This is a genomic window from Pseudoduganella sp. GW821-FHT11H04 (genome assembly GCF_058807935.1).
Window position 1 is genome coordinate 499,325 of record NZ_JBXARE010000002.1, and the last position, 57,671, is coordinate 556,995.

Genomic DNA, 57,671 nt, shown 5'->3' on the forward strand with positions numbered 1-57,671 from the left:
ACCAGACATTTTGTAAGAGCGAGAAAGGCACACCGGTTATGACACCGCGAACTACCATCAAGGTTGGTGAGTGACGCTAGTCGATCGGCTTTCTTTTGCTTGTTCAATTGAAGAAAACGCGGCTAGCCCGCGTTTTTTTTCGTCCATATTTTTCAGCATTACCTTTTTCTCCGGAGATCCATAATGGTTTCAGTCCGACTGCCCGACGGTTCCGTCCGTCAATTCGATGCCCCGCTGACCGTCGCTCAAGTGGCGTCCAACATCAGCACCAGCCTGGGTAAAGCAGCCCTTGCCGGTAAGGTTGACGGCAAGGTCGTTGATACTTCCTTCCTGATCGAGAAGGATTCCGATGTCGCTATCGTGACCGACAAGGACCCGGAAGGCCTGGACGTGATCCGTCACTCGACCGCCCACTTGCTGGCTTACGCCGTCAAGGAGCTTTTCCCTGACGCGCAAGTAACCATCGGCCCGGTCATCGAAAACGGCTTCTACTACGACTTCTCCTACAAGCGCCCGTTCACCCCGGATGACCTGGTGGCAATCGAGAAGAAGATGGCCGAGCTGGCGAAGAAAGACGAGCAGGTAACCCGCAAGGTCCTGCCGCGCGACGAAGCCGTGGCCTACTTCAAGTCCATCAACGAACACTACAAGGCCGAGATCATCGCTTCGATTCCGTCGAACGAAGACGTGTCCCTGTACACCGAAGGCAGCTTCACCGACCTGTGCCGGGGCCCGCACGTGCCATCGACCGGCAAGCTGAAGGTCTTCAAGTTGATGAAGCTGGCCGGCGCTTACTGGCGCGGCGACAGCAAAAACGAAATGCTGCAACGCGTGTACGGCACCGCCTGGACCAAGAAGGAAGACCAGGAGCAGTACCTGTTCCAGCTGGAAGAGGCTGAGAAGCGCGACCACCGCAAACTGGGTAAGCAGCTGGACTTCTTCCATTTCCAGGACGAGGCGCCGGGCCTGGTGTTCTGGCATCCGAAAGGCTGGACCATCTGGCAGCAAGTGGAGCAGTACATGCGCCGCAAGTACCAGGACAACGGCTACCAGGAAGTGAAGGCGCCGCAGATCCTGGACGCGAGCCTGTGGGGCAAGACCGGCCACTGGGAAAACTACCGCGAGAACATGTTCGTGACCGAGTCCGAAAACCGTTCCTATGCGCTGAAGCCAATGAACTGCCCAGGCCACGTACAGATCTTCAACAGCGACCTGCGTTCCTACCGCGACCTGCCGCTGCGCTACGGTGAGTTCGGCCAGTGCCACCGCAACGAGCCTTCCGGCGCGCTGCACGGCATCATGCGCGTGCGCGGCTTCACCCAGGACGATGGCCACATTTTCTGCACCAACGAGCAGATCGAGCCGGAAGTGGTTGCATTCCACCAGCAGGCGATGGAAGTCTACAAAGATTTTCATTTCGAGAACATCGACGTCAAGCTGGCTCTGCGCCCTGACAATCGCATCGGCGACGATGACGTGTGGGATAAGGCTGAGGAAGCGCTGCGCTCCGGCTTGCGTGCTTGCGGCGTCACCTGGACCGAACTGCCGGGTGAGGGTGCTTTCTACGGTCCGAAGATCGAATACCACCTGAAGGACTCGCTGGGCCGCCCATGGCAGGTCGGCACCATGCAGGTCGACTTCTTCATGCCTGGCCGCTTGGGTGCCGAGTATGTGGCGGATGACAACACCCGTAAGACCCCGGTCATGCTGCACCGTGCAATCGTGGGTTCGCTGGAGCGCTTCATCGGCATCCTGATTGAGAACTATGCTGGTGCGCTGCCGATGTGGCTTGCTCCTCAGCAAGTATCGATTCTCAACATCAGCGATGCACAGGCGGATTACTGCAAGGCGCTTGAAACCAGGCTGCGCAAGCTGGGCTTCCGCGTTGCTGCTGATTTGCGCAACGAGAAGATTACGTATAAAATCCGCGAACATTCCGTCCAAAAAGTGCCTTACATCCTCGTGGTGGGCGACAAAGAGCGGGATGCCCATACCGTGGCCGTGCGTGCCCGGGGCAATGTCGATCTGGGCGTCATGTCGATCGAGGCCCTGGTGGAGCGACTGCAGCAAGACGTCGCTACCAAAGCCTGATGCGTGAAACTCCGCAACCGGCCAACTAACCAATATTGAAGGAAACACCATAGCTACTGACAAGTCTTCCCATCGCATCAATGGCGAGATCACCCACCCTGAAATGCGTCTGTCGGGTGTGGAAAATGAACCGCTGGGCATCGTAAGCCTGGCCGAAGCCTTCCGCCTGGCGGAAGAGGCCGATGTCGACCTGGTCGAGATCGCGCCGAACGCGAATCCACCAGTCTGCCGACTGATGGACTACGGTAAGTTCAAGTATTCGGAACAGAAGAAGGCGCACGAAGCCAAGTTGAAGCAGAAGGTGATTTCGGTCAAGGAAGTCAAATTCCGTCCGGGCACCGATGATGGCGACTACAACATCAAGCTGCGTAATCTGATCAAGTTCCTGGAAGAGGGCGACAAGACCAAGATCACCCTGCGTTTCCGTGGCCGTGAAATGGCTCACCAGGACATCGGCATGCGCATGCTGGAGCGTCTGAAGGCTGACCTGGAGGCTGTAGGCCAGGTCGAACAGTTCCCGAAAATGGAAGGCCGCCAGATGATCATGATCCTGGCGCCTAAGAAAAAGAAGTAAGCGCATCTGTGATGCGAAAAGCCAGCCCTCGGGCTGGCTTTTTTATTGTCGAAAAGCATATTGTTGAACTAAAATGCGCGTTTCCTTTTTTGAAACTCTTCGAACGTGCGTCAACTTACCCGTATTCTTGCCTCTTCACTGATCGTCGTGCTTACCGCTTGTGGCGGCGGATCTGGCTCCTCCGATGGCCCGCAAACTCCATCAACACCTCCCACTAAGCCGCCTGTCCTGCAAGCTGCTCAAATTATTGTGGCGGAGCAGAATGAGGCATCGGTGCCCGTCAAATTCTCAGCCGTAATTAGCAATCCATCGGGCCTGGTGCTCCAATACGCCTGGAATTTTGGTGATGGGCAGACGAGTACGAGTGAGCGCCCTGAGCACCTCTACGCAAGTTCCGGGAATTATCAGGTTACGCTGACGGTAACGAGTCCTGCGGGAGTCGCGAACAGTTCGGCATCAATTCGTACCAGTCATTCCGCTGGGGTGGTCGGCATGGACTGTGCCGGTCTTGGCGATGGTCAGGGCTGGTGTCGGCAAAGCTATTTGCCCACCAGCCAGTTCTTAATCTCTGTGAAGATGATTGGGAAGACTGTCATTTGGGCGCTGGGCACGAACAATACAATCGTTCGCAGTACAGATGGCGGCGCAACTTGGTTCTCTAGGCGTATCGTGACAACGTCAATACTGAAGGCGATAACGGCGGCCGATGCAAATAATGCGTGGGTGGTGGGTACTGGTGGCTTCGAATCGCATACGAGGGATGGTGGCCTGTCTTGGTTCAGTGGCGAACTGTCAGCTGGAGTAACGGATCTGTTGGCAGTTGGTTTGGCAAAAGATGGTCGGACTGTCTGGCTGGCAGGCAATGGTGGCGCAGCTTACCGATCTGACGACGGCGGAGCCCATTGGAGTAATCGTTCGATAGGAGGGGATTCTCAAACTTGTTCATCCTCATCGATTTCAGTCGTGGACCCGGATACGGTCTGGATGACTGGTGCCTCATGTATGGCACGTACTACGAATGGTGGCTTGAATTGGTCCTTTTCAAAAGATTTTTACTTTGCACGTTCGATGAGCGCAATTGATGCAAACATCGCTTGGGTTTCCAAAGTGCACGCCATTGAGAAAACAACCGATGGTGGCAAGACATGGGTCGTTCAACTCAATACCCTTCCAAATAATTCGGGCACTGGGCCTCAATACACCTCAGTTCTCGCGCTGGACGCGAATACAGTGATTGCGGTCGATTATTCGGGTTACATCGTGAAAAGCGCAAATGGCGGACAAAGCTGGAAGGACATCTCGCCTTCGAGGGTGGTTGGCTGCTGCGATAACCCCAGTTTTGAAGCTTTGTCGGCATCTGATGCAGAAAATATGACTGCGGTCGGGCTTAATGGAAATGTGTTTGTCACTCAGGATGGCGTGAATTGGGCCTCGAAAAATAAGGGAGCCTTTATCTCTGGGAGTGCGGACATCACTTCTATTGCGGTGTTCGACGCAAATCATGCGGCAGTCATCCCACAGGGGTACGGCATCGTTTTCCGTACTGAGGATGGTGGCCGGACCTGGTTGCGCCAGGATAGTTCCACAGCATTGTATTGCGTTTCGAGTTTGACGCGAGTGAGCGAGATGTCGGCAGTGGCAGTCGGCTGCGGTAATGTCCATACGACCAATGATCAGGGCAAGACCTGGCAAAGCACGTACGTCGGCAATTGGTACTTTAAATCGATCTCATCAGTCGGTGGGGATATGGTCTGGGCCGCAGGTGAGTCCGGCACTGTCGCCTATAGCAAGAACGGGGGCGGTTGGAATGTGGTCGCGGGCGATTCAAATGGGGAAACATTGCGTGTGATTTCGGCAGTTAACGAAAATGTCGTGTGGGCTGCGGGCGACAAGGAAACACTGATGCGCACAGTGGATGGTGGAAAATCGTGGATTAAGCAAAGCGGTGATTGGATGAGTGGATTTGCATCGCTTGCCCCGCTCGATGCCGACACTGCCTGGGCGATCCATTACCCTAAGGGGCTGATGAAAACGCAGGATGGAGGCAAGACCTGGATCAAGGTGGAGATCGGCTCGCCTGAGCGAATGTACTCGGTCGCAACTTTGGATGGGAGAGTTTTGTGGGTGGTTGGTGAAAAAGGCAAGATTTTCCGCAGTGAGGACAAAGGCAAATCCTGGAGTGTGCAGGAGTCCGGCATGCTGGGCGACTTGTATACCGTGCGCCTGATTGATAATAATACGGCGTGGGTCACTGGGGTGGGCGGCACCATTTTGAAGACCGCAACTGCTGGCAAGTAGAGGTCTTCCATTTGCGTACGTTTGTGTTACAATCTGAGGTTCCCGTGAGAGTAGGCACTAAAAGTGTAGCAAAGTTGCTGCCACCTACAATCCGGTCATTATTGGAGCATTCACATGCCAAAAATGAAAACTAAGAGCTCCGCGAAAAAGCGTTTTCGCGTGCGCCCAGGTGGCACCGTTAAGTCGGGCATGGCTTTCAAACGCCACATCCTGACCAAGAAGACCACCAAAAACAAGCGTCAGCTGCGTGGTACCCGTAACATCAATGCGTCGGACGTGACTAGCGTTCTGCGTATGATGCCATCCGCTTAATCTCACATTATTTAAGGAGCTACTATGCCTCGAGTAAAACGTGGGGTTACCGCGCGTGCCCGTCATAAGAAAGTACTGAACCTGGCCAAGGGTTACCGCGGTCGTCGCAGCAAAGTATTCCGTATTGCCAAGCAAGCAGTTATGCGCGCTGGCCAGTACGCATACCGCGACCGTCGTAACAAGAAGCGCGTCTTCCGCGCCCTGTGGATCACCCGTATCAACGCGGCTGCCCGCGAACACGGCGTTACCTACAGCGTGTTCATGAACGGTCTGAAGAAGGCCGCTATTGAACTGGACCGTAAGGTCCTGGCTGATATGGCTGTGATGGACAAGCCTGCATTTGCAGCGATTGTCAACGTCGTCAAAGCCAAGATCGCTGCTTAATTGCCAGTGATGTGCGTTGTCTTCGGGCAGCGCTCATAAGAAGCGGGACATGGCTTTAGCTATGTCCCGTTTTTAATTTCCCAAACAGGAAAAAAGTCGGATGAACTCGCTCGAACAACTCGTCGTCTCCGCGCAGGCTGACTTCCTCGCCGCCGTAGACGCTGCAGCACTTGAAAACGCCAAAGCCAAGTACCTTGGCAAGACTGGCCAGATCACCGAAATGATGAAGGGCCTGGGCAAACTGGACCCTGAAGAGAAAAAGGCGCAAGGCGCACTGATTAACGTCGCCAAGGTGCAGATCGAAGCCGCGCTGACCGCGCGCCGTGATGCGCTGGCGGAAGCGCAGCTGCAACTGCGCTTGAACGCAGAAGCGATCGACGTGTCGCTGCCGGGCCGTGGCCGCGCAAAAGGCGGTATCCATCCTGTGATGCGCACTTGGGAGCGCGTGGAAGAGATCTTCCGCTCGATCGGCTTCGATGTCGCCGCCGGCCCGGAAATCGAAACCGACTGGACCAACTTCACTGCACTGAATTCGCCTGAGAACCATCCGGCGCGTTCGATGCAGGATACCTTCTACGTTGAAGGCAACGACAGCACCGGCAAGCCGCTGCTGCTGCGTACCCACACCTCGCCGATGCAGGTGCGCTACGCCCGCAACAACAAGCCGCCGATCAAGGTGATCGCGCCGGGCCGTACTTATCGCGTCGACTCCGATGCGACCCACTCGCCGATGTTCCACCAGGTTGAAGGCCTGTGGATCGCGGAGGATATTTCCTTCGCGGACCTGAAGGGCGTCTACCTGAATTTCGTTAAGGCTTTCTTTGAGACGGACGACCTGCAAGTGCGTTTCCGTCCTTCGTATTTCCCGTTCACCGAACCGTCGGCGGAAATCGATATCGCCTTCGGCAGCGGCCCGCTGAAAGGCCGTTGGCTGGAAGTGTCGGGCTCGGGCCAGGTGCATCCGAATGTGGTGCGCAACTTCGGCCTGGATCCAGAGAAGTACATTGGCTTTGCGTTCGGCTCCGGCCTTGAGCGTCTGACCATGCTGCGCTATGGCGTGAATGACCTGCGACTGTTCTATGAAGGCGACCTGCGCTTCCTGAAGCAGTTCAATTAAAAGAATACGAAAGCTGACTATGCAATTCTCTGAAAACTGGCTGCGCACGATGGTCGATCCGAAGATGACTTCGGATGAACTGGCACATATGCTGACCATGTCCGGCCTTGAAGTTGAAGACATCGATCCAGTCGCGCCTCCATTCACCAACGTGGTCGTTGGCCATGTGCGCGAAACCGCCAAGCACCCGAACGCAGACCGCCTGAACGTCTGCCAGGTCGACGTGGGTACCGGCACGCTGCTGAACATCGTCTGCGGCGCGCCAAACGTGCGTCCTGGCCTGAAGGTCGCGTGTGCAATGGCCGGCGCCGTGCTGCCGCCTGGCGCCGATGGCAAGCCGTTCGAAATCAAGGTTGGCCAGCTGCGCGGCGTCGAGTCGCAAGGCATGCTGTGCTCCGCGCGCGAACTGAAGCTGTCGGAAGACCACGGCGGCCTGATCGAGCTGCCGGACGACGCGCCGATCGGCCAGAACATCCGAGACTACTTCGCGCTGAACGACCTGAAATTCACCATCAAGCTGACCCCGAATAAGGCGGACTGCTTGTCCGTGCTCGGCGTGGCGCGTGAAGTGGCCGCGCTGACCGGTTCGCAACTGAACTTGCCGCAGAACGCCATCGTGCCTGTCACCCTGGACGAAAAGCTGGCGGTGAAAGTGTCCGCTCCGGAGCTGTGCGGCCGCTTTGCTGGCCGTGTGATCCGCGGCCTGAACGCCAAGGCGCAAACCCCGGCCTGGATGAAGCAGCGCCTGGAGCGAAGCGGCCAGCGTCCTGTGTCGGCGCTGGTGGACATTTCCAACTTCGTGATGCTGGAGCTGGGCCGTCCTTCGCACGTGTTCGACCTCGACAAGATCCACGGTTCGCTGGACGTCCGTTGGGGCAAGAAGGGCGAGCAGATCAAGCTCCTGAACGGCAACACCATCGAAGTCGATGAGTGGGTTGGCGTGATCGCCGACGACAAGGAACTGGAATCGCTGGCCGGCATCATGGGCGGCGACGCCACCGCCGTGTCGGACGACACCACCAACATCTACCTGGAAGCTGCATTCTGGTGGCCAAACGCCATCCAGGGCCGCGCCCGTAAGTACAACTTCTCGACCGACGCAGCGCACCGCTTCGAGCGCGGCGTGGATTACGCTTCGATCCCTGAGCACCTGGAGCGCATCACTGCGCTGCTGGTGGAGATCTGCGGCACGCCTGACACCAAAGTCGGCCCGATCGACGACCAGATCGTCAACATCCCGCAGCGCGCGCCAGTACAAATGCGTACCGCCCGTGCAGCGAAGGTGATCGGCGTGGCACTGAACGACGATATGGTTGCCGACATCTTCAAGCGCCTGGGCCTCGAGTTCTCGCTGGCTGACGGCGTATTCAGCGTGACCGCACCGAGCTTCCGCTTCGACATCGAAATCGAAGAAGACCTGATCGAAGAAGTGGCCCGCGTGTACGGCTTCGAAAACATCCCGACCCTGCCGCCGGTGGCCGCAGCCGAGATGATCATCGCGCCGGAAAACACCCGCTCGATCTTCGCCGTGCGCCACCAGCTGGCCGACCTGGGCTTCCAGGAAGTGGTCAACATGAGCTTCGTCGAAGCGCAGTGGGAGCTGGACTTCAACGGCAACGACAGCCCGATCAAGCTGCAAAACCCGATCGCGTCGCAAATGTCGGTCATGCGTTCGAGCCTGATCGGCAGCCTGGTGGCCAATGTGCGCTACAACGTCAACCGCAAGCAGTCGCGCGTGCGCCTGTTCGAAGTCGGCGCCATCTTCCAGCGCGACGCTTCCGTGCAAGACGGCCCGCTGACCGTGGCCGGCTACGCCCAACCGCAGCGCGTTGCCGCCATGGCCTACGGCCCGGTAGCTGACGAGCAGTGGGGCCAGCAAACCCGCGATGCCGACTTCTTCGACGTCAAGGCCGACCTGGAAAACCTGTTCGCCCCGCGCCAGCTGCGTTTCGCCAAACTGGCGCACCCAGCCCTGCACCCAGGCCGCGCGGCTTCGGTGGAACTGGACGGCAAGGTGATCGGCTTCATCGGCGAACTGCACCCGCGCTGGCTGCAGAAGTACGACCTGCCGAAAGCGCCGATCGTTTTCGAAGTTGACGCTGTTGCGCTACAGCAACGCGACGTGCCAGTCTATGAAGAGATTTCGAAGTTCCCTGGCGCCACTCGCGACCAGTCGTACGTGGTCAAGCGCGGCGTAGCAGCGCAGGAGATGGTCGATGCCTTCAACGGCGTAGCCGCCGCCCATGCGCAAGGGCACATCGTGCAAGCCATTGTTTTGGTTGACGAATATCGCGGCGAGCGGGTTGAAAGCGACGAAAAATCGCTTGCTTTCCGCTTTAGCTTGCAAGATACTCAAAACACCCTGCAGGACGATGTCGTCGAGGAATTGATGAAGTCTTTCGAAGCTCACGTCAGTCTGGCATTGGGCGCAAAACTGCGGGCTTGATTTAACATTTAAGTCTATTCAGGAGTCCGGCAATGCCGGACTCATGTACTTTTGGAAGGCAGGGCAGCAAAATTAACAACAACGACGTCGATTCCGCCGTACTTGAATCTGCATTGGACGCTGAACTGCACAGCGCGATGCAGAGCGCCAAGGTACGCCAGGAAGCTGAAAAGGATTTGCCGACGCTGACCAAGGCAGAACTGGCCGAACTTCTGTTCGAACAGGTGGGCCTGAACAAGCGTGAGGCCAAGGACATGGTCGAAACCTTCTTTGACGAGATCCGCAACGCGCTTGAGCGCGGCGAAGCGGTGAAACTGTCCGGTTTCGGCAATTTCCAGCTGCGCGACAAGCCGCAGCGCCCGGGACGCAACCCGAAAACCGGCGAGGAAATTCCGATCACTGCACGCCGTGTGGTGACTTTCCACGCCAGCCAGAAGCTGAAAGGCATGGTCGAAGACAGCGCCGGCACGGCGCGCGCATCCTGATCGATAAGGTGCGTGAATGAACGACCGTCCTGGCAAGGCTGAACTGGTAGTGTTGCCGCCGATTCCGGCGAAGCGCTATTTCACCATTGGCGAGGTCAGTGAACTGTGCGGCGTCAAGCCGCACGTGCTGCGCTATTGGGAGCAAGAATTCACCCAGCTGAAACCGGTCAAGCGGCGCGGTAACCGCCGCTATTACCAGCACCATGAAGTGCTGCTGATCCGTCGTATTCGCGAACTGCTGTACGAACAGGGCTTCACCATCAGTGGCGCCCGCAACAAGCTGGATAGCCGCGGTGCCGATTCGGCCCAAGGCGAGTATGATGAATCAATTGGCGCGGAAGCACCGCCGCTGGACCGTGAGATGCTGCGCAGCGAGCTGCAAAGCATACTCGAGCTACTAAAGTTGTAAGCAGCTGTAGCAAGGGCGCTTAGGCGTCCTTTTTTTCGGTTAGACTCAGCTAATTGTTAAACCGTTGGTGCTACAATATTAACGTTATGATTTTGCTAGTGATAATGCAGACGCTGGCTCCGTTCCCAGGTTAAGAGTTCAAGAGGGAAGATCAATGATTCGCGTAGCCATCTGTGACGACCACCAGATTGTAAGGGCTGGTTTCAAGCAAATCTTTTCGTCGTCGGACGAGTTCAGCGTGGTGGCTGAAGGAAGTACCGGGCGCGAAGCGCTCGAAATCGCACGCAAGGAAGTTTGCGACGTGCTGCTGCTGGACATCGCCATGCCTGATCAGAGCGGCATCGACACGCTGCGTACCATCCGCCAGGGCCAGCCGGACCTGCCGGTGCTGATTCTGTCCGGCTATCCGGCGCAGCAGTACGCGCTCAACCTGTTCAAGATGGGCGCCAACGGCTACCTGAACAAGGAGTGCGAAGCGGAAGAGCTCATCAACGCCGTGCGTACCGTTCACCAGGGCCGCCGTTACGTCAGCTCGCAAGTTGGCGAACTGCTGGCGCAAAGTTTTGACCGCGATTCGAATGCCGCCCTGCATACCGAGTTGTCGGACCGCGAGTTCCAGGTGTTCCTGCGCCTGGCGCGCGGCGCTACCGTGTCCGATATTGGCACGGCTTTGTCGCTTAGTATCAAGACTGTCAGTACCTATCGCACGCGCATCATGGAAAAGATGGGCTTGCAATCGAATAGCGACCTGACGTACTACGCAATGAAGAATAATCTGCTCGACTAAAGCGCCTGGGCTGCTGCACGATAGGCTTTCCGTGTGGCAGCATTTTGCCGCCGGTCTATAATGGGCATAATGTACTTCACCATCGAACCAGCGCCGCGGCACCGGCTGCCGCTTTACAAAACGCTTTTGTGCGTAACGTGCGCGCTGATCCTGATCGTCAACGGCTTCAGCCTGTTCCACAACCTGCAATCGCTGCGCGGCGCCAACGAACAACTGGCACTCAGCTCGCGTGTCGCCGAACGCCTGCAGTACCTGAACGTGCTGGTGCTCGATGCCGACAGCAGTGCACGCGGCTACTTCATCTCGGGTAAGGAAACCTATCTCGGCCCGACGCGCGCCGTCGTTACCGAATCCGAAAACCAATTCCGCGAGCTTGAGAAGCTGCTCGCCAATAATCCCATCCAGCTGAAGAACCTGCAGCAGCTGCAGGTGCTGGTGCGCAAGCGCGTTGCCATCCTGAGCCAGGCCATCGAGGTGTATAAGCACGGCGGGCTGGATGACATTGTCAACATCGCCCAGGTCAGCGACGAGCGTAGCGGCATGGACGAAATCCGCCTGCAAGTGGTGATCATGACGCGCGAGCAGGGCGAGGCGATGTCGGCCCGTGCCGCCAGCTTCTACCAGGAATACCAAAAGGCTGTCGTGATGGGCGCCGGCATCAATGCCGTGGCCATCGTGGTGCTGATCATGTTCTACCAGCTGGTGCGGCGCAGCTTCGTGCACCGTGCGGCCGTGGAGCATGCGCTGCAGCTGTCGAATGAAAGCCTGGAGTCGATGGTGCAGCAGCGTACCGAGCAGCTCTCTGTGCTGTCGCGCCACCTGATTTCGATCAGCGAGGAAGAGAAGATGCGGCTGTCGCGCGAGCTGCATGACGAGATGGGCGCCAACCTGACCTCGATCAGCATGGATATCGCGGCCGTCGCGCACCAGCTGCAAAAGACCAATCCGGAACTGGCTTCCCAGCTGCGCCGTGCGCGCGGCACCCTGGTCGATACGGTGGAGCTGAAGCGCCGCATCATCGAAGACTTGCGTCCAAGCTTGCTCGATAACCTCGGCCTGTGCGCCGCTATCGACAGCTATTGCGAAGACTTCACGCGCATGACCAATATTCCGTGCGAGACCGAGATTGGCGCCGATATCGATGCGGTGGCCAAGGCCGGCGACAGCAGCCTGTCGATCGCGCTGTTCCGCATCGTGCAGGAGTCGTTGACCAATATCCGTAAATACGCCAAGGCGAACGCAGTCAGCGTGTCGCTCAAGCTGCAGCGCGACGAAATGCTGGTGCTGCGTATCATCGACGACGGGATCGGGATTGCCGCTCCTACGCTGGCCAAGCCAATGTCACATGGTTTGCTGGGGATGCGGGAGCGCGCTTTGCTGCTGGGTGGGGTATTGAACATCCGCCGTGGGCGGGGTGACCGGGGAACCTGTATCGAGGTTTATATCCCATTGCGAGGCCGGGGCGGACGCCCGGGGAGTGCAGTGCCCCCGGGCTTGCTGCATCCTAGCAGCATGCTACATCAGCGAGCAGGCGATCATATTCAATCTTCGCCACCTTATAGCACTCACCCGCATAGCGTTCCAGACCTTCACGATCAATAACGGTGATGTTGCCGCGGCGGTAGGTGATCATGCCGTCTTCCTGCAGCTTGCCGGCTGCGGCGGTGATCGATTCGCGGCGCACGCCCAGCATGATCGAAATCATTTCCTGGGTCACCTTCAGTTCATTGCTTGGGGAGCGGTCCAGGCGATCCAACAGCCAGCGGCACAGTTTCTGTTCGATTGAGCTGTGGCGGCCGCCGACGGCGTTCTGGGCCATCTGCGCGAACAGCGCCGCGTTGTAGCGCATCAGCAGCTGGGGCAGGGCGCCGCCCTGGTTAAAAGCGTTGCGCAGGGCTTGCGCTTTCAGGCGGTAGCCGTAACCAGCGCTTTGCACCACGGCGGCGCTCATGGCGCGTTCACCGGCGAACATCGAAACACCTACGACGCCTTCGTGGCCGACCACGGCAATCTCGGTGGTCGCGCCGTCTTCCATGACGTACAGAAGGGAAAGAATTGCTGTGGTTGGGAAATAAACGTATTCCAGCTTGCTGCCGAACTCGAACAGTTCCTTACCGAAGGGCAGTTGGACCAGTTCCAGGTGTTCAAACAGGGCCTCCAGTGCTTCACGAGGGAGGGCTGCCAGCAATTCATTCTGCTGGGCGCCGCTGTAGCTGACAACTGGCCGGGACGCAACTTTAAACTCCGAAGAACCTACAGGCATTGCATGGGACAGCGAGTTCTTGGCAGAGACGCTAAGTTGAGTGTTGTTCATTTTATCCTCACAAAACTAAAGTACACGGTGTTGCAGTCGGCATTCTTAGAGCGTGCTGCTTGCCGATCGCGTTGGTATTACTTTAATTTTCTATGTGAGATATGAACATAAGACCTGTGACCGCCATCGTGTAGGCTGGCAACATGGCAGTTTGTCAGGCTAGTCCTACAACATCGCAATTTTTGCTGGCGCACTGTTGGAAAAAAGGGGTGCGTCCCCTTTTTTCAAGCGGAATTGGCCGAGTGCTTCGTTCAGCATGGCTGTTTCTGCGTGGACACGGCTGGCGCCTTCCGAGGCTTGCACCACCAGGGCGGCGTTCTGGCGGGTCATATCGTCGATGCGGTGCAAGGCGCTGTTGATACGGGCGATCTCGCTGCGCTGGCCGGCTTCGGCGTTGGTAATGCGGGCGATGACTTCCTCCATGCTGCCTACCGACGCCAGCACCTGTTGCATGGTGGCGCCGGCGGCATCGACCTGGGCGTTCCCGTTTTCGACCTTATGCACCGAGTCTCCAATCAGGTGTTTGATTTCGAGGGCTGCCGCGGCCGAGCGCTGGGCCAGGTTGCGCACTTCGGTCGCGACCACGGCGAAACCGCGGCCATGGTTGCCGGCGCGCGCCGCTTCCACTGCGGCGTTGAGGGCCAGGATATTGGTCTGGAATGCGATGCCGTCGATCACGCCGATGATGTCGGCAATGCGGTCGGAGCTGGCGCGAATGGCGGCCATGGTGTCGACCACGGCGCCCACGCTGGCGCCGCCCTTGCGCGCCACGCTTGCGGCTTGCACCACCAGTTGCCGCCCGTCGTCGGCGTGCGCGCTATTGCGCTGCACGGCGGCGTCCAGTTCTTCCATCGCGGCCACTGTCACGTGCAGCGCTTCGGCCTGCGTGCTGGTGGAGCCATTGAGCGAGGTGCTGCCGCTGGCCAGTTCGTCGGCGGCGCTGGCTATGCGCGCGGCGCCGCTGCGGATATCGCCGACAAGCGTTTCCAGCGCGGCGGTCATTCGGCTGAAGGCATTGGCCAGGCTGCCGATTTCGTCGCGTGCAGGGGAGGCAATACGCACGCTCAGATCACCCGCTGCGGCGGCGCGCACGGCGCGATTCAGCTGGCGGATATCGCGCGTGAAGGAGACGTAGAAGCCTGCGCCCAGCCAGCCGGCCAACGCGATAGCGAGCAGCACTACGGCGGCTACGCCGTTGCGGCGGAACGTGTTTTGCGCAGCGCGCTCGGCCAGCATTTGTTCCAGCGCGTCGGCCGTACTGCCGGACAGCGCTTGCAGGCCGGCGATGGCTTGCAGGCCCGCTGCATTGAATTCCTTGCCGCTGGTCTGGTTGTAGGAGTTCAGCACTTCGTTGCGGGCCCGTTCGAGGAAAGCCAGTGCAGCCGGAACGGCGGCCATGCGCGGCTTCAAAGTGGCAGCGAGCCCTGGATTATTGGCGAAGATCGCTTCGTATTGCGCGGGCAAGCGCTCCAGTTCATGGCGCGCCAGCATGGCAGTGGCGTTGAGCATCTGGTCTTCGTTTGCTTCGAACAGGCCGCTGTCGATATAGGCGGCGCCGCGGCCGGTGATCAACGACAGGTTTTCAGTGAGGTCGGGGAAGGTTTTCAGGAAAGATGCGATCAGGTAGACGCTGCGTACTTCCGGGTCGAGCGACAGGCGGGAGCGGTCGGCTGCCAGTGCCGCCAGGGCATCGGCCTGGGCGACCAGCTTGCTGTGGGCTGCAAAGCTGGTGCGGGCGTCAAGGCCGGCCTGGCGCTGCTGCATCTGTTGCCAGCCTTGTTCGAGTTCGGCTTGTGCCGCCAGGCCGGCCAGCGGACCAATGGCCAGCGGACGCAGGGCTGTCAGCGCTGCACTGGCAGCATCGGCGGCGGCAGTGCTGGCGCGTGCTGCATCCTGCTGGTTGGCCGCGAGGCGCATATGTTCGAGGCTGCGCTTTTGCTGCAGCTGGCGCCGCACTTCATGCAGCTGGCGCAGGTAGGCCAGGCCCTGGCGCTCCTGCACGGTGAAGGAAACTGATTTCTGGAGTTCCGCCACCAGCAGGCCGGAGGCGAGCAGCAAGGGCAAAAGGAAGACCAGGGAGACGAGGGCGAATTTAGGCAGCAGGCGCAGCCGCTGCATGAGGGCGATGGCAGGATAGAGTGGCTTCATGGCCGAACATGATGCCGGGCGATTGTGACGCGGCGATGAATCGGGGCATAATGCGCGGTAATTAACTTATTCCCAAGCCTCATGCATGTAATCCTGGTTGAAGACGACGTAGTTCTGGCCGATGGTCTGGTGAGGGTGCTGAGCGGCCATGGCATGAAGGTGGAGCTGCTGCAAAACGGCACCGAAGCCGACGCCGTTTTGCAGCGCCCTGGCCCGGTGGATGTGCTGGTGCTCGATATCGGCTTGCCGGGACTGGACGGCTTTGAGGTCGTGCGCCGCCTGCGCGCGCGCGGCAGCCAGCTGCCAGTGCTGCTCCTGACTGCGCGCGATGCGGTGGAAGACCGGGTGCGCGGCCTGGAACTGGGCGCCGACGATTACCTGGTCAAGCCTTTCGCTACGCCGGAACTGGTGGCGCGCGTACGGGCGCTGGCGCGGCGCCACGCGCCAAAACCGAGCCTGCTGCAAATGGGATCGCTGGTGCTGGACCTTGGGGCCAAGCGCGCCCGCGTGCGCGAAAACGTGATCGACTTGTCGGTGCGTGAATGGGCGGTGCTCGAATACCTGATGCAGCACAGCGCGCGCGTGGTGAGCAAGCAGCAGATCATCGACGCCATCCTGCCTTGGGGCGAGGACGTGACGCCGAATGCGGTGGAAGTTTATGTCTCGCGCATCCGGCAAAAGACCGCCGATGCCGGCATCAGCATCCGCACCATCCGCGGCTTTGGCTATATGCTGGAACCGGTCAATGGATAGCATCCGCCTGCGGCTGCTCAAATGGCTGATCGCCCCGGTTCTGTTATTGAACCTGGCAGGCGTGGCATTGAATTACGCGCTGGCCTGGATTCCCGCCCAGATTGCCTTCGACCAGTCACTGGCCGATGCCGCGTCCATGCTCGGCGCCCGCGTGAGCGAGCGCGAAGGCCGCCTGGCGCTGGACTTGCCCCAGGTTGCCGAATACGCCTTGCGCGACGACGACCTGGATAAAGTCTATTTTTCCGTACGTGACAGCCAGGGCCGCCTCGTGGCGGGTGATGCCGGGCTGCCGCTGCTGCCTGCACGCGCTGCCGCTCCTGCCACTGATGGCGTCGTGGGCGGCGAGGCGGTGCGCATGGTGGCGCAGCCGGTCCTGGTCGGCCAGCAGCAAGGCCTGGTGGTGGTGGCCAAGACCCTGCGCAAGCGTGGCCAGGCGCGCGCCGCTATCCTGCGCGCGATGCTGCCACTGGCTGCACTGTTCACACTGGCATCGGTGGGTTTTGTCTGGTTCTCGGTGACCAATGGCCTGTCTCCGCTGATCAAGGTGCGCGCCGACATCCAGTCGCGCGGCGCTGACGACCTGTCGCCGATCAATGCGGCGGACGTGCCGCTTGAAGTCAAGCCGGTGGTGCATGCCTTTAACAGCCTGCTGGAGCGCGTGCGCGAAGGAGCCCAGGCGCAGCAGGACTTCCTGGCCAATGTGGCGCACCAGTTGCGCACGCCGCTGGCCGGCATGCGTACCCAGATCGAGCTGCTGGCGGAGCAGGAATCCAAGCCGGAGGCCACGTCCTCGCTGGCGATGATGCAGGGCTCCACCGAACGCATGATCCGCCAGGTCAACCAGCTGCTGTCGTTCGCGCGCGCCGAACCTGGCCCGCTGCGCAAGACGAATATGGAGCAACTGGCGCTCGACCAGCTGCTGGAAGAGTCGATCCAGCATTTCGTCGAACAGGCTCTGCGCAAGGATATCGACCTGGGCTTCGACCTGCAGCCAACCATGGTGCACGGGGACCGATTCCTGCTACGCGATCTCGTCGACAACCTGGTCGACAATGCGATCCGCTACACGCCGGCGAAGGGCACGGTGACGGTGAGCTGCTTCCCCCACCTCGAAGGCGGCATGCTGACGGTGGAGGATTCGGGCCCCGGGATTGCGCCGGCCAAGCGCAGCGCTGTATTTAAACGCTTCCAGCGGCTTGATTCCAAGACAACAGGCAGCGGCCTTGGCCTTGCCATTGTGCGCGATATTGCCAGCGCTCACGGCGCCAGCGTCGCCATTGACACCCCGGCCAGCGGGCAGGGCGCGTTGTTTTCTGTGTATTTCCCAGCATAAATTTACTGCTGTCAGCTTTTTGTCAGGTTTCCCTCAGGGAACTGCAAGCTTGGTTCTCTAGACTTGCATTATCGGTAACCTGATTTGGAGCAATTAAAATGGAGCAGCAGAAAACTGTCGCGTCGCGACAGACGGGCGTAACGCTGATTGAACTGATGGTGGCGCTGGTGATCATCTCCATCCTGACCTCGATCGCAATGCCGGCTTACGGCGATTACGTCAAACGCAGCCGGATTCCGCAGGCGACCAATAACCTGGCTTCCATGCGCGTCAAGATGGAGCAGTATTTCCAGGACAACCGGAGCTATCCAAGCGCCTGTACCACGGCCGCCGGCATGGTGCTGCCGCCGACCGACGATTTCACTTACAGCTGCTCCAATTTGGCGGCCAACACCTTTACCGTGCAGGCCGACGGCACCGGTTCGATGGCCGGCTTCACTTATACCATCGACGAATCGAACAACAAGAAAACCACGGCGGTGCCGACAGGTTGGGGCACCGTGCCTAGCGGCGGCTTCACTTGCTGGGTCCGCAAAAAGGGCGGCCAATGTTAATCCATCGCCAACGCGGCCTGACCTTGCTCGAGCTCATGCTCGGGCTGGTCCTCATGACGCTGCTGCTGGCCATGGGCGTGCCTTCTTACACGAACTGGATCCGCAACACGCAAAACCGTGCCGCGGCCGAATCGGTCCTGAACGGCTTGCAGATGGCCCGCAATGAAGCGGTGCGCCGCAATACGACGGTGCGCTTCGACTTGACCGATAGTAACGGCACGGTTGCCTGGACTGTCGGCTGCGTCAATGTCACGACTAGCTGCCCAGCCACAATCCAGTCGCGCCCGGCCGCTGAAGGCACCGACCAGGCGCGCGTCGGCGTCAGCCTCGCCGCAATTCCATTGCCAACGCCTGCCGGCCATTTCAGCTCGGCTCTGGCAGCCGGCAACGAACTCGCCGCCGGCGTCAGCTTCAACGGCATCGGTCGCGTGCCTCCCGCCAACATCGGCAATGATTTCACGCGCGCCGATATCACCAATGTGACTAGTGCCAATGCACGCCGTTACGTCGTACTGATCGGTGTCGGCGGTCAGATTCGCATGTGCGATCCGGCGCGTTCGTTCGCTACGGACCCGCAGGGCTGCAGCTAAGGGGAAATAGATGAATTCTCAACGCATAGCGAAGAAGCAGGGCGGCATCGTGCTGCTGGAAGGCTTAATCGCAATCACCATTTTTGCATTCGGCGTGCTGGCCGTTATTGGCATGCAGGCGTCCACCACGCGCGCGGCCACCGATGCCAAATACCGCGTCGACGCCAGCTTCCTGATCAACCAGACCCTGGGCGAAATCTGGGCGGACCGCGATAACGCGAGTTCCCACGCCAAGACCAACGAAAACGTCAGCTTGCTTCCGAATGGTAAGCGCACCATCGTCGTCACGGGCGCAGCGCCAAGTTTCCAGGTTGCCGTTACTGTGACATGGCAGTTGCCGGGCGAAAGCCGTGTCCACACCCATTCGAGCATTACGCGCATCAATGGCTAACAATAAGGAACGCTCAATGCGCGCGAATGAAGAAGGATTCGGCCTGGTCGAAATCATGGTGGGGCTGGCCATCGGCATGCTTGCCATGGTTGTGGTCATGCAGGTATATAGCCAGTCGGAAGGGCAGAAGCGCACTACCACCAGTGGCGCCGATGCGCAGACCAATGGCGCCATTGCGCTGACCATGCTGGAGCGTGATGTGCGCAATGGCGGTTGGGGCATGGGCGTGACCCAATACTCCGGCTGCGACACCATGTACACCTATTGCGACGGCAGCGACGCCTGCGGCGGCGCGGAAGGCGCGATCGCCAATTTCTCGATGGCGCCCATCATCATCACCGATGGCGGCACCCGCCCCGATACCATCACGGCCCAGTATTACGCCGACCCGAACATCGGTGCGTTCCGCCTGCCAACCAATACCGTGGTGAGCGAGAACATGCCGGCGCCTTCGTCGGAACTGGATGTGAACAGCACGGAAGGCTGCAACGAGGGCGACCTGATGCTGGTGGCGCAGGATGGCAAGTGCACGCTGATGCAGGTAACGCAAGTCCAGAACCAGGCACTGAAGATCCAGCATAACAAGGGCACCAACGGCATTTACAACCCTGCCGCCAGTTTCATGAATGCGAACAACTGGCCGCAGTACACCGTCGGCGCTTCGCTGACCTGTTTCGCCGGCGCGTCCAGCGCACCACAGTTCAAGCGCACTTACGCCATCAACAGCGCGCTGCGCCAGCTGGTGCGTTCGGATAATGCAGCCGACTCCTCGGCCAACCAGGAAGTGGTATCGCCCGAAATTGTCGACCTGCAGGCCGAATATGGCGTGGCGAACGCTGGCTCGCAAACCGTCAGCGCCTGGGTTTCGGCTACGGGCACGACCTGGGCCAATCCGACCAATGCGAACCGCAACCGAATTAAAGCGGTACGTATTGCGGTGGTGGCGCGCAGCGCCCAATATGAAAAGCCTGCTACTGACGGCACCTGCAACGCGACCACGACCGCCAAGGCGGCAACCTGGTCGACCTGGGCCACGTTCAATACTGCGAATTACCCGTCCGATTGGAAGTGCTACCGCTACAAGGTGTACGAAACGATTGTGCCTTTGCGTAATGTCTTGTGGGGGAAAGTATGAAGCGAATCAAACGCATCGGCCATCAGGCCTGGCAGCAGGGTGTGGTGCTGCCGATTACGCTGATCGTGCTGGTGGCGATGACGCTGGCCGGTATCGCCTTGCTGCGCTCCGTCGACACCTCGTCCGTCATCGCCGGTAACCTGGCCTTCAAGCAAAGCGCGGTCGCCAGTGCCGACCTGGGCGTGGAATCGGCCATCACCTGGCTCGCGGCAAATTACAAGACACTGGAAAACGACCAGGCCAACCTCGGTTATTACGCTACTCGCCAGGACGCGCTCGACCTGACAGGCAACAGCACCGAAGCTACGACCGACAACTTCAACTGGGACGACACCAGCAAGGTGAAGAAGCTGACTGCGGACAGCACCGGCAATGTGGTGTCCTACGTCATCCATCGCATGTGCGACAGCTCGGGTGCGTTCAGCCCCGGCACCTGCTCCACTGAGCAATCGCCGCGCAGCGGCAGCAGCAAGGGCCTCTTGTGCCACATGATGACTTACCAGGCGTGTAACTGGAAAGCCGTTGCGAGCCATGCCTATTACCGAATCACGGCACGGGTGACCGGGCCAAGGAACACCACCAGCTACGTGCAGGTCGTGGTCACAATCTAACGCAGGAGAATTCAAATGGACTGGATTAACGTCCCTAAGACCGGCCTGCGTGCCTCGCTGGCGCCTTTGTGCCTGGCGATGGCGATGCAAGCGGCACATGCCGGACCTACCGACTTGAACGACGTGCCGATGGCCAACTCGTCGACTGCAGTCATTCTGCCCAACATCATGCTGGACATCGATAACTCCGGCAGTATGTCCTGGAGCTATATGCCGGATCACGTGCGCTACCAGTCGGACGGCAACGGCTTCGCCGCCTCGTGCCGCGGCCCGAGCGGCCTCGTGACGTGCGAGACGTCCGATCCGCCATATTCGGCCAGCAGCTTCAACAGCTTGTATTACAACCCTGCGATCCGCTATTCGTGGCCGACGAAGGCCGACGGCACACCGTTGGCAGACAAGACAAACCAGCGGAATACCGCCTATGGTGCGCCATGGGGAGCGGTGCCAAGCGACGGTTACGGTATCCAGGCGATTGACGACACCAGCGCACAAGCGCCGTCCGCTTCGTCTTGCTATCCATCGATCCTGAACAGGAGCCCAAAGTGCCCGACGACCGCGGTCACCGCGACCATTGACCTGGTCAATGATTACCCGGACCGCGTCTGGTGTAACGGTACCGGCTCAAACGCCACCTGCAAACGTGCAATTGACGGCAGCAATAACTATTCTTTCCCGGACGGCACCTACCAGTATCTGCGCGTGGCGCAAGGCGCTCCGTTTTACTACAACGTCACCGTGCAATGGTGTAAGCAGGCTGAAAGCCAGTATCCCAAATTCGGCAAGGACGGCACCTGCCAGGACAGGAAGACCAAGGACTACAAATATGTGCGCTACACCGGCTGGTCGCGCGTAGATATTGTCTCATCCCGCTCGTCTTATCCAAAGGTTGCGACGCGTACCGATTGCACCGGCACGACGTGTACCTACAATGAAGAAATGTCGAACTTCGCGAACTGGTACGCCTGGTACCGCACTCGCGCCCAGATGGCGAAAAGCGCGATCGGCCTGTCGTTCCGTGATGTGCGCGGGACGCCGATTGACGGCGACATGATCGATGCCAACTACCTGCACGCGCGTGTCGGTATGACGACGATCAACCTTGTGTTGAACCAGCAGCGTAAGCCTGTCAAGCTGGATATCGGCAATTTCGATAACTCAGTCAACGCTGTCACCAGGATCAACCAGAAGGAGACGTTCTTCAGCCAGTTGTATGGCTTCAATCCTTCCGGCGGGACGCCGCTGCGTGCCTCGCTCGATTCCGTAGGTTCGATGTATGCCGGCGACAAGACGACTTACGCCGATCCAATCCAGTTCTCCTGCCAGAAGAACTATGCAATCCTGGCGACTGACGGCTACTGGAACGACGATTTGTATACCGAGCAGGGCGGTGAATTCACGCCGCCAGACACGGCCAATACCGACCAGGACAAGGATGCAACGCGGCCATCGAAAGACGATCTGAAGACGCCCAACACCCTGGCGGACGTGGCGTATTATTACTACCACACCGACCTGCGTACCAACTGCTCCGCTACGTCGAAAGACCTGTGCACGAATAATGTATCCTCCGGCGGTTCGAACGCCGACGTGGACGACGTGGCGCAGCACCAGCACATGACCACCTTCACCATCGGGCTGGGCGTGGACGGTACCTTGAAATATGATCCGGCCTACAAGACCAGCACGTCGGGCGACTACTTCAACATCAAACAAGGTACCCAGGGCTACCAGTGGCCTAAACCGGCAGCAAACCTTCCGGAAACCATTGACGACCTGTGGCACGCCGCAGTCAACGGACGCGGCACCTATTTCAGCGCCAAGAACCCCGCAACGCTGGAGTCGGGCCTGCGTAAGGCGCTCAGCAGTATCGACAGCACCAGCGGTAGTGGTGCCGCTGCTGCGACCTCCAACCTGCTGCCAACCCAGGGCGACAACGCGATCTTTATTGCGACTTATCGCACCCTGAAGTGGGATGCAGAAGTCAGCGCCTACAGCATCGACCTGGGAACCGGCGCCATTTCGGCCAACCCTGTCTGGCAGGCAGAGCCGCTGATGCGCGACAAAGTCACGGCCAACGGCAGCGCTGACTCCCGCGTCATCTATACCGGCTCTTATGATGCGCAGGGCGCCATTACACAGACCTTGTTCACCGCCGCCCAGCCTGGCGGCCTGACTGCTGCTCAGCTGGCCATGTTCAACCCTGCCAACCTGAGCCAGTCAACTGGCTGGACGAGTGATCAGCGCACCGCTGCGACTCCGGCATCGTTGATCAACTACCTGCGTGGCCAGGACCGCAACGAAGACCAGTCGCGTCCTACCGACTATCCTGCTTATCAGCGCCTGTACCGTGACCGCGACAAGATTCTGGGCGATATCGTGCATGCCCAGCCTATCTACGTGCGGAAATCGCAGAATACCTTTATCGACTCAGGATTCGGCACCTACAAAGATAGCGACGCAATCAAGAATCGCGCCGGTACCCTGTATGTCGCGTCCAACGACGGCATGCTGCATGCTTTCGACGGCGCGACGGGCCAGGAGCGCTGGGCATTCGTTCCGCCGCAGCTGCTGCCGAAGATGTACCGTCTGGCCGACGTCAATTATGAGAGCAAGCACCGCTATTACCTGGATGGTCCGTTGACCATCAATGATGCTGTCATCAACGGCCGCTGGGCGACTGTCCTGATTGGATCGATGGGCAAGGGCGGCCGCGGCTACTATGCGCTGGACATTACCAACCCAACCCAGCCGCGCGTACTGTGGGACTTCACTGCCGACAAGAACGATAAGCTCGGCTATACCTATGGCACGGCGCTGGTGACCAAGCTCAAGAACGGTCAATGGGTTGCGATCGTTACTTCCGGCTACAACAACGTCCCGGAAGACGATGGAAACGGCAACACCAAGTATCCTCGCGCAGACGGCCAAGGTTATGTCTTTGTGCTTGACCTGGCAGACGGCCACGTGATCAAGACCATTGGCACAGGTGTTGGCACGGCTGCCAATCCAAGCGGCCTGGCATGGATTAACGCAAGGGTCGATAAATTCGAAGCGACCAATGCGGAAGAGGTTGCCTACGGTGGCGACTTGACCGGCACCATGTGGCGTTTCGACCTCGACAATGGAACCGCAACCCACCTGATCGACCTTGGCGCCACCAAGCCAATTATGGCTGCACCTGAGATCGGCGAGCTTGACCATGACGACGCCGGCAATGAATTGCCACCGGCTCAGCGTATCAAGACTGTCTACTTCGGCACCGGCCGTTACCTTGGCAAGAGCGACCTGGACGATACAGACCAGCAGACCCTGTACGGCATCAAAGACGATGGCCGCTCAACGGTTGATGCTTCGGTGCTGAAAACGGCAACTGCTACGGGCACGGGCACCAGCCGCGCCGTGACCGGTGCATCGGTGGACTGGGATACTGGCTGGGGCTGGAAGCTGGACCTGATCGACTCGGGCGAGCGTGTGACCGTCAACCCTCAGCTGTATTTCGGTACGGTAGTGTTTGCGACGACGGTGCCTTCGATCTCGGAATGCCAACCGGGCGGCTACAGCTGGCTGTATCAGCTCGACTACCAGACTGGCGGCGGCATCGACAACAAGCCGGCGGCGTTGAAGTACAACTCGCCAGTGGTGGGTGTGACCGTTTCCCAGCTGCCAAACGGCAAACCGATCATTCACGCGGTGACTGCCGACGGTAAGAAGCCGAATCCGGCTGAGCTGAACATCGGCCTGCCACCACCGGCTCCAAAACGCGTGCTGTATCGCGAGCTGACCAACTGATGGCGTAATGATGTTGAATCGGCACCGCCCCTGGCTAGCGCTCCTGATCTCGGCACTCGTGCACGTGGCGGTGGCGTTGGTCCTGATCGGGCCTGCAAACCGTACCGGCGCCGTTGCCGGGAGCGGGGCGCAGCCCGGGCCGGTACTTGTGGTGACCATGATCGGCGGCGCGAAGCCGGCGCCGCACCCTTCGGCGTCGACGCCTGCTTCCGCTCCCCGGGAAGAAGCTGCCTTGCCAGTTCAACGCCGTGCGCCGGTCGTTGCGGAAGAGGCAGTGGCTGCCTCCGCTGCTTCAGGGGAGCGCCCGCTGGAGCGTCATTATTTCGGCGCCAGCGAGATTACTGAACCGGCAGTGGTCGCCGATGGCCTTGGTGGCGGCGAATGGTTGATCGTGCCAGGCCTCAAGCCGCAAACCGTGGAACTCCAGGTCTGGATCAGCGACGAGGGAGCGATCGACCGCGTTGAGCTGGAATCCCCGCTAACAGAAGCAGAACGACAACTTTTACTGGCTGCATTTGCCAAAGTACGCTTCCTTCCAGGCCGGATCGGCCGCATTGCAGTCCACAGCCGCCTTTCGTTGCGAATCAGGGTCGACTACACCCTCCGGGCCTAAGGGCAAGCATGGTAAAATAGCGGGTTTTCCGTCTGCGCCATCCGCTGGTTGCCATCATGTCTGACGATATCCAAATTCAAACTTCGAGCAAGACCCCCGCGCTGATCGCGCGTGAGGTTGCCCGCCGCCGTACTTTCGGCATTATTTCCCACCCGGATGCGGGTAAAACCACGCTGACCGAAAAGCTGCTGCTGTTCTCGGGCGCGATCCAGATGGCAGGTACCGTCAAGGCGCGTAAGAGCGGCCGCCACGCCACGTCCGACTGGATGGAAATCGAGAAACAGCGCGGCATTTCCGTGGCTTCCTCGGTGATGCAGTTCGAGTTCCGCGACCACATCATCAACCTGCTGGACACCCCGGGCCACCAGGACTTCTCGGAAGACACCTATCGCGTTCTGACCGCGGTCGACTCGGGCCTGATGGTGATCGACGCCGCAAAAGGCGTGGAAGCGCAGACCATCAAGCTGCTCGACGTTTGCCGCATGCGCAATACGCCGATCGTGACCTTCATGAACAAGCTTGATCGCGAATGCCGCGATCCGCTGGAACTGCTGGACGAAGTCGAATCCGTGCTGAAGATTCAGTGCGCGCCGGTGACCTGGCCAATCGGCATGGGCAAGAACTTCCGCGGCGTGTACCACCTGATCAACGACGAGATCCTGCTGTTCCGCGCCGGCGAAGAGAGCTTGCAGGGCTTCGAGGTCATCAAGGGCATCGATAACCCGCGCCTGCAGGAAATGTTCCCGATGGAGATGGATCAGCTGCGCATGGAAGTGGAACTGGTGCATGGCGCCTCGCATCCATTCGTCCTGGAAGATTTCCTCGCTGGTAAGCAGACCCCGGTGTTCTTCGGTTCCGCGATCAACAACTTCGGCGTGCGCGAGATCCTGTCCGCGCTCGTCGACTGGGCGCCTGCGCCGGAATCGCGCGATGCGTCGGTGCGTACCGTGCAGCCGACCGAAGAGAAGTTCTCCGGCTTCGTGTTCAAGATCCAGGCCAATATGGACCCGGCTCACCGCGACCGTATCGCTTTCTTGCGTGTTTGCTCGGGCCGATTCGAGCGAGGCATGAAGGTCAAGCACCTGCGCCTGAACCGCGAGGTAAAGGTGTCGTCCGTGGTGACGTTCATGGCGTCGTCGCGTGAACAGGTGGAAGAGGCTTATGCGGGCGATATTATCGGCCTGCCGAACCACGGCAATATGCAGATCGGCGATTCCTTTTCCGAAGGCGAGATGCTGCAGTTCACCGGCATTCCTTATTTTGCGCCGGACTTTTTCCGCCAGGTGCGCATCCGTAACCCGCTGAAGATCAAGCAGCTGCAGAAGGGCTTGCAGCAGCTGGGCGAAGAGGGCGCTGTGCAGGTGTTCAAGCCGGTGCAGGGCGGCGAGGTTGTGCTGGGCGCTGTGGGCGTGCTGCAGTTTGAAGTTGTGGCTTCGCGCTTGCTGAACGAATACGGCGTGGATGCGGTGTTTGAAGGTACTTCGATTTCTACGGCGCGTTGGGTTTCCTGCGACGATAAGAAGATGCTGGCGGACTTTGAGTCGGCACTGGGCCATAACGTGGCTTACGATGCGGCGGGTAATATGGCTTACCTGGCCACCTCCGGCGTCAACCTGCGTTTGACCCAGGAGCGTTGGCCTAAGCTGACTTTCCACGCGACGCGCGAGCACGCGACGAAGCTGGATTAAAACCGGTAAACCGGGGTCTGACCCGCAGGGTCAGACCCTGTCTGTTCGTCGGTCAACGGTGTTGGTTCTAGGCCTCTGACTTTCGACGAAGATCAACAACGCACAACCGAAACCCGCGGCGTTTGCGCTGGCAGGGTCTGACCCTGCGGGTCAGACCCTGGTTTACCGGTTTTTCAGGCAGCCCAAAGACGCCGCTCCCGCAGCAACACCTCCAACTCCCCCGCCGGCATCGGCCGCGCAAAGTAGAACCCCTGCATCACATCGCACCCCGCATCCGCCAGGAACGCGACCTGCTCCTCAGTCTCCACGCCTTCCGCCACAACGCTCAAATTCAACGAATGCGCCATCGCAATAATCGCCTTGGCAATCGCAGCCCCATCTCCCGGTACATCATTCACAAAGCTCCGGTCAATCTTCAGTTGATCAATCGGGAAGCGTTTAAGATAAGCCATCGACGAATACCCCGTCCCGAAATCGTCAATGGACAAATGAATCCCCGCCGCCTGGATCTTATGCAGCAGCGCGATATTGGCGTTGACGTTCTCCATCAACACCCCCTCGGTAATCTCCAGCTCCAGTAAGCGCGGAGGCAGTCCCGTCTCCATCAGCAAAGCCTGCACCTCATACATCAGCTGCGCATCCTTGGTCTGGCAAGCGGACACGTTGACCGCCATATGATCGATATCCTCCATCAACCCCGCCTTGCGCCAGGCCGCCGCCTGACGGATCGCCGTCTGCAGCACCCAGCGCCCCAAAGGCACGATCACGCCGCTTTCCTCCGCCACAGGAATGAACTCGACCGGGCTGACCGCCCCGCCCAGAGCCTCGCAATGCCAGCGCACCAGCACCTCCATACCCCGCATGCGCCCTGTACGCACATCGATCTGCGGCTGGTAGTGCAGGGACAGCTCATTGTTCTGCAAAGCCTTGCGCAAGTTCGCCTCAATCGACAAACGCTTGCTGGCCTTGTGTGCCATCTCCTCATGGAACACTTCGTAGGCATTCTTGCCCTTGTTCTTGGCGTGATACATCGCGATATCCGCGCAACGCACCACGGCCGCCGCATTCGCAGCATCCTTCGGATACACGCTGACACCAATGCTGGCGCTGACGAATAGCTGGTGCGTATCGACCATGAACGGTTCGGCCAGCGCGCGCAGTACCTTGCGCGCCACCTGATCCGGCTCGATGTCATCGTCGGCCGGCTCCACGATCACCACGAATTCATCGCCGCCGATGCGGCAGATCACGTCGTCGCTGCGCAAGGTCTCCTTCAGCCGGTCCGCCACCTGGCGCAGCAGCTTATCGCCGGTATCGTGGCCAAGCGTGTCATTGACCACCTTGAAATTATCCAGGTCCAGCAAGAGCAAGCCGACGCTGGTTTCCTGGCGGTCCGCGCGTTTGAGCTTGAAGGACAGCTTCTCGTTGAAGGCATTGCGATTCGGCAGGCAGGTAACCGGGTCAACGTGCGCAAGCACATGGAGATTCTGCTCGGCTTGCGCAACTGCCACCCGCATGCGGCGCACCAGAAGCCAGGCGAGCGCGAACGATCCAAGCGCCGCGATGCCGGTAAATCCAGCAAAGGCAAACGAACGCCGATACAGCGGCATCAAAGTGGCGCGAATCGAAACGCTGCCAACAACCTTGTGATCGACAACAATCGGCTCCTGCACCTCGATATAGTCCATGCCGTATTCGTGCTGCGATTCGCCGGATTCATTCGGCGCCAGCTCCGGAACTGGCGCGCCATTGCGGCGGAACTGCGCCAGCGGGGTGCTGCCCACGATGATGTTCGCACTTTGTACGCTCGGCGAGGCCGACAGGCCGCCAAGGATTTCCTCCGCCGCATGCGCATCGCTGAAGAGCAGGGCCGCCGTGCTGTTGTTGCCGACAATGCGCGCCTGCACCTGCAAGTCGCGCAGCAGCGTGCTGCGCAAGGCCATGAACTGGAACACCACCATCAGCAAGCCAGCCAGGCATAAAGCCGCTCCGGCCGCCAGCATGGTGGAACGGACTACTTTGCTTCCAATCGGGAGCATGGCGATTTTGGCAGACGAGGTCATTGCACACTCCTTGCCAATCGCAGCAGCTTGGAACTGAGCGACAGGCGCGCCTGACGCACCGGCGCCATGTCCACGTCAAAGCCCACGCGGCGATTATCGATGCCGAAGGAAATCATCGCACCATTGGCGCCGATAATGCGGTCGTCCGCCACGGTCAGCACGCTGCTCGTTGCCAGATCACGTTTGAGCAGCGCCCAGCGCTCGCGGTCCCGAGCGTCAAGCAGGAGCAGATGGCAAGTGGCCAATTGCGCAGCGCCAGGTTGGGTAGGCAGTGTGCGCATGGTGATATGGTGCCCGTTGACCTGCTTTTCCTGCAGTCCTGAAAGGGCCGGCAGCAAGCCATTGTCCTGGAACACGCAGAGCCGCAGGGGCGCGCTGGCTGGCAGAGTGTCCGCCGGCCATTCTGTGAACATGGCAAAGTTGAACAGGATGGCCGCCTTAAGTTCCGCTTCGCCCGCGCCAGCCGGTAGCTGGGCGCGTGCCTGCCCGCCTGCAAATAGCAGGAGGATCAGGAGGGCGAACAGGCGCTGCGTCATCAGTAGGCCGCCTTCAGTTTGATGTAAATGCGGCGCCCATCCTGCTCCATGGAGCGCTGCAGGTAGCCGAGCGAAACGGGATCCGAATAATGGCGGTCGAACAGGTTTTGCACGCCAAGCGAAGCATCGAAATGGCGGGTCAAACCGATAGAGAAGAAGTTCAGGTTGGCGAGAACAAATCCGCCCGCCTTGCCGCCACCGATAATTTCGCGCGAGCTGCTGTACTGTCCTTCGACGCCGGCGTGCCATGGGCCGGTAAGGCGGCCGGTGGCATTCAGCTTGGCCAGCCAATGCGGCGAGTCGATTTCGGCGCCATCGCTTGTGACGCGTTGTCGCGACAAGCTGGTACGCAGCCTGGCCCCACTGGCAAAGGAGCGTTCATATTCCATTTCGACTCCGCGCGCACGCGCGTGGCCGATATTGCGGAAGATAGGCAGGCCCAACTCCTGGTCGTCGACTTCGCTGATCAGGCCCGAAATCTCATTCGAATAAGCGCTCAGTGTAAAGCGTGCATTCCCGCCAAGCTGGCGCACCAGCGACAGTTCGTGGCTGCGAATGCGTTCTCGGCCCAGGTTTGGATTAGCCAGTTGGCCGCCTTGTCCGTCAATGCCGTAGAACAGCTCATAGTTGTTCGGCGCACGGAAAGCGCTGCCATAGATTGCTTTAAGCGTCGTGTCACGCGCTACTTCCGCAATCAGCGCCAGGCGCGGATTGAATACGCCGCCGGTGCTGGTTTCGTGGTCGTATCGCACACCAGCATTCAATAATACGCCATCTGCCAGCGTGATTTCGTCCTGCGCGTAGATGCCAAAGCGCTTGCCATACGCAACGTCATCGAGATAAACCACGCGTGGATCGATATCGTAATTCTGTAGCGTCAGGTCATTGTTGTATTGGTATTCCGCGCCAAACACCAGCTTTTGAGTGGGCGTCAGCTGCATGAACAGGTTGACGTCCGCACCCCACCAACGGGCATGGGTGATGTCCAGGTTGATTGAGCCGAAGGGCACATTGTTGACGAAGCGGCCTTCGTAGAAATAGTCGCCGTGGTACAGGCGGGCCGTCAGTTCTCCATGCAGCGGCAACATCTGGTTGCGGTAGCCCACTTCGGCGAACCGCAGTTCGTCCAACGTCTGCCCGCCGGGTACGTCGAATGGCTGGCCGTAAGAAGCGGTGGCCATACCCTTGGTACGTGCGCCATCCAGCAAAGTGAAGGACCAGGCGCCGATCTGGCCGCGTGCGAACAAGTGAGTGATGCGCTCCCAATCGAGACCATGCGCGGTGCCGCCGAATTCGGGGAAGTACAGGTCACGTCCATCGCTCAGGCCACGGCTTGCGGATATGAGCAATTCCGCATCGCCATCACGCCAGCCGTAAGTGGCGCTGCCGGCGCGGTTGCCGGCCTGGCCTGCCTGCAAGGTGCCGCGTGCACCTTCGAGCTCCGAGGCGCGGCGGGTGATCACGTTGATCACGCCAAAGAGGGCATTGGCGCCGTAGATCGATGATCCTGGGCCCGGCACAAATTCGATGCGGTCCACCAGGTCCAGGTCGAGCGGGAATTCGCCGCCGAGCAGCGCCTGGTCGAATACCGGATCGTTAATGCGCGTGCCGTCGATCTGCAGCAGGAAGCGCGTGTTCAAGTCTCCTGGACGAAGGAAGCCGCGCGCGCCAAGATAGCTGTAGCTGCGGTCATTGCTTGTGTACAGGCCGCGAATACTGCGCAAAGCATCAGCCAGCGTCTGCCATCCGTAAGCGCGGATATCGGCTGACGTAAGGACGGTTACATTGGAGGGAGCTTGCGTTGCCTTTTGGTTAAAGCGGGAGGCGCTAAACACCTCCATCGACATCAATTGTTCAAGCGGCAAAGTAGTCAGGTCGGCATCTTGCGCGCATGCGTTCGCCGCCGCGAGCAGCAAGACTGCCAGCGGCCTTTTGCGAAGGCCATGCAGTGCTGTGTGTCTCATCCCGATGGTATTGTTTTTGTGGTGTGTTCACATGGTGGCATTGCCGTGCGGGAATGTACAGCCCGGCAGGCCCTATCGGCACCTATTAACAACAACAGTTAACCGTCGAGCAATGTGCGCCAGCTAGTGGGCGCCTGGCCCGTTACCTGCTTGAACGCACGGCGGAATACCGTTTCATCGCTGAAACCGGTTTCAATCGCCACGCGCCGCAAGCTGAAATTCGGCCGCGCCATCAGGCGCTTGGCTTGCTCGATACGGCATTGGAGAATGTACTGCACAGGCGTGACGCCAAGCGCCGCGTTGAAGCGCCGCGCAAGGTTGCGGGTGCTCATCGCCACGTGGCGCGCCACATCGTCGGGTGTAATACCCGCGCAGCTGTGCTGTTCGACGTAGGCTTGCGCAGCTCGAATGCGGTCATCACCGTGCTCGTGACTTCCACGCATAGGACCAGTGTTGGCCAGCTGGCGCGCCGAGTTCGCGTACCGTGAAAATTTCAGCGCCGCTTTTTCGCCGTGGAAGCGGCTGACCAGATGGGCGCAGGCGTCGATGGTGGGCGTGATACTGGCGGCTGTGATCAGCCGGCCGTCGATCACTAACGGCGATTGCGGCGAAAGCCGGACCACAGGGCGCGTCGATGCAATCGCGCGTCGGTCCGCAAGGTTGCAGGTGGCATCGCGGCCATCCAGTAGGCCAGTCGCCGCCAGCAGTCGCACCCCGCTTGCAGACGCAAGGATGCAACCGCCTGCTTCATAGTGCCTGACAATCCAGCGCAGCAGGGAAGAGCTTGCGGGCACTTCGCCATAGAACGAAGGCAGCACCAGAACATCCGCCGGCCGCGCATTCCGAAGGCTACGTTCGGGCAGAAGCGCAGGACCGGTGAACGAGCGCACCGGCTGCATCGTCGGCCCCACCAGCCCCACGTCGAACATCGCAGCACGCCGCAGGTCGGGCTCACGGGCATTCAGCGTGCCCGCCACCGCCAGCAATTCGCGGATCAGCATGACGCCACCGGCCCAGCAGTTGTGGTCAATATAGATGCTTGTCGGAATGGCGGAAAAAGTATGCTCCATGGCGAATAATGTACCATGTGCCAAAGCTTGCGGGGCTACGATGAATGCATGAACATCCTCACATACATCACCAGAGAAGAGCTGCGCTCGTTTACCGCGGCTGATAACTGGACCGCTGCGCGCGTGGTCGCAGTTAACTTCGCCCTGGTCGCTGCCGGATTCGCACTACCTGCACTGTGGCACCATCCAGTCGCGTGGGTGCTCGCCAGCATACTGCTCGCCGGCCGCGCACACGGTTTCGCGATCCTCATGCACGACACGGCACACCTGAACTTCTTCACGTCGCGTAAGGTCAACCAATGGATGGGGAAATGGGTGTTCGGCGCTCTGCCGAACGTGCCTTACGCAGCCTACCGACGTGGTCATCTCGAACATCACCGGACCGCAGGCACCGGCACCGACCCCGACCTGGCCTTTGTCGCCGGCTATCCGGCCACGCGCGCCAGCCTCTTACGCAAGCTACTGCGCGACGTCTCGGGCCTGAACGGCATGAAAGGAATCATCTACCAATTCCAGCCAACCGATCGCGGCGCGCTGCACCCGTTCTTCGTAATGCACGGTCTAATCGTCGCAACGTTGTGGGCATTCGGCGCGCCTCAGGTTTACGCCTGCTGGTGGCTCGGCCAACTGTTCGTTTTTCCGCTACTACTTCGCCTCCGTGTTATGGGCGAACATGGTGGGGTACCCGACCATATGGACCGTGACCCTCGCCGAAACACCTCCACTACACTGGCCGGGCCACTCGCCCGCTTGTTGGTCGCGCCAAATTTCGTGAACTATCACGTCGAACACCACATGGCCGCGACGATTCCTGGGTACAAACTACCAGCATTCCATAAGATGTTACGCGAGCTCGGCTACTTCGCTGGGAGCAAGTGTTTGGCTGAATCCTATTGGGACGTGATTCAACGTTGCACATCCAGGAATGAAAGCGCTGCAGTACTCCGCAGTAGCGGCGCCCGCGGCGCTTTGGATAACATGCGCTGACTAAGTTGGCCGCAAGCGTGCGCTTGCCGGCCAAACCAAGAGCGTAACCAATAGAATTCGGTTAAAAGCTTGGCTTGCAAGCCCAGAACTTAGCCTGGTGGATCATTTTCAATTTGCGGATATTGATCTACAGGACCAGAAGTGGCAATTGCAGGGGGATCAATTTGGCTGCCACCAGCGATTGCCAAAATCTCTTCTTGCGACAGCTCGAAAATTTCTGTGCTCAAAATAGAACTCCTGATAAGTGGAACATTAGAAAAAACTTCTATTTGTATGGTTACTTCTGTAAATAGTGCGTTCTATTATGCATGAATAAATTAACGAAAGGAAAATTACTTTTGCTATGTCGAGGCATTTTTTAGCGTATGGAAATTGGCGTGGCCGATTTCTGTCAAGTGACCGTTCGTCAGGCAAACAATTCTGTCGGCCATTGCGATCGTATCTGGGCGGTGCGCCACCATGATGCGCGTCAGTCCCAACTCTCGAACCGTTGTGTTTACGTTCTTTTCGTTCCCTACATCGAGTTCACTGGTTGCTTCATCGAGGACCAGTAATTGGGGTTGGCGATATAAAGCGCGGGCGAGGAGAAGCCGCTGTTGCTGGCCTCCGCTGATGCCCGCACCATTTGCGCCAGTCATCGTGTAGTAGCCCATTGGCATTGCCTCAATCTCATGGGCCAGCGACGCGAGCTTCGCCGATTGTTTGATGCGATCCCAATCAGGGGCGCTGTCGAAGAAGCATATGTTTTCCGCGATGGAGCCTGAGAAAAGGCGATCTTCCTGCATCACAGTGCCGATGGCGCGGCGGAAGTTGGCAAGCCCGATGCGTTTGATTGGAACGCCATTGACAAGGACCTCGCCGGACGCGGGCTCCAGGAGTCCCAACATGATTTTTACCAGCGTCGTCTTACCGCAACCAGATGGTCCGGTAATTGCGATTGATTCACCGGCTGCCACCCTCAGGTTGATGTTCTCAAAAATCATGGGCTCCGTCGGAGAATAACGGAATGAGATGTTGCGAAGCTCAACTGATGGCGCACTGTCTGCATGCGGTGATCCGCCAAGAAGCAGTTCACCTTCATCTTCAGCCGGAGTCAATACGATATCTGCGATGCGTTCGCCATGAAGCCCCAACATACGCAAATCCAGGAGACGGTCGACCAGCGCGGCAATCCTGGTAGAGAACTGTTCTTTGTATGCGATGAACGCAAACAACATACCCACCGAAAAGGCGTTATCCAGCACGGCGCGAGCCGCCAGCCAGATGACGATGACACGCTCGATCCCAAACAGCACTATCCTCGCCGACTCGTAGGTCACGCCGAGACGGTTAATGCGAAGTTCTGCATTGAACTGTTCGGCCAGCAGGTTCATCCAACCAGCTCGGCGTTGATCCCCTTGTCCAAATAGGCGAACACTCTGAATGCTGTTGGCGGTCTCGTAGAAGTGTGTATTTTGCTTGGCGGCGAAAACAATTTGTTCCGCCGCTGCGGCGCGCAGTTGCTGGAAGAGGCTCAGGCGGAGTACTGCATAAACGATCACGGCTGCAAATGAAATCGTAGCCAGCTGCGCGCTGTATAAGAACATCATCAGCAGCGTGCCAAGAACCATCACGCCGTCGACAACGGCTTGAACGAAGGTTGTAGAAACTGAGCGCTGGATTGTGTTGATCGAGCCAAAGCTGGAAATGATGCTGCCGATATGGCGCTTCTCAAAGTAGTCGAGTGGCAGCCTGACCAAGTGGCCGAAGACGTTTCCGTTCCATTGGAAGTTGAGGTTGGTACTTAGCGAAATGAGAAACCAGTTCCGCACCGCGTTAAGCGAGCCCTGGATCAACACCAGCAAACCAAACCCAAGTGCGAGCGTAGTCAGCAAATCGCTGTCGGCGGAAGGCAATGCTTGATCTACTGTCCATTGAAGGAAAAAGGGAAGAGCGATCACCACGCATTCAAGTGCGAGGGCCAGCACTAGTATTTGTCCCAAGCCACGCTTTAGGCCGGTGATCTTCCCCATCAGGCCACGAATCGTGTATTTGGTAGTGTTGTCCGCCGGTGCAAAGTCGTTCGCAGGCCTAAGCTCGAGCGCGATGCCGGTGAAGTATTTGCTGAATTCTTCCAGCGGGACCACTCGCCGCCCAATGGCCGGATCGTGAATGATGGCTTCGCGGGTTGAAACCGAAGTTAGGACGACGAAGTGATCCATGTCCCAATGGATCACGCAGGGTAACGTCAGCTTTGAAATGGCGCCGATATCAAGCTTGAGCGCTCTCGGTTCAAGCTTGAGTACTTTCGCAATCTTGATCAGGCTCGCGAGGTTGGCGCCCTTGCGGGATATGGAAAATTGAAGCCGCAGACTTGCAAGATCAGTGCGGTAGCCAAGGAAGTCGGCGACCATTGCGAGGCAACACAATCCGCATTCGGTTGCTTCGTTTTGCAGGTAGACCGGGACTTTACGTTTCAGGCTAAGGGAAATCATGTATAGCTTGTCTTAGTTTCGAGCGGCCATGCCAATAAGCGGTTCAAACATCCATTCAGCTAGCGTTCGTTCTTCCAGTATTACGTTTGCTGTCAGCTGCATACCTGGCTTAAGCTGGTAGCGCTGTTCGCGAAATGCTATGTCTTGCCTATCGAGCGCAACGCGTACGCGGAAGAAAGTGTCGGTGCCTGCAGGGTGATTCGTAAGGTGGGGCAGATCACCGACGCTGATGGAGGTTTCGGAGACGTCACGAACGATGCCGCTGAATTGGCCGAACTTCTGATACGGGAACGAGTCGTACCTGACGACGACGCGAGTGTTTTGTGTAACCATGCCGATATTCTTCGACGGCATGTAGAGTTCCGCTTCGACCTTGCCGTCTTTTGGGAGTATGCTCGCTATGCGCTGGTTTGCAACGAGCGATTGGCCAGGTTCTACGAGAACTGCGGCTACTCGTCCATCAAGCTCGGCGCGGACGATGATTTGTCGTTTGCCTTCGTTTTCGGCGAGCTGCTGCTTCAGGTCTTCAATCTCTCGTTGGATTGTCGAGACGTCACGGTTCTTTTGAAATGCGCTGTCAGTTTTTGAAGACTGTATTGAAGCCAGATCTCGTAACGCGCTTTGGCGTTGCACCTCAAGTGAGGAAAGTCTGCCTTGCTGTTCCAAAACATCTGCCTCCTTTTCGGCTGCAGTAATCTTTGACATGTTCCCCGACTTGGCCAGTTCCGCAACACGCGCCGATACATCACGTGCCAGATTGACTTTGTCTCTTTGCAGGTTAATTTCGTGGTCGAGCTGTTTCAGACTGGCGTTGATACTAGTGAGCTTATCGGTGAGCTCTCGCTGTTTATTGCTCGATTGGCCCCCAACTTGATCGAGTTCACGGCGCAGTTTTTCAATGCGTGAGTTTAGACTTTCTTTCACTGCTGCCTGCACGGCACCGTTTTCTCCGGTGCGTTCGCTGGAAATGATGACGAGGGGATCTCCAACTTTGACTTCTTTGCCGTCAACGGCATTTAGCTTTACGACAATACCGGCTTGCGGGGAAAGAATTCTGTTAACGCCCTTGTCTGGAACTATTACGCCATTAACGGTGGCCTTACGCGCGAACCCGAAGAACATGGCGAACACGACGAAGCTCGCAACAAGCGCGCCGAGTAAAAGAGCAAGCGATGTATGCGACCACGTTTGGGTGAGAAGGATTGAGCCGTGAAGCGTTCTCGATCTGTTTGCGACTGCTTCGGTTCTAAAAAGCGGGCGATTCATTTTCAGCGGTGATTTTCCAGTCTTGGCAAGTCGGCAGAGCGAGTGCACGCGTGACGCGTACCCTCGCTGTTAAAGTCGACGTGACAAGCGTTGTCAAGTAACTCAGTGACCAAGCAGGCCCTGTTTAAGGCGGGTTGTTTTCAATGATTGGATAATCCACTGGCCCCGCCCCATCATTCGGTTTGCAGGCGAGCGACAATTTGGACGCACTTTTCTTGCTCCGGTAGACGAAGTCCAGGTGAAATTTCTCTTTCACTGTGTTTGCATCCGTCAGTTCCATATGCTTTCCGTTGTCACGGATCACTGGGTTGCTTAGCTGCGTTTGTCCAATCGGTGTGATTGTGACCGATTCAATGACGACATCATCTGGAGTCGGAGTCACCAGGCGAAACTTGATCACTGTGTCATGGTCCTGAACTGGGATAATTTCCGGATCATATTGCGCAGAGTATCCGCCCGAAACTTCTGCGACGATAATATTGACGTGTTTCGTCGTTGGGTCGCCTCTAGTTTTATCTCTCATAATTTCCCTTTCAAGGACTGGTGGGTGGAAACTAACTGGGTATATCGTTCTTCGCGATATCCCATTTTTTTGAGCTTTTCGACGTTTGGAATGACACTTGTTATGTCTCCAAGACAGACGTTTGCTCGAACTTGTGATGCCAGCAACGAATAGTCCTCCGTGCCTGCTTTAATATTTCCCAGTAGTTCGCTGGCCTTTCGGCAATAAGGCAAAGCCGCTTCGTCTCCTAGTTGTCGGCGAGCCAAATCTGCCCGAGCGAGTTGGCCGTCGGCCAAGAACGAGAGTAGCGTTTTATCCTTAGGGGACTGCCGATGAAGCTCTTCTAAACGCGAAAGAATGGCCTCAGTCGTTGTAGTCGCCTCGCGGTCGCGGCCAAGGGCAGCCAACGATGCTGCTCGCCCGAGCTCGAACTTAGCGCCGAGATAGATAAGGAACATGTTCTTTGGATCGAGCGCGATCAATGGAGCCAATTGTCTACTCACATCTTGTAGCTGCTCCAAAGATTGATTCGCGTTCGCGGATGTCATCTGAGTCTCGGCTAGTCGGCCGCGTGCTTGTAATAGTCGCGACTGCCAAGTACGGTTGCTTGGGTCTTTTGCCACAAGGCTTTGTGTGATGTTGACTGCTTCATTTAGAGCCTTTACGGCATCCTGTCGCTCCCCGAACGCAACACTAAGGTGTGCTTGTCGCATCAGTGAGGACGCCAAAATGTTGCGCGCACTGGCATTAGATGGAGGGATCGTTGCAAGGATTGCTTGCTCTTCCCGATATAGTTTCATGGCGCCGGCGACGTCGCCAAGTTTTAGTGTGCTTTCCGCTACCCACGATACGGCGTTTGCTAGCGCCAGTTTTTGACTCTCATCTGGGGAAATAGAACTAGCAACCTGACGTTTCAGACCAAGGGATTTGCTAAATTCCTCCTTGGCTTTCGCATAGTCAGCACGTGACATTGAGAGCGTTCCGAGGGCTGAATGCGCATAGGATTGTTCCAGCCAACCGTCTGCTGGAGTCTGAGTTAACGCGGCAAACTTATCACTATAATTTTTGTACTCAACAAAGTACTTTTCCGCAGACTCAAGCTCGTTTCGGCCTTGAAAGTGCTGTCCAAGCATAAAGGAATTTGCGCCAGCTACTTTCAGGAAGTCAGGTTCTTTTTCAAAGTCTGCGGGAGCGCTTTGAATGAGCTCCCTTGCTGTGAAAATCGTTTTCTGAAGGTCTTCTGCTCGTCCCCTGTGCCCGTGGACCACAGCAATAATGCCTAATGCTTTGATTCGGCTGACAAGTGAAGGTAGGCTTGCCTTCGAAACGTCCACTTTGCCAAGGTAGGTAAGCGCCTTATTGCCGACATCATCTAATAAATCAAGTCGGCCTATAGGGCGTAGTTTTTCTGAGAAGTCGCCGAGCATGAAAGTCATAAGGCCCTCGGCTTCACTTCGATTACGTTCCGCTTCCTTCTGTGCTGTACGTGCAGTGAAACCGAAGATCGTCGTCAGGACAGAAAGAACGGCGATCAGACCTGTGATTCCGAACACGATGCGCTGGGCCAGTCGAGCACGGCTAATGGACGTGCGGACAAACTCGTTTTCCAACGGAGTAAGAGCAAAGTCCTTCAGCTCAAGCAGTTCAGTTGCTTGGCTAACCTGGCTACCACGTGGGATCAGAAGATCTTTGTGACGTCCAGCCTCGCTCCAGCGAGTAGCTTGCCCTGAGATTCGGGTGCGCAGTTGAAGCGCGTTGCGATGTCGTTCTATCCAGTCGGCCACTCTAGGCCAGCGGCGCAGTAGCGCTTCATGCGCGACACCGAAGCTTGGAACATCGCCAGCAAGTTCGCTGACGAAAAGCCGGGCTTCGACCATAACCCGAACCAGTTCCCGTTCATCTTCGGTTCTTAGCATGGCCAGTGGGCTGCGGCGAGAAGTAATCGCTGCCTGCTCTTCGCCGACGTTAACTAGCAATGAAAGTACATGCGGTAAGGACGCAAGCTGGGCAGCGTTGAGTCGAGAAACCACCTGTTCAGCTCGTACACCAACTGCTCCCTCTATGCCACCGAGCTGTCGATAAACATCAAAACTGAGAGTGTCGTGTTCTCCGCGTTGGCGGTAAAGCTCGTTTAGTGTGTACTGCAAGAGCGGCAGCATGTCGGTCCCCCCGCGCGCTGCATCGCAGAGAACATCGTCGAGGCTAGCACCTGTAGATTCGTCTTTTTCAAAGGTAAGGCTGGCCGCTAAAGCTGGCTGACGAACGATTTGAGCGATGTCGGCTCCGTCGGGAGGGAGGACATCGAAGTGGGCGCCACGTGTTTTAAGTGTAAGCAAAACCGCTTGCGCCATCACTTCTGGATAGAAGTCATTGCGGCATGCCATCAGCATCAGCAGGCAATTTGACTTGGCGAGTGCATCAATCACGCCGATGAAGCGGTCGGCTTCGTCTGGCTCGGCGCGGAACACTGCTTCGAGGCGGTCGACGAACATGCCGATCTGGGCTCGCGAACAGGCACGGTTGCGCAGTTCGGCGGCTACTGCGTCGGGATCAGTGGACAGGCGTTGGCCGAGGCTGTCGGCGCTGGCGCCGGGGAAGAGTGGTTCGCCATTGATGTCGGCGTCAATCAGGGCGCCGGCCAAGGCCTGGAACAGGGTGCCACTTCCGAGGTCGGCGCAATCGAGATAGACGGTGCTGACCAGGCCGATGGGTTCATCGGAACGGGTGGTACCTGCCATTAAATGCGGCAGCAGGCCGGCGCGTACCAGGGAGGTCTTGCCCGAGCCAGATGGGCCAAGTACCAGTGCCATGGGGTAACCATGCGTGGCCTGGGTCATCACCAGCTCGCGCAATTGGGCGGTGGCTTGCACTCGGCCGAAGAAAATGGCGGCGTGATTTTCCTGGAACGCTTCCAGACCACGGAACGGTGAGCCGCCTTCCCAGATGGTCGAGGGCGGTGCGGCGAAGGTCACGACTGGGGCGATGGCGCGGTAGCCGCGTTTGCGGATCGTTTCAATATAGCGTGGTTCGGTGCTCGAATCGCCGAAGGCGCGGCGCAGCTGGGTGATTGCCTTGTGGACAGGGTTATCACCCAGTTCGTTGCTTCCCCAGCAAGCCTGCAGGATCTCTTCCGCTGGAATTACGGCCCCTGGATGGCGGCAAAGATAGCGCAATACCGCCATCACGCGCGGCTCAAGTTGCGTCTTGGCATCCCCATTGCTGACGATATTGGCTTCTGGACTGACCAACCAGTCGCCGAATTGAAACTCCATAGCCTGTCCAACCTTCTGTTCTTTGTATTCTTATAAATCAATGACTTAGAAAGCTTCCGGAGCAAATCTTCCGGTCCGGAAGGTTTCCTTCTGGCCATCGGAAGGTTTCCGGAAGGCTAAGGAAGGCTTTTTTTCTTACATTGCAGTCATTGCCAAACGGCTAAATCTTAACATTCTTAAAAGCAAAAATGGTCACTACTAAAGCGGTATTTTTTGAGATCGGCTCCGAAACCACGACTTCCGTACAACAGCTCTCGGCGAGCTGGTTTACGTCTGGAAAGTTGCTCGAGAGCACGATTGACGCCATGCGCGCCGCCGGAGAGTTTCCTAATGACATCCGTTACGGCAGCATGGAAGTGGGCAGCCTGGCCCTCGGCGGCGATGGTGAAGACAAGGCTGAACTGCGTCCAATCGAGATTCGTTATGACGAATCGGCGCCAAATACGGCCCACGTGACCTTCACTCTTGCGTCCGGCAACTTGCGCTTCTACAACGCTTATGGCCGCAAGGACATCCTCAGGCAGTCGGTGGCCGGCTGGCGCCTGGAGTTCATGGCTGCTGTAAATGAATACGGCGGCCTGGCCTTGCATGCTGCGCTGTGTGATGTGGAGAAATCCAATTTGCCTTGCGATAACGGTCCGCTGAAGGAGTTCTTTATTACTGCCGTCGGCCACTGGCTGCGCAGCCTGGCGCCGGCCGTGCTCAATAAAACGGCAATGCGCCGTGCTGTGATCGGCCGCGAGAGCTTCATGCGCCAGTACATCTACCCGATGGTGGTGGAGAAGCTGCAGCGTCGCCTGAACTCGCTGCCCGACTACGTGGCTTCGCGTGATGGCGTGGCCCAGGTCAATCCGATGGAAAGCCAGAATGAGAAATCGGGTGTCGATGCGACCTTGAGCAACGGTGAGCGTGCGCGCTTCATCCGCAACAGCAATGGCTGGACTTATCGCGACCATGTGCTGCTGAACTGGCAGGAAGCCAACCGTACCCTGCACGACCGCGAGTCGGAGCAGGATCTGCAATACATGGTGACCTTGGGCCGTCAATCCGGTCCGGATGGTGTTCCGCGTCCGACGCTGGATATTAGCGGTGTCCTGGGCCGGTACGAGTGGGACAGCGTGAAGCAGGAACTGCCGCTGTCGCGCCAGCGCAGCTATATGGGCAAGGCCTGGGCGCGCGCAACGCTGCAATGGTCGCTGCGCCTGCAATGGCACGCGGCAAATGGCAGGGTGGAAGTCGTTTCGCTGGCGCGCAAGGGCGTGCCGGCGACCGATGCCGGCACCACGGGGATCTATGTGGTCTCCGATCCGCTGCCGCACCTACTGAACGTTCAGCGCATGAACCTGTGGTGGGACGGTAATGCAGCAAGCCTGGCTGCGGTTCAACAAGATATTGCCGGTTCGCTGGCAACGGCGACCAGCGAGTTGTTTGCCGCCGTTGCGGAGGGGCTGGCCCCAGGGCGCAAGCTGGGGTGCCGTGACTTGCGCATTAATGAGTCTGGTGACATTGAAATTGAATTGGGGGAGTAAAGCATGTCTGTGCTGATGACATCTGTGCCGGTGGCACAGGTACGACAATGGGGCGGTGCCTGTGCGTCGGGCGCTTTGAGTTTTGCTGCTGCGCGGGTGTCGCGCATTGTGCTGCAACGTGAACCGATGGCAAGTGAAGCGTTGTCGTGGACTACTCTCTATAGCTGCCAGGGCGATGCGGTGCGCGGCCGTTCCGAGCTGGCGCTGCATTTGCTGGCGCGCCCTGAATTGGCGGAGCTGGATCAAAAGGAGCGCCTGCTGCGCGCTTATAACGCGGTGTTTGATCGCTACGATGCGTCGCAACCGGCGGACATGGCTTACTGGCGTAGCCAGCTGAACGCTGGTCGCGAGTTGCCTGCGCTGGTGCGGCAGGAACTGGTGCCGTTGTATGAATCCGGCTATCGCTCCAGCCCTTGCGCCGCGCCTGCGGTGACGCGCTCGCCGCTGTTCGTGGTGCGCGATGGTTCGGGCTTGCCGTTGGTGTTTTCGCTCGGTGCGAACCGTTCGCTGTACATGTTCCGCCGTACGCCTTTTGGCCGCTGGTCGCAAACCGATTTGAGCGGGATGCTGCCTCTGAACCAGCCGGGCAAGGTGCAGGCGCTGGATGTGCAGCAAGCCCCGGACGGCACGATCGCGCTGGCAATGGCGGTTGCGCCTTGGGGCAGCGCTGCTGGTCCGACCTTGCATGTGGCGGTCGGTATTTCCAACCATCTGGACGAGGCGGGCTGGGTCGAAGTATTGCGTGGCATGGCGCCGCGCCAGGTGCCGGAGATTGAAGATGATGTGACTCGGATCTCGTTTGGCCTGTTGCAGTCTGGCGCGGTGCCGATGGTGCTGGTGACGGCTGCACATACCTGGTACTTCAATGCGGCGATGGATGGGCCGTTGCTGGCGTGGGAGGAGCAGGATGGTGCGGCCTCCGTGGCGAGGGCGGTTGGCAGCTATCGGGTGCCGGGAGCCTGGTGCTTGAGTGATACGTCTGCTGGCCGCACGTTGCGCTTCAATAGCTTTGCGCGCGCTGCGGCGTGGGGCATTGCGATTGATTACCAGGGGCTGCCGCGCCGTGCTTCTTCACTGCACCTGGCGCCTTCCAATGTGCCGAATGTGCCGGACGTGTTTGTGGCCGGTGAAAGCATCGTGGTCTATCGCGGCGGGCAGTCGATTCCGCAGCCGGTGGCGAATATCGGTGGCGCTTGCGTGGTGTGGAGCGAGGCTACGTCACTTGGCGAGTACCTGGCGTATGGCGACGGTGCTGGCGGACTTTGGCTGGTGTGCCGCAAGCAGGGCGGTCATTGGGGGATGCCGGTGCCGATCGCTACTACCTTGGTGATGGCGGCGTTGATGGCGGCGCCGAATTATGGCGGGGTGCATGCGATTGGTGTGACGCCGGGCGGGGCGTTGGCCTGGCTGCGCTTTAATTCGGATGGCGCGCAGGTTGGGGCGGAGGAGATTACCCAGGCTGCGGTGTGGGATGATGAGGCGCAAGAGGTGCAGCGAGCGGCTCGCGTTGCGCGCAGTGTGGCTTAAGATTTGTCCTTGACTAGCAGGGCGTCGATAAGGCTGGCGACCCAGCAGATTAACAGGATCCAGCTGGCGGCTTCGGCGCCGGAGAGCGTACTGGTTTGATGCAGGCGTTCGGTGATCGAGACAGGGTCGGGCGCGAGGCGGCCGCTCATGGCTTCGTCGAGCAATTGGTTGGCGCTTTGGATGATGCCGGCCATGATCCAGATGGTTGCAGCCAGGGCGGGGATGAGGAAGGCCAGGCCGCGTTTGGGACGTTTTTGGAAGACCAGTTGGCCGAGGCCGGGGAAGACCAGGCCTGAGAGTAGGGCTGCTTTGGTAGATTGTTTCATTCGTGTTCCTTTAAACCCGGCAAACCGGTAAACCGGTCGGATGGCCGCCCCGTCTGACCCGCAGGGTCAGACCCCGATACGCGGCGGTCGCGGGCCGAACGTGTCTGACCCTGCGGGTCAGACATGGGTTTGCCGGTTTTCAAAATAAAAAAACGCCGGAACCCGAAGGTACCGGCGTTTTCCATTTCAGGCAAGCGTGCGCTTACGCGTAGTCGCTAACTGGAATGCATGCGCAGAACAGGTTGCGGTCGCCGTACACGTTGTCGGCGCGGCCGACCGGTGGCCAGTACTTCTGCTTGCGCAGCGATGGCACTGGGTAGGCGGCCACTTCGCGGCTGTACTTGCGGTCCCACTTGTCGGCCAGCAGCACTTCTGCGGTGTGCGGTGCAAACTTCAGCGGGTTGTCCAGCTTGTCGAACTCGCCCGATTCAACCTTGGCGATTTCAGCGCGGATGGCGATCATGGCGTCGATGAAGCGGTCCAGTTCGACTTTGGACTCGGATTCGGTCGGCTCGATCATCAGCGTGCCTGGAACAGGGAAGCTCATGGTCGGTGCGTGGAAGCCGAAGTCCATCAGGCGTTTGGCCACGTCTTCGTTGCTGATGCCGGTGGCATCGGTCAGCGGACGCAGGTCCAGGATGCACTCGTGCGCAACCAGGCCGTCGTGGCCCGAGTACAGCACTGGGAAGTGCGGCGCCAGGCGGCGTGCAACGTAGTTAGCGTTCAGGATCGCGGTTTCGGTCGCTGCGGTCAGGCCGACTTCGCCCATCATGGCGATGTACATCCAGGAGATCGGCAGGATCGATGCAGAGCCGAACGGCGCGGCCGAAATCGAGCCGATGCCGTCTTCGCTACGCACATAGCCGTTGGAACGCTGGTTCGGCAGGAACTTGGCCAGGTGTGCGCCAACGCCGATCGGGCCGACGCCTGGGCCGCCACCGCCATGTGGAATGCAGAAGGTCTTGTGCAGGTTCAGGTGCGATACGTCGCCGCCGAACGAACCTGGGCCGGCTACGCCAACCAGTGCGTTCATGTTGGCGCCGTCGACGTAAACCTGGCCGCCGTGCGAGTGAATGATTTCGCACAGTTCGGTGATGCCGTCTTCGAACACGCCGTGGGTCGATGGGTAGGTCACCATCACGCAAGCCAGGTTCTTGGAGTGCTGTTCTGCCTTGGCTTTCAGGTCGACCAGGTCAACGTTGCCCTTGTCGTCGCAGGCGGTTACGACAACCTGCATGCCTACCATGGCGGCGGATGCTGGGTTGGTACCGTGTGCCGACGATGGGATCAGGCAGACGTTGCGGTGGCCTTCGCCGCGGGACTCGTGGTACTTCTTGATCACCAGCAGGCCGGCGTATTCGCCTTGCGAACCAGCGTTAGGCTGCAGGGATACTGCGGCATAGCCGGTAGCGGCGCACAGCATGTCTTCCAGCTGGGCGATCATTTCGCGGTAGCCGACGGTCTGGTCGTTTGGCGCGAACGGGTGGATCGACGAGAACTCAGGCCAGGTCACAGGAATCATTTCGCTGGTGGCGTTCAGCTTCATGGTGCAGGAACCCAGCGGGATCATGGTGCGGTCCAGCGCCAGGTCCTTGTCGGCCAGGGAACGCAGGTAGCGCAGCATTTCTGTTTCGCTGTGGTAGCGGTTGAAGGTTGGGTGCTCCAGGTAGGCGGAGCTACGCACCAGCGCTTCCGGGAAGCTGTTGCCAACCGAAGCTTCAACTGCGTCGAAGTCAGGAGCAGCTTTGCCGCCGCTGAACACGTTCCACAGAGCAGCCAGGGTATCGCGGTCGCAGGTTTCGTCCAGCGAGATGCCGACGTGCTTGGCGTCGATCTTGCGCAGGTTGATGCCGGCGGCGACGGCGGCTGCGTGCAGAGCGTCAGCTTTGTCGGTAACGACGGTCAGGGTGTCGAAGAAGGATTCGTTGACCGAGTAGCCCAGGGACTTCAGGTTGGCTGCCAGGATGCCTGCGTAGCGGTGGGTGCGCTCGGCGATCTGCTTCAGGCCTTTAGGACCGTGGTAGACGGCGTACATGGAAGCCATCACGGCCAGCAGCACCTGTGCGGTACAGATGTTGGAGGTCGCTTTTTCGCGGCGGATGTGCTGTTCGCGGGTCTGCAGGGCCAGGCGGTAAGCCTTGTTGCCGTTCTGGTCGATGGTCACGCCAACCAGGCGACCTGGCATGGAGCGCTTGTATTCGTCGCGGGTAGCCATGTAGCCGGCGTGCGGGCCGCCGAAGCCCAGCGGCACGCCGAAGCGCTGCGAGTTACCGACGACGACGTCGGCGCCCCATTCGCCCGGAGGGGTCAGCATGGTCAGTGCCAGCAGGTCGGCGGCAACGATCACCATGGCGCCGGTGGACTTCACGGTTTCAACGGCGGCGCGGTAGTCGCGCACAACGCCGTTCACGCCTGGGTATTGCAGCAGCACGCCGAAAGCGTCGGTCACGCCGGCCAGTTCGGCTGGGTCGAAGGTCTTGACGGTGATGCCCAGCGGCTCGGCGCGGGTCTGCACCACTTCCAGGGTCTGCGGCAGCACGTCGTTGGCGACGTAGAAGGTGTTCGACTTGGACTTGCCGACGCGCTGGATCAGGGTCATGGCTTCGGCAGCGGCGGTGCCTTCGTCCAGCATGGACGAGTTGGCGATGGCCATGCCGGTCAGGTCGATCAGCACCTGCTGGAAGTTCAGGATCGCTTCCAGGCGGCCCTGGGAGATCTCTGGCTGGTACGGGGTGTAAGCGGTGTACCAGGCTGGGTTTTCGAAGATGTTACGCAGTACCACGCCCGGGGTGTGGGCGTTGTAGTAGCCCTGGCCGATCAGGGATTTCAGCACCTTGTTCTTGGAGGCGATGCCTTTCAGCTTGGCCAGCGCCTCGTTTTCCGGCAGCGGCTGGGTGAACTGGCCCAGTGGCAGGGCGCTCTTGTTGCGGATGCCAGGTGGGACGATGGCATCGATCAGGGCGGCGCGGGTTGCGTAGCCGAGCACGTCCAGCATTTCTTGCTGTTCTGCGGCTTCCGGGCCGATGTGGCGGGCGATGAATGCATCGCGGGCTTCAAGTTGGGTCAGGCTGGTGCGGGTCATGGTGGGAAATCTCTTGGCCAGAATGTCAAAAGGGCCCGCGCATGGCGGGCCCGGTAATGCAGGAATTAGTGTGCGACGTTGCCGTAAGCAGCTGCGTCCAGCAGGCCGTTGATGGCGTTGGCATCGCTAGGCTTGATCTTGAACAGCCAGTTCGCGTAAGCGTCGGCGTTGATCGACTCAGGCGCGCCGGTCACGGCGTCGTTCACTGCGACCACTTCGCCCGATACCGGGGCGTAGATGTCGGAAGCGGCTTTCACCGATTCCACCACGGCGGCGTCGTCGCCGGCGGTGAAGGAGGCGCCGACTTTTGGCAGCTCGACGAACACGATGTCGCCCAGGGCTTCTTGCGCGAATTCGGTGATGCCGACGGTAACGGTGCCGTCCGCTTCAGCGCGTACCCACTCGTGGGACTCGGTGTACTTCAGGTCTGCTGGAATGTTGCTCATGTTGGCTCCAAGGCTAAGGTTATTGTTTATTTGTGCTCAATCTGGCTTAAGCAACCAGGATTTTACCGTTACGGACGAAAGGCAGCTTCACGACGGTGGCGGCCAGCTTCTTGTCGCGGATTTCCACGTGCACGGTGTCGCCCACGTTCACGCCCATCGGCACGCGCGCCAGTGCGATTGCCTGCTGCATGGTCGGGGAGAAGGTGCCGGAAGTGATTTCTCCTGCTTCGCCGTTGGCGGCGATGACTTTCTGGTGGGCGCGCAGCACGCCGCCTTTTTCACGCAGGATCAAGCCGACGAATTGTGCGTTCTGGCCTTTTGCCAGCAGGGCTGCTTTGCCGATGAAGTCGCGCTCGGAGACCAGGTCGATGGTCCATGCCAGGCCGGCGTCCAGCGGGTTCACGGTTTCGTCCATGTCCTGGCCGTACAGGTTCATGCCGGCTTCCAGGCGCAGGGTGTCGCGTGCGCCCAGGCCAGCTGGCTTCACGCCGGCTGCGTTCAGGGCGTTCCACAGTGCTTCTGCCTGTTCAGCAGGCACGCCGATTTCGAAACCATCTTCACCGGTGTAGCCGGTGCGGGCAACCATGGCTTCACCGAAGGCGGTGCCTGGAACCAGGGCAACGTTGAATGGCTTCATTTCGGCGGTGGCTTCTTTAGCCTGTGGGATGACTTCCCATACCTTGGCGCGGGCGTTCGGGCCTTGCACGGCGATCAGGGCCATGGCGTTGGCGCCGTCGCGGCGTTGGGTAATGGTCAGGCCGGCGTTGGTGGCTGCGTTCTGCTTCTCCATCCAGGCGATGTCTTTCTCCGCGGTGCCGGCGTTGACCACCAGGCGGAACCAGTCTTCGTTGATGAAGTAGATGATCAGGTCGTCGATGACAGTGCCTTCAGGGTTCAGCATGGCGGAGTACAGCGCCTTGCCGGACACCTGCAGCTTGTCGACGTTGTTGGCGACCAGGCCGCGCAGGAAGGAGCGTACGTTGGCGCCCTTGATGTCAACGACGCACATGTGGGCCACGTCGAACATGCCGACGTCGGTGCGCACGGCGTGGTGCTCTTCGATCTGGGAGCCGTAGTTGACAGGCATGTCCCAGCCGCCGAAGTCGACCATACGGGCGCCGAGGGCACGGTGAGCATTGTTCAGTGGGGTTGCTTTGAGCGACATTGATACCTCAGGGCAGAGAATAGGGGTTAATAAACGTAAACATGATTACGCCTACCCCTCTGTCCTTGGTACCTGAGAGATAACGGGAAGGTAATCCCGCACGCCCCTTCGGTGGGCCCCGCGCCATGGCGGGCCGCTCTCCAGAGTTTTAGCCCGTTTGGGCCCTTGTTCGGTCCTTTTGCCTGAGAGTTTCTGGGTAATGCCCCTTCGGCGCCAGCGTTCGCTGGTCTCTCCCGATCAAGACTTGGGACTATATGACAGGAGGGCAATAAAGTCAATCTTAGGTGGGGCGGGAACTTGACGCAGGCTTGCTGGTCCAAGGGGCGCGGCATGGGCCGCAGAATGAGGTTCGCGCTCCAATCCTCCACCTTGCGTTAGTGCGGCGATTGTTGCTGTTGGATATATTGCCGGATCGCTGCACTTGGCGCCCCATCGCAACTACCTGCGAAATATGAAGGTGACCACAAAGCTCCGTCCCACAGCTTGTTCCTTATCGACGGATAATTTTTCCTCTGGAAGGCGGCGGATTGAAGATGCGACGCAGGAGGAGTTGTCGCGCTGGATGGGGAAAACTATATTGGCAAGGAGGCTTGAGGATGTTCTGGAGGGGTAATGCGGACGTAACATCGCTCCTGTCTGCGCTAGAATGGCTCCAACATCCATGTCCATAAGTGGAGCGACCATGAGCGAAGAAAAGCAAAAACGAGATACGGAAGCGTGGTTCACCTTGTCCGGTGACGTGAACAGCGATATGGTGCACCGTGTGTTCGATGCGGTGGCCGACATGACGGAGGACGGCATCGAGACCGCCCATATCCTGCTCCAGTCAAACGGCGGCTACGTCAGCGACGGCCTCTGCCTGCACAACTACCTGCGCAACCTGCCTATCAAGATCATCACCTACAACGGTGGGGCGGTGGCGTCGATTGCGGTGATCCTGTTCCTGTCGGGCGACGAGCGTTATGCCAGCGAGACGGCGCGCTTCATGGTGCACAAATCGCACGCCAGCGCACCGCATGGCGCCCGGCCCGACGCCCTGCGCATCATCGTGGAAGGCTTGCAGGCCGACGATGCCCGCACCGAATCCATCCTGCGCAAATACGTGCATTTGACCGAAGAACACTGGAACATCCACGCCTATTCGGATCTGCACCTGACAGCGCCGGAAGCAGCCAAAGTCGGCCTGGTCAACGAGGTCGCCGACTTCAAGCCGCCAAAGGGCAAGCGCGTCACCAACATCTGAAACAGCAAGGGCCCGGAAGCATGCTCCCGGGCCCCATCGCGTAAAGCCCCCTCATTTATCGATTGCCGCTACGGCTTGAAGGGTTCTTCTTGTCCGTCTTGGCCTGGCGGCCAGTGTCGGATTGCTGGTTGGCCGGCTGTGCGCCCGAACGCGAGCCCTGGTCGGCGCTCTGGCGGGTGCCGGAACTTGAGCTCTGTTTGCTCGATTTCTGCTTGGATTTCATGATGGTTCCTTTCTGAAGGATGGGAACTTCATGATGCTTTGTGTAATAGTAAACGTGAATCGGCATGCAACTTAACACTTTGTAGGACTAGTCCTGCACCCTCGTGGTGCGTGCTCAACAGTTTGACTACATTGCCGTAAATATTTGCAGATTCTTTGTGTTCGGGTATTGCCATATGGAAAGAATCTGCGACAATATGAATAACCCTCAAAGTCAGGCAAAATCATGCTTCCAGAAAACCCCACATCTTCGGCGCCCAAAAAAGCGGTCACGCCGCGGCATGCGCTTCTGGAAAACCTGATCAGCCTGGTCAACAAGCACGTCAGCGAGCAATTCAAAGAACTGTGTACCAACTGGGCGGCCAGCCTGGTGGATGCGACAGACGCGACCGACGTCAAGACCATGCAAGCGCGTCTGCGCGCGGGCAACCGGCTGCGCACCGACCATTACGGTTTCCTGGGCGTTTTTGGCGAACAGTTGGAAAAAGACCTCCGGAACGAGATCGCGCAGCTGGCGCCGGGCCAGAAGGCGCCTGTGCCCAAGGGCATCGAGGCGCTGTCCCTGGTGTCGATGGAGGAAATGGACACCAAGGTGACCATGGGCAGCTTCAGCAAGGCATTCGAGGTCAAATATTCCGATGGCCTCGCGACGCTGAATGTGCGCCTGGCTTTCCTGCTGGATCGCGACATCCTGCGCATCAACCAGAATCCTTTCCGTCCCGAGGTGTTCCTTGGTTCTTTCCAGCAAGCCTGGATGGACTTTATCAAGGACGAGGAGGCCGCGGAGCTGATGAAGCCATTCCTGCGGCCTGAAGATTTTTTCAAGTTCAGCGATATGCTGGAAGAGCTGAATACTGCACTTGAACGCAAGGGCGTTGGCCCGGGTTCGGTGGAAAAACACAAGACGCGCCGCGCTGATTCGCACGATGCCTCGCAGGCATCGGGGCGCAAGAAGAACCAGCAGGCCGCGCTGGCTGAACAGCTGCGCAATTTCTTCTCGGGTGGTGAAACGCCTGGCGGCGGCAAGCCTGCGCCGACGGGATTTGAGCAGTTGGGCGACCTTGATTTATCGCTGCCAACCTTGAGCGTTACGCCGGGCCTGTATGGCACGCCGGCGCATACAAATGATTCGTCCGCTGCGCCAGTGGTTTCTGCGCCGTCGATTCCTGCTCCAGGCAGCGCCGCGCCGACGATGGCGGCGCCAGGGCAGGTAATGCCAGCAGGAGGCTTTGTATCGGCCGGTGCGCCTGGCATGGCAATGTCTGGTGGCGTGCCGATGATGCATGGCAGTGTGGCTGGAGGCGCTGCGCCGGTGATGGCGGGTGTGCCTGTCGCTCATGGAGCCGGTGGGATGGGTATTCCGGCCGGGGGCGTAGTGTCCGGCGGCGGCTTCCCGATTATCTCTGGCGGTGGCATGCCGGGCATGGCGGTCCAGGGCGGCATTGGTGTCGCTCCCGGCGTGGCGATGGCTGGCGGTCCTGTGATGGCTGGTGGCCCAGTCGCGGTAGGCGGGCCGGCGATGGCCGGTGGACCAGCAATGGTCGGCGTCCCTGCGATGGCGGGCATGCAGATGTCCGGCGGGACCGCGATGACGGATATGCCGTTGATGAGCGGCGGCGGAGTGCCTGGCTCCGGCGTCCCTGGCGGAATGCTTTCGGGCGTTGCGGTGCCAGGCGTGCCGGGCGGTGTCGCAGTGCCTGCGGGCGGCTGGACGCAAGGTCCTGCGCAAGGCTTCCACGGCGGCGCGAACAATGAAGCGGCCCAGCGCGCATCCCTGCTGAGCGCCAAAGAACCCCTGATGAACTTCCTGGCGCAATTGCAGCGCGGCGTGCCGAGTGGCGCGGTGTTTGCAAGCGCCGGTGCGGGCTCCGATAGCGGCGCGATGCCTGCCGTGGGCCTGGCGCCTGGCTTCGCGGGCGGCTTTGCGGCCGGTTCGTCGGTAGATGGCGGGGGCACGATGCCGGCTCCGGGCTTTGCAGCAGGCGGCTCGATGGGCAATGTCTTCCTGCTTCCTCAGATTAAAGAGCAAGCGCCAGCCGGCAGCCTGACGCGCGCCGACGAAGGCACTATCGACCTGCTGTCGGCGGTGTTCGATACGGTCTTCCGCGACTCCAGCATCTCCCCTGAAATCCGTGACCTGATCCGCTTCTTGCAGATCCCGGTACTGAAGGCCGCTCTGGTCGACAAGAACTTCTTCTTCCAGGAAGCGCACCCGGCCCGCCGCATGATCGACCTGCTGTCGCGCATGGGCTGGGAGCAGCATAAGGATCCGGATGATCCGCTGTACAAAGCCATGCAGCGCAGCGTGGAAAAGGTCAGCCAGGATCACGAAGAAGAGATGACCGTGTTCACCGAAGCGGTGAACGAGCTCGAAGCGTCCATCAAAGCGGAGGAGGCCGCAGCGGCTGCCGCCATGGCGGAGCCGATCGCGAAGGCGCTGAAGCAGGAAAAAATGTCGGTCGCCGCTAAGTCGGCCAAGGATGCCGTGGCGCTGCGCATCGGCACCGGCGAAGTGGTCGCGATTGTCGAAGCCTTCTTGCAGAACAAGTGGGTGTCGGTCCTGACCATCGCCTACAGCGTGGAAGACGACAAACCGGGCGCCGTCAACAACGCGACCCAGACCATGGATGACCTGATCTGGAGCGTGCGTCCAAAGATCACCCAGGACGAGCGCAAGAAACTGATTTCCAAGCTGCCGACCTTGCTGTCCACCCTGAACAAGTGGCTGGACGTGGTTAAGTGGCAGGATGCCGATCGCCTTCAGTTCTTCGCTGAACTGGCGGAATGCCACGCTTCGATCGTGCGTGCGCCGATCGAAATGTCGCCTGAACGCCAGGTCGAGATCGCGATGGAAGTGGCGAAGCAGGATGCCGAGCGCCGCATGCAACTGCAAGCCGTGGCCGAAGTGAAGGCTGAAGAAGTGCCGCCTCCAGACGATGATGCGAATATCGAGGTGGATAGTCTGGCGCGCGGCATGTGGCTGGAATTCGACCAGGAAGACGGAAGCAAGCGCAAGGTCAAGCTGGCCTGGATCAGTCCACTTAAAACGCTCTATATCTTCTCGACCACGGGCCGCCAGGAAGCTTTCTCGATCACCGGCGATGCGATGGCGCAGCAGTTCCGCAATGGTACAGTTCGCCTGATCCGCACCGAGGGCGTGGTGGCCGCAGCCCTGTCAGTGGCAATGAGCGGTGTCGCCGCTGTCAACGACGAGCATCACGACGTGCCGGCCAACGGCACCTCTGCTTAATTCTTGCGCAGGGCGGCCAGCAGGCCGTCCGCTGCGTCCTCAATGTAGTCCAGCACCGTATCAAAGCCGTTCGCGCCGCCGTAATAAGGGTCGGGCACCACGTCCGAGCCTGAGCGCGAGGCAAACTCCATGAAAAGCCGCACTTTGTGGCGGTGTTGTGCCGGGCAGGCGCGCAGCAGGATCTCCAGGTTGTCGTGGTCCATCGCCAGCACGTAATCGAAGTTTTCGAAGTCTTCGGCGGCAACCTTGCGGGCGCGCTGGGCGCTGAGATCATAGCCCCGAATGGCGGCGTGGCGGGTGGAGCGTGCGTCGGGCGGATCGCCGATGTGGTAGGCGTGGGTGCCTGCTGAATCGATGTGCAGGTCCAGTCCTGCTGCTTCTGCGCGGCCCCGGAATACTCCCTCTGCGGTCGGGGAGCGACAAATGTTACCCATGCATACAAACAGGATGGCGGTTCTGGTCTTCATTTTGTTCTTGCCCTACAGGGAAAATGGTATGATTAGCCACTTTTTTAACACGTCCCAGCGGGCGAAGTACAGATAAAACGTGCGTCTATCTTCCATCAAATTGTCGGGATTTAAGTCGTTCGTCGATCCCACCAATTTCCAGGTACCCGGCCAGCTGGTCGGCGTGGTTGGTCCAAACGGTTGCGGCAAGTCCAATATTATCGACGCAGTGCGCTGGGTGCTGGGCGAATCCAAAGCGTCCGAACTGCGCGGCGAGTCGATGCAGGACGTGATTTTCAACGGTTCCACCCATCGCAAGCCAGCCGGCCGTGCGTCCGTGGAGCTGGTGTTCGACAACAACGAGGGCAAGGCGTCCGGCCAATGGGGCCAGTACGCGGAAATCGCGGTCAAGCGCACGCTGACGCGCGATGGCACGTCCACGTACTACATCAACGGCCAACCAGTGCGCCGGCGCGATATCCAGGATATCTTCCTCGGTACCGGCCTTGGCCCGCGCGCTTACGCGATCATCGGCCAGGGCATGATCTCGCGCATCATTGAATCGCGCCCGGAAGAGTTGCGCGTATTCCTGGAAGAAGCTGCAGGCGTGTCGAAGTACAAGGAGCGCCGCAGGGAAACCGAAAACCGCCTGCACGATACGCGTGAAAACCTGCTGCGCGTGGATGACATCCTGCGCGAGCTGAATAACAACCTGGAAAAGCTGGAAGGCCAGGCCGCCGTCGCGACCAAGTTCCACCAGCTGCAATCGGACCAGGACGAGAAACAGAAGCTGCTCTGGCTGCTGCGCAAGACCGAAGCGCAGAATGAGCAGGCGCGCTATTTCCGCGATATGGAACAGGCGCAGAACGACCTCGAGGAGCAGACCGCCAAGCTGCGCAACGTGGAGCTGACCCTGGAGCAGATGCGCCAGGCCCACTTCGCTGTCGGCGACCGCCTGCACCAGGCGCAGGGCCACCTGTACCAGACCAACTCCGAGATCGGCAGCCTGGAGGCGCAGATCAAGTTCGTGATCGAGTCGCGCACCCGGTTGCAGCAGCAGATCGGAGCCTTGACCGCGCAACGCGACCAGTGGGCGCAGCAGGCCGAGGAATACGGCGGCCAGGTCGCCGAGGCCGAGATCAACCTGGAAGAACTGTCGGCACGCGTGGAAGAAGCGCGCATGCTGGCGGAGCAGAAGGGCGAAATGCTGCCGGTGATGGAGCAGGAGTGGCGCGAGGCGCAAACCAAGAGCACCGAATCGCGCGCCCGCATCATGCAGGCGCAGCAGCAGCTGGAGCTGGAATCTGCGCATCAGCGCAACGCTTCCAACATCCTGGCCAGCCTGGCGACCCGCAAGGAGCGACTGCAGCAGGAGAAGGGCGGCCTGGCGATGCCCGATTCCTCGCACCTGACCAACCTGAAGATGCAACTGGAGGAAAAGCAGCAATCGCTGGAAGAGCAGAACATGATGCTCGAAGAGGCGATGGAGCAGCAGCCTAAGCTCGAAGAAGAGCGCCAGGCTGCGCAAGCCGCCGTGCAATCCGAATCCGCCGCAACCCACCAGCTGGAAGCGCGCCTGAATGCGCTGCGCCAGCTGCAGGAGCGTGTGCAGACCGAAGGCAAGATCACGCCTTGGCTGCAAAAGCATGAGCTGAACGAGCTGCCGCGCCTGTGGCAGAAGCTGGATATTGAAGAGGGCTGGGAAACGGCGCTGGAAGCCGTGCTGCGCGAGCGCACATCGGCGCTGCAGGTGTCCAATATCGAGTGGGCCAAGCACTTCTTCAGCGACGCCCCGCCGGCCAAGCTGGCGCTGTTTGCGCCTGCCGTCGCCGCCTCCGCAGACGCCGGCGCAAGCGGAGCGTCTCTGCGCCCCTTCATCGACCTCCTGAAACTGAATGACCCAGGCCTGCGCGGCGTCCTGCAAGACTGGCTGCACAACGTCTTCCTGGCCGACGACAACGCCAGCGCCTTCGCAGCGCGCGGCACGCTGCCGGCTGGCGGCTGTTTCGTCACCAAACAAGGTCATATCATCACCCAATCGTCCGTGCGCTTCTACGCTGCGGACGACGAACAAGCCGGGATGCTGGGCCGCCAGCACGAGATCGACAACATCACCAAGCAACTGCGCGCGCAATCGATGCTGGCCGAAGAAGCGCGCAGCCGCGCCGTGCGTGCCGACGCCGCACTGGGCAACCATAGCCGCCTGCTGACCGAGCTGCGCGGCAAGGTGCAAAGCCTGACCGCCAGCGTGCATACCCTGCAGCTGGAAGTGGTCAAACTGTCCGAAATCGAAGCCCGCTTCAACCAGCGCAGCAACCAGATCGAGACCGACCTGGCGGAAATCGCCGCGCAGGAAGAAGAACAGATGCAGGTCAAGCTGGAATCGGAAGAGAAATTCGAACGGCTCGATATGGAGCTGGGCAACCTGCAAGGCGAACACGAAGACGGCCAGACCGCCTTCATGGCAAAGGAGCAGCGCCTGGCCGACGCTCGCGAAGCCTTGCGTGAATTGGAACGCAAAGCGCAGGAAGCGGAATTCGCCGAGAAGTCGGGCCGCAACCGCATCGATGAACTGCGCCGCAGCATCGCCACCGCTACCGCGCAAGTCGCGCAAGTGGGCGAGAGCCTGCAAGCCGGCCAGCTCGAACTGGCAAGCCTGGAAGCCGGCACCGCCAACGAAGGCCTGCAGGACCTGCTGGACCGCCGCACGCAGCAAGAGCGCGCGCTGGCCGACGCCCGCCATGAACTCGACCAGATCACGCAGCAGCTGCGCCAGTTCGAAGACGCCCGCATGCAGGGTGAGCGCAGCCTGCAGCCGCAGCGCGACAAAATCACCGAGATGCAGCTGAAGGAACAGGCGGCGCGCCTGAACCAGGAACAATTCGCGCAGCAGTTGGCTGAAGTGCAGGCTGACGAAGCGGCGCTGGCCGAGAAGCTGCACCCGGACATGAAGGCCTCCTACCTGCAAGGCGAGGTGACGCGCCTGACCAACGCCATCGCCGCGCTGGGCGCCGTCAACCTGGCCGCGCTGGACGAACTGGCGACAGCATCGGAACGCAAGAACTTCCTCGACGCGCAGAACCGCGACCTGAACGAAGCGATTGCAACGCTGGAAGATGCGATCACCAAGATTGACAAGGAAACGCGCGACCTGCTGCAAGACACCTTCGACCGCGTCAACCAGAGCTTCTCCGAGCTGTTCCCGATCCTGTTCGGCGGCGGCCAGGCGAAGCTGATCATGACCGGCGAGGAAATCCTCGACTCCGGCGTGCAGGTCATGGCGCAGCCGCCAGGCAAGAAGAACGCCACCATCCACCTGCTGTCCGGCGGCGAAAAAGCGCTGACCGCAACGGCCCTGGTGTTCTCGATGTTCCGCTTGAATCCCGCGCCATTCTGCCTGCTGGACGAGGTGGATGCGCCGTTGGACGACGCCAATACCGAGCGCTTCTGCCGCATGGTGAAGCGCATGTCCGACC

General features: G+C 59.3%; 44 protein-coding genes, 1 pseudogene and 2 riboswitches (1 of these 47 cut by a window edge). Of the genes and pseudogenes, 27 read left to right on the forward strand and 18 right to left on the reverse strand.

All coding sequences use genetic code 11. The features are described from left to right. Positions 1 to 183: 183 nt before the first annotated feature. The 11 genes from thrS to AC1RTP_RS06145 all read left to right on the forward strand — a co-directional run bounded on the left by thrS (position 184) and on the right by AC1RTP_RS06145 (position 12,505). On the forward strand, positions 184 to 2,091 hold the full coding sequence (thrS, locus tag AC1RTP_RS06095; RefSeq protein WP_498605665.1) for a threonine--tRNA ligase: 1,908 nt from the start codon (positions 184 to 186) through the stop codon (positions 2,089 to 2,091). Between the two features lie 49 nt (positions 2,092 to 2,140). After that, entirely contained in the window at positions 2,141 to 2,665 is a 525-nt protein-coding gene (gene infC / locus AC1RTP_RS06100) for a translation initiation factor IF-3 (RefSeq protein WP_498605840.1), read from the forward strand. A gap of 105 nt (positions 2,666 to 2,770) precedes the next feature. Next, on the forward strand, positions 2,771 to 4,963 hold the full coding sequence (locus AC1RTP_RS06105; RefSeq protein WP_498605666.1) for a YCF48-related protein: 2,193 nt from the start codon (positions 2,771 to 2,773) through the stop codon (positions 4,961 to 4,963). 114 nt (positions 4,964 to 5,077) lie between these two features. Continuing rightward, positions 5,078 to 5,275 (forward strand): 50S ribosomal protein L35, encoded by a 198-nt coding sequence (gene rpmI, locus AC1RTP_RS06110; RefSeq protein ID WP_057262756.1) that lies wholly within the window; start codon positions 5,078 to 5,080, stop codon positions 5,273 to 5,275. 24 nt (positions 5,276 to 5,299) lie between these two features. After that, positions 5,300 to 5,659, forward strand: a complete 360-nt coding sequence (gene rplT / locus AC1RTP_RS06115; RefSeq protein ID WP_028101213.1) for a 50S ribosomal protein L20 — start codon at positions 5,300 to 5,302, stop codon at positions 5,657 to 5,659. Between the two features lie 100 nt (positions 5,660 to 5,759). Then, positions 5,760 to 6,776, forward strand: a complete 1,017-nt coding sequence (pheS, locus tag AC1RTP_RS06120; protein WP_498605670.1) for a phenylalanine--tRNA ligase subunit alpha — start codon at positions 5,760 to 5,762, stop codon at positions 6,774 to 6,776. A 19-nt stretch (positions 6,777 to 6,795) separates the two neighbouring features. Beyond that, complete coding sequence (pheT, locus tag AC1RTP_RS06125; protein WP_498605672.1) at positions 6,796 to 9,222, forward strand: phenylalanine--tRNA ligase subunit beta; 2,427 nt, start codon at positions 6,796 to 6,798, stop codon at positions 9,220 to 9,222. A 137-nt stretch (positions 9,223 to 9,359) separates the two neighbouring features. Beyond that, positions 9,360 to 9,707, forward strand: coding sequence for an integration host factor subunit alpha (locus AC1RTP_RS06130; RefSeq protein ID WP_452649579.1), 348 nt, complete (start codon positions 9,360 to 9,362; stop codon positions 9,705 to 9,707). 16 nt (positions 9,708 to 9,723) lie between these two features. Further along, a complete protein-coding gene (locus AC1RTP_RS06135) occupies positions 9,724 to 10,116 on the forward strand; it encodes a MerR family transcriptional regulator (protein WP_498605674.1) in 393 nt (130 codons plus the stop codon). 154 nt (positions 10,117 to 10,270) lie between these two features. After that, positions 10,271 to 10,903 (forward strand): response regulator, encoded by a 633-nt coding sequence (locus AC1RTP_RS06140; protein ID WP_498605675.1) that lies wholly within the window; start codon positions 10,271 to 10,273, stop codon positions 10,901 to 10,903. Between the two features lie 69 nt (positions 10,904 to 10,972). Next, a complete protein-coding gene (locus tag AC1RTP_RS06145; RefSeq protein WP_498605676.1) occupies positions 10,973 to 12,505 on the forward strand; it encodes a CHASE3 domain-containing protein in 1,533 nt (510 codons plus the stop codon). Here the strand turns inward: AC1RTP_RS06145 and AC1RTP_RS06150 are convergent. Both AC1RTP_RS06150 and AC1RTP_RS06155 read right to left on the reverse strand, forming a co-directional pair. Beyond that, positions 12,408 to 13,217: a Crp/Fnr family transcriptional regulator gene (locus AC1RTP_RS06150; RefSeq protein WP_498605677.1), complete on the reverse strand. Its 810-nt coding sequence runs from the start codon at positions 13,215 to 13,217 to the stop codon at positions 12,408 to 12,410. The two genes, AC1RTP_RS06145 and AC1RTP_RS06150, sit on opposite strands and share 98 nt — an antisense overlap. Positions 13,218 to 13,382: 165 nt before the next feature. Continuing rightward, complete coding sequence (locus tag AC1RTP_RS06155; protein ID WP_498605678.1) at positions 13,383 to 15,365, reverse strand: methyl-accepting chemotaxis protein; 1,983 nt, start codon at positions 15,363 to 15,365, stop codon at positions 13,383 to 13,385. 81 nt (positions 15,366 to 15,446) lie between these two features. Between AC1RTP_RS06155 and AC1RTP_RS06160 the strand changes: the two genes are divergently transcribed. The 10 genes from AC1RTP_RS06160 (at position 15,447) to AC1RTP_RS06205 (ending at position 26,825) form a co-directional block, all read left to right on the forward strand. Beyond that, on the forward strand, positions 15,447 to 16,118 hold the full coding sequence (locus AC1RTP_RS06160; protein WP_498605679.1) for a response regulator transcription factor: 672 nt from the start codon (positions 15,447 to 15,449) through the stop codon (positions 16,116 to 16,118). Continuing rightward, positions 16,111 to 17,451 carry a sensor histidine kinase gene (locus AC1RTP_RS06165; protein WP_498605680.1) on the forward strand — a complete coding sequence of 447 codons (1,341 nt, stop codon included), beginning with the start codon at positions 16,111 to 16,113 and terminating at the stop codon, positions 17,449 to 17,451. Before AC1RTP_RS06160 ends, AC1RTP_RS06165 begins: the two co-directional genes overlap by 8 nt. Before the next feature lie 98 nt (positions 17,452 to 17,549). Continuing rightward, on the forward strand, positions 17,550 to 18,005 hold the full coding sequence (locus tag AC1RTP_RS06170; RefSeq protein ID WP_498605681.1) for a type IV pilin protein: 456 nt from the start codon (positions 17,550 to 17,552) through the stop codon (positions 18,003 to 18,005). Beyond that, positions 17,999 to 18,595 carry a GspH/FimT family pseudopilin gene (locus AC1RTP_RS06175; RefSeq protein ID WP_498605682.1) on the forward strand — a complete coding sequence of 199 codons (597 nt, stop codon included), beginning with the start codon at positions 17,999 to 18,001 and terminating at the stop codon, positions 18,593 to 18,595. The genes AC1RTP_RS06170 and AC1RTP_RS06175 overlap by 7 nt, the downstream gene beginning before the upstream one ends. A gap of 10 nt (positions 18,596 to 18,605) precedes the next feature. Continuing rightward, positions 18,606 to 18,986 carry a type IV pilus modification PilV family protein gene (locus AC1RTP_RS06180; protein WP_498605683.1) on the forward strand — a complete coding sequence of 127 codons (381 nt, stop codon included), beginning with the start codon at positions 18,606 to 18,608 and terminating at the stop codon, positions 18,984 to 18,986. A gap of 16 nt (positions 18,987 to 19,002) precedes the next feature. Continuing rightward, positions 19,003 to 20,121 carry a PilW family protein gene (locus tag AC1RTP_RS06185; protein WP_498605684.1) on the forward strand — a complete coding sequence of 373 codons (1,119 nt, stop codon included), beginning with the start codon at positions 19,003 to 19,005 and terminating at the stop codon, positions 20,119 to 20,121. Next, positions 20,118 to 20,732, forward strand: a complete 615-nt coding sequence (locus tag AC1RTP_RS06190; protein ID WP_498605685.1) for a pilus assembly PilX family protein — start codon at positions 20,118 to 20,120, stop codon at positions 20,730 to 20,732. The genes AC1RTP_RS06185 and AC1RTP_RS06190 overlap by 4 nt, the downstream gene beginning before the upstream one ends. A 15-nt stretch (positions 20,733 to 20,747) precedes the next feature. Continuing rightward, positions 20,748 to 24,524 (forward strand): pilus assembly protein, encoded by a 3,777-nt coding sequence (locus AC1RTP_RS06195; RefSeq protein WP_498605686.1) that lies wholly within the window; start codon positions 20,748 to 20,750, stop codon positions 24,522 to 24,524. Between the two features lie 7 nt (positions 24,525 to 24,531). Further along, positions 24,532 to 25,137 (forward strand): hypothetical protein, encoded by a 606-nt coding sequence (locus tag AC1RTP_RS06200; RefSeq protein ID WP_498605687.1) that lies wholly within the window; start codon positions 24,532 to 24,534, stop codon positions 25,135 to 25,137. Positions 25,138 to 25,193: 56 nt separating this feature from the next. Then, a complete protein-coding gene (locus tag AC1RTP_RS06205) occupies positions 25,194 to 26,825 on the forward strand; it encodes a peptide chain release factor 3 (RefSeq protein WP_498605688.1) in 1,632 nt (543 codons plus the stop codon). A gap of 173 nt (positions 26,826 to 26,998) precedes the next feature. Here AC1RTP_RS06205 and AC1RTP_RS06210 read toward each other — a convergent pair whose 3' ends face one another. The 4 genes from AC1RTP_RS06210 to AC1RTP_RS06225 all read right to left on the reverse strand — a co-directional run bounded on the left by AC1RTP_RS06210 (position 26,999) and on the right by AC1RTP_RS06225 (position 32,458). Then, positions 26,999 to 28,888: a putative bifunctional diguanylate cyclase/phosphodiesterase gene (locus AC1RTP_RS06210; RefSeq protein WP_498605689.1), complete on the reverse strand. Its 1,890-nt coding sequence runs from the start codon at positions 28,886 to 28,888 to the stop codon at positions 26,999 to 27,001. After that, entirely contained in the window at positions 28,885 to 29,424 is a 540-nt protein-coding gene (locus tag AC1RTP_RS06215) for a YfiR family protein (protein WP_498605690.1), read from the reverse strand. Before AC1RTP_RS06215 ends, AC1RTP_RS06210 begins: the two co-directional genes overlap by 4 nt. Then, positions 29,424 to 31,388 (reverse strand): TonB-dependent receptor plug domain-containing protein, encoded by a 1,965-nt coding sequence (locus AC1RTP_RS06220; protein WP_498605691.1) that lies wholly within the window; start codon positions 31,386 to 31,388, stop codon positions 29,424 to 29,426. The genes AC1RTP_RS06215 and AC1RTP_RS06220 overlap by 1 nt, the downstream gene beginning before the upstream one ends. A gap of 98 nt (positions 31,389 to 31,486) precedes the next feature. Further along, positions 31,487 to 32,458 carry a GlxA family transcriptional regulator gene (locus tag AC1RTP_RS06225; protein WP_498605692.1) on the reverse strand — a complete coding sequence of 324 codons (972 nt, stop codon included), beginning with the start codon at positions 32,456 to 32,458 and terminating at the stop codon, positions 31,487 to 31,489. A gap of 48 nt (positions 32,459 to 32,506) precedes the next feature. Between AC1RTP_RS06225 and AC1RTP_RS06230 the strand changes: the two genes are divergently transcribed. Further along, positions 32,507 to 33,445, forward strand: a complete 939-nt coding sequence (locus tag AC1RTP_RS06230; protein ID WP_498605693.1) for a fatty acid desaturase family protein — start codon at positions 32,507 to 32,509, stop codon at positions 33,443 to 33,445. 89 nt (positions 33,446 to 33,534) lie between these two features. Here AC1RTP_RS06230 and AC1RTP_RS06235 read toward each other — a convergent pair whose 3' ends face one another. The 5 genes from AC1RTP_RS06235 to AC1RTP_RS06255 form a co-directional block, all read right to left on the reverse strand. Then, positions 33,535 to 33,672 carry a hypothetical protein gene (locus AC1RTP_RS06235; protein WP_498605694.1) on the reverse strand — a complete coding sequence of 46 codons (138 nt, stop codon included), beginning with the start codon at positions 33,670 to 33,672 and terminating at the stop codon, positions 33,535 to 33,537. Positions 33,673 to 33,786: 114 nt separating this feature from the next. Beyond that, complete coding sequence (locus AC1RTP_RS06240) at positions 33,787 to 35,919, reverse strand: peptidase domain-containing ABC transporter (protein ID WP_498605695.1); 2,133 nt, start codon at positions 35,917 to 35,919, stop codon at positions 33,787 to 33,789. 12 nt (positions 35,920 to 35,931) lie between these two features. After that, a complete protein-coding gene (locus tag AC1RTP_RS06245; protein WP_498605696.1) occupies positions 35,932 to 37,185 on the reverse strand; it encodes an HlyD family secretion protein in 1,254 nt (417 codons plus the stop codon). Between the two features lie 124 nt (positions 37,186 to 37,309). Next, positions 37,310 to 37,708, reverse strand: coding sequence for a hypothetical protein (locus AC1RTP_RS06250; protein WP_498605697.1), 399 nt, complete (start codon positions 37,706 to 37,708; stop codon positions 37,310 to 37,312). Beyond that, positions 37,705 to 40,959 carry an nSTAND1 domain-containing NTPase gene (locus AC1RTP_RS06255; protein WP_498605698.1) on the reverse strand — a complete coding sequence of 1,085 codons (3,255 nt, stop codon included), beginning with the start codon at positions 40,957 to 40,959 and terminating at the stop codon, positions 37,705 to 37,707. The genes AC1RTP_RS06250 and AC1RTP_RS06255 overlap by 4 nt, the downstream gene beginning before the upstream one ends. A 188-nt stretch (positions 40,960 to 41,147) precedes the next feature. Here AC1RTP_RS06255 and AC1RTP_RS06260 point away from each other — a divergent pair, with 188 nt between their 5' ends. Together AC1RTP_RS06260 and AC1RTP_RS06265 are read left to right on the forward strand one after the other, a co-directional pair. After that, positions 41,148 to 42,488 (forward strand): hypothetical protein, encoded by a 1,341-nt coding sequence (locus AC1RTP_RS06260; RefSeq protein ID WP_498605699.1) that lies wholly within the window; start codon positions 41,148 to 41,150, stop codon positions 42,486 to 42,488. A gap of 3 nt (positions 42,489 to 42,491) precedes the next feature. Continuing rightward, positions 42,492 to 44,015 (forward strand): hypothetical protein, encoded by a 1,524-nt coding sequence (locus AC1RTP_RS06265; protein WP_498605700.1) that lies wholly within the window; start codon positions 42,492 to 42,494, stop codon positions 44,013 to 44,015. Here AC1RTP_RS06265 and AC1RTP_RS06270 read toward each other — a convergent pair. From AC1RTP_RS06270 to AC1RTP_RS06290, 5 genes and pseudogenes are all read right to left on the reverse strand, one after another. Next, on the reverse strand, positions 44,012 to 44,341 hold the full coding sequence (locus AC1RTP_RS06270) for a hypothetical protein (protein WP_498605701.1): 330 nt from the start codon (positions 44,339 to 44,341) through the stop codon (positions 44,012 to 44,014). The genes AC1RTP_RS06265 and AC1RTP_RS06270 overlap by 4 nt on opposite strands. 202 nt (positions 44,342 to 44,543) lie before the next feature. Next, positions 44,544 to 47,423: an aminomethyl-transferring glycine dehydrogenase gene (gene gcvP / locus AC1RTP_RS06275; RefSeq protein ID WP_498605702.1), complete on the reverse strand. Its 2,880-nt coding sequence runs from the start codon at positions 47,421 to 47,423 to the stop codon at positions 44,544 to 44,546. Between the two features lie 65 nt (positions 47,424 to 47,488). After that, positions 47,489 to 47,869, reverse strand: a complete 381-nt coding sequence (gene gcvH / locus AC1RTP_RS06280; protein WP_498605703.1) for a glycine cleavage system protein GcvH — start codon at positions 47,867 to 47,869, stop codon at positions 47,489 to 47,491. Between the two features lie 46 nt (positions 47,870 to 47,915). Further along, on the reverse strand, positions 47,916 to 49,034 hold the full coding sequence (gene gcvT / locus AC1RTP_RS06285; RefSeq protein ID WP_498605704.1) for a glycine cleavage system aminomethyltransferase GcvT: 1,119 nt from the start codon (positions 49,032 to 49,034) through the stop codon (positions 47,916 to 47,918). A 49-nt stretch (positions 49,035 to 49,083) separates the two neighbouring features. Further along, a riboswitch (glycine riboswitch) is annotated at positions 49,084 to 49,188 on the reverse strand. Positions 49,189 to 49,194: 6 nt separating this feature from the next. Continuing rightward, positions 49,195 to 49,280: riboswitch (glycine riboswitch) on the reverse strand. Between the two features lie 128 nt (positions 49,281 to 49,408). After that, a pseudogene (locus tag AC1RTP_RS06290) lies at positions 49,409 to 49,552 on the reverse strand (transposase); the annotation flags it as partial. A gap of 164 nt (positions 49,553 to 49,716) precedes the next feature. Between AC1RTP_RS06290 and AC1RTP_RS06295 the strand changes: the two are divergent. Continuing rightward, a complete protein-coding gene (locus AC1RTP_RS06295) occupies positions 49,717 to 50,277 on the forward strand; it encodes an ATP-dependent Clp protease proteolytic subunit (RefSeq protein WP_498605705.1) in 561 nt (186 codons plus the stop codon). 55 nt (positions 50,278 to 50,332) lie between these two features. On the opposite strand, the gene AC1RTP_RS06300 is transcribed toward AC1RTP_RS06295, so the two are convergent. Further along, on the reverse strand, positions 50,333 to 50,500 hold the full coding sequence (locus AC1RTP_RS06300; RefSeq protein ID WP_498605706.1) for a hypothetical protein: 168 nt from the start codon (positions 50,498 to 50,500) through the stop codon (positions 50,333 to 50,335). A gap of 225 nt (positions 50,501 to 50,725) precedes the next feature. On the opposite strand from AC1RTP_RS06300, the gene AC1RTP_RS06305 reads away from it, so the two are divergent. After that, positions 50,726 to 53,749: a DUF1631 family protein gene (locus AC1RTP_RS06305; protein ID WP_498605707.1), complete on the forward strand. Its 3,024-nt coding sequence runs from the start codon at positions 50,726 to 50,728 to the stop codon at positions 53,747 to 53,749. Here AC1RTP_RS06305 and AC1RTP_RS06310 read toward each other — a convergent pair. After that, positions 53,746 to 54,216, reverse strand: coding sequence for a low molecular weight protein-tyrosine-phosphatase (locus AC1RTP_RS06310; protein WP_498605708.1), 471 nt, complete (start codon positions 54,214 to 54,216; stop codon positions 53,746 to 53,748). The genes AC1RTP_RS06305 and AC1RTP_RS06310 overlap by 4 nt on opposite strands. 79 nt (positions 54,217 to 54,295) lie before the next feature. Here AC1RTP_RS06310 and smc point away from each other — a divergent pair, with 79 nt between their 5' ends. After that, positions 54,296 to 57,671, forward strand: partial view of a chromosome segregation protein SMC gene (gene smc / locus AC1RTP_RS06315; RefSeq protein ID WP_498605709.1) — the 5' portion only. 155 nt of this gene lie beyond the right edge of the window; 3,376 of the gene's 3,531 nt are visible here — the first part of the coding sequence; it begins with the start codon at positions 54,296 to 54,298; its stop codon lies off the right edge, out of view.

What these genes read in the sequence shown, in the direction of transcription:
- thrS (WP_498605665.1), top strand. Translation starts at nt 184, where the DNA reads ATGGTTTCAGTCCGACTGCCCGACGGTTCCGTCCGTCAATTCGATGCC.
- rpmI (WP_057262756.1), top strand. Translation starts at nt 5,078, where the DNA reads ATGCCAAAAATGAAAACTAAGAGCTCCGCGAAAAAGCGTTTTCGCGTG.
- rplT (WP_028101213.1), top strand. Translation starts at nt 5,300, where the DNA reads ATGCCTCGAGTAAAACGTGGGGTTACCGCGCGTGCCCGTCATAAGAAA.
- pheS (WP_498605670.1), top strand. Translation starts at nt 5,760, where the DNA reads ATGAACTCGCTCGAACAACTCGTCGTCTCCGCGCAGGCTGACTTCCTC.
- pheT (WP_498605672.1), top strand. Translation starts at nt 6,796, where the DNA reads ATGCAATTCTCTGAAAACTGGCTGCGCACGATGGTCGATCCGAAGATG.
- AC1RTP_RS06130 (WP_452649579.1), top strand. Translation starts at nt 9,360, where the DNA reads ATGCAGAGCGCCAAGGTACGCCAGGAAGCTGAAAAGGATTTGCCGACG.
- AC1RTP_RS06135 (WP_498605674.1), top strand. Translation starts at nt 9,724, where the DNA reads ATGAACGACCGTCCTGGCAAGGCTGAACTGGTAGTGTTGCCGCCGATT.
- AC1RTP_RS06140 (WP_498605675.1), top strand. Translation starts at nt 10,271, where the DNA reads ATGATTCGCGTAGCCATCTGTGACGACCACCAGATTGTAAGGGCTGGT.
- AC1RTP_RS06145 (WP_498605676.1), top strand. Translation starts at nt 10,973, where the DNA reads ATGTACTTCACCATCGAACCAGCGCCGCGGCACCGGCTGCCGCTTTAC.
- AC1RTP_RS06150 (WP_498605677.1), bottom strand. Translation starts at nt 13,217, where the DNA reads ATGAACAACACTCAACTTAGCGTCTCTGCCAAGAACTCGCTGTCCCAT.
- AC1RTP_RS06155 (WP_498605678.1), bottom strand. Translation starts at nt 15,365, where the DNA reads ATGAAGCCACTCTATCCTGCCATCGCCCTCATGCAGCGGCTGCGCCTG.
- AC1RTP_RS06160 (WP_498605679.1), top strand. Translation starts at nt 15,447, where the DNA reads ATGCATGTAATCCTGGTTGAAGACGACGTAGTTCTGGCCGATGGTCTG.
- AC1RTP_RS06165 (WP_498605680.1), top strand. Translation starts at nt 16,111, where the DNA reads ATGGATAGCATCCGCCTGCGGCTGCTCAAATGGCTGATCGCCCCGGTT.
- AC1RTP_RS06170 (WP_498605681.1), top strand. Translation starts at nt 17,550, where the DNA reads ATGGAGCAGCAGAAAACTGTCGCGTCGCGACAGACGGGCGTAACGCTG.
- AC1RTP_RS06175 (WP_498605682.1), top strand. Translation starts at nt 17,999, where the DNA reads ATGTTAATCCATCGCCAACGCGGCCTGACCTTGCTCGAGCTCATGCTC.
- AC1RTP_RS06180 (WP_498605683.1), top strand. Translation starts at nt 18,606, where the DNA reads ATGAATTCTCAACGCATAGCGAAGAAGCAGGGCGGCATCGTGCTGCTG.
- AC1RTP_RS06185 (WP_498605684.1), top strand. Translation starts at nt 19,003, where the DNA reads ATGCGCGCGAATGAAGAAGGATTCGGCCTGGTCGAAATCATGGTGGGG.
- AC1RTP_RS06190 (WP_498605685.1), top strand. Translation starts at nt 20,118, where the DNA reads ATGAAGCGAATCAAACGCATCGGCCATCAGGCCTGGCAGCAGGGTGTG.
- AC1RTP_RS06195 (WP_498605686.1), top strand. Translation starts at nt 20,748, where the DNA reads ATGGACTGGATTAACGTCCCTAAGACCGGCCTGCGTGCCTCGCTGGCG.
- AC1RTP_RS06200 (WP_498605687.1), top strand. Translation starts at nt 24,532, where the DNA reads ATGATGTTGAATCGGCACCGCCCCTGGCTAGCGCTCCTGATCTCGGCA.
- AC1RTP_RS06205 (WP_498605688.1), top strand. Translation starts at nt 25,194, where the DNA reads ATGTCTGACGATATCCAAATTCAAACTTCGAGCAAGACCCCCGCGCTG.
- AC1RTP_RS06210 (WP_498605689.1), bottom strand. Translation starts at nt 28,888, where the DNA reads ATGACCTCGTCTGCCAAAATCGCCATGCTCCCGATTGGAAGCAAAGTA.
- AC1RTP_RS06215 (WP_498605690.1), bottom strand. Translation starts at nt 29,424, where the DNA reads ATGACGCAGCGCCTGTTCGCCCTCCTGATCCTCCTGCTATTTGCAGGC.
- AC1RTP_RS06220 (WP_498605691.1), bottom strand. Translation starts at nt 31,388, where the DNA reads ATGAGACACACAGCACTGCATGGCCTTCGCAAAAGGCCGCTGGCAGTC.
- AC1RTP_RS06225 (WP_498605692.1), bottom strand. Translation starts at nt 32,458, where the DNA reads ATGGAGCATACTTTTTCCGCCATTCCGACAAGCATCTATATTGACCAC.
- AC1RTP_RS06230 (WP_498605693.1), top strand. Translation starts at nt 32,507, where the DNA reads ATGAACATCCTCACATACATCACCAGAGAAGAGCTGCGCTCGTTTACC.
- AC1RTP_RS06240 (WP_498605695.1), bottom strand. Translation starts at nt 35,919, where the DNA reads ATGATTTCCCTTAGCCTGAAACGTAAAGTCCCGGTCTACCTGCAAAAC.
- AC1RTP_RS06245 (WP_498605696.1), bottom strand. Translation starts at nt 37,185, where the DNA reads ATGAATCGCCCGCTTTTTAGAACCGAAGCAGTCGCAAACAGATCGAGA.
- AC1RTP_RS06250 (WP_498605697.1), bottom strand. Translation starts at nt 37,708, where the DNA reads ATGAGAGATAAAACTAGAGGCGACCCAACGACGAAACACGTCAATATT.
- AC1RTP_RS06255 (WP_498605698.1), bottom strand. Translation starts at nt 40,959, where the DNA reads ATGGAGTTTCAATTCGGCGACTGGTTGGTCAGTCCAGAAGCCAATATC.
- AC1RTP_RS06260 (WP_498605699.1), top strand. Translation starts at nt 41,148, where the DNA reads ATGGTCACTACTAAAGCGGTATTTTTTGAGATCGGCTCCGAAACCACG.
- AC1RTP_RS06265 (WP_498605700.1), top strand. Translation starts at nt 42,492, where the DNA reads ATGTCTGTGCTGATGACATCTGTGCCGGTGGCACAGGTACGACAATGG.
- AC1RTP_RS06270 (WP_498605701.1), bottom strand. Translation starts at nt 44,341, where the DNA reads ATGAAACAATCTACCAAAGCAGCCCTACTCTCAGGCCTGGTCTTCCCC.
- gcvP (WP_498605702.1), bottom strand. Translation starts at nt 47,423, where the DNA reads ATGACCCGCACCAGCCTGACCCAACTTGAAGCCCGCGATGCATTCATC.
- gcvH (WP_498605703.1), bottom strand. Translation starts at nt 47,869, where the DNA reads ATGAGCAACATTCCAGCAGACCTGAAGTACACCGAGTCCCACGAGTGG.
- gcvT (WP_498605704.1), bottom strand. Translation starts at nt 49,034, where the DNA reads ATGTCGCTCAAAGCAACCCCACTGAACAATGCTCACCGTGCCCTCGGC.
- AC1RTP_RS06295 (WP_498605705.1), top strand. Translation starts at nt 49,717, where the DNA reads ATGAGCGAAGAAAAGCAAAAACGAGATACGGAAGCGTGGTTCACCTTG.
- AC1RTP_RS06300 (WP_498605706.1), bottom strand. Translation starts at nt 50,500, where the DNA reads ATGAAATCCAAGCAGAAATCGAGCAAACAGAGCTCAAGTTCCGGCACC.
- AC1RTP_RS06305 (WP_498605707.1), top strand. Translation starts at nt 50,726, where the DNA reads ATGCTTCCAGAAAACCCCACATCTTCGGCGCCCAAAAAAGCGGTCACG.
- AC1RTP_RS06310 (WP_498605708.1), bottom strand. Translation starts at nt 54,216, where the DNA reads ATGAAGACCAGAACCGCCATCCTGTTTGTATGCATGGGTAACATTTGT.